The 55,750-nt window shown below is 67.5% G+C and carries 56 protein-coding genes and 1 pseudogene; 22 read left to right on the forward strand and 35 right to left on the reverse strand.

The annotated features are described in order from the left end of the window. Positions 1-219: hypothetical protein (locus IG65_RS39400; RefSeq protein WP_036526042.1), on the reverse strand; the 219-nt coding region annotated here is incomplete at its 3' end. Then, positions 216-386 (reverse strand): hypothetical protein, encoded by a 171-nt coding sequence (locus IG65_RS38710; protein ID WP_197039969.1) that lies wholly within the window; start codon positions 384-386, stop codon positions 216-218. The genes IG65_RS39400 and IG65_RS38710, both read right to left, overlap by 4 nt. 150 nt (positions 387-536) lie before the next feature. Here IG65_RS38710 and IG65_RS0129130 point away from each other — a divergent pair, with 150 nt between their 5' ends. After that, on the forward strand, positions 537-1,745 hold the full coding sequence (locus tag IG65_RS0129130) for a helix-turn-helix transcriptional regulator (protein ID WP_156055832.1): 1,209 nt from the start codon (positions 537-539) through the stop codon (positions 1,743-1,745). Positions 1,746-1,820: 75 nt separating this feature from the next. Here IG65_RS0129130 and IG65_RS38085 read toward each other — a convergent pair whose 3' ends face one another. The 12 genes from IG65_RS38085 to IG65_RS36560 form a co-directional block, all read right to left on the reverse strand. Next, positions 1,821-1,970, reverse strand: coding sequence for a hypothetical protein (locus IG65_RS38085; RefSeq protein ID WP_156055833.1), 150 nt, complete (start codon positions 1,968-1,970; stop codon positions 1,821-1,823). A gap of 325 nt (positions 1,971-2,295) precedes the next feature. Then, the gene (locus tag IG65_RS0129135) at positions 2,296-2,592 is read right to left on the reverse strand and encodes a gas vesicle protein K (RefSeq protein ID WP_030518151.1); all 297 of its coding nucleotides are present in this window, start codon (positions 2,590-2,592) and stop codon (positions 2,296-2,298) included. Continuing rightward, on the reverse strand, positions 2,585-2,842 hold the full coding sequence (locus tag IG65_RS0129140; RefSeq protein WP_369801607.1) for a gas vesicle protein: 258 nt from the start codon (positions 2,840-2,842) through the stop codon (positions 2,585-2,587). The genes IG65_RS0129135 and IG65_RS0129140 overlap by 8 nt, the downstream gene beginning before the upstream one ends. Beyond that, the gene (locus IG65_RS0129145; RefSeq protein WP_030518153.1) at positions 2,839-3,627 is read right to left on the reverse strand and encodes a GvpL/GvpF family gas vesicle protein; all 789 of its coding nucleotides are present in this window, start codon (positions 3,625-3,627) and stop codon (positions 2,839-2,841) included. Before IG65_RS0129145 ends, IG65_RS0129140 begins: the two co-directional genes overlap by 4 nt. Further along, entirely contained in the window at positions 3,624-4,022 is a 399-nt protein-coding gene (locus IG65_RS0129150; RefSeq protein ID WP_030518154.1) for a gas vesicle protein, read from the reverse strand. Before IG65_RS0129150 ends, IG65_RS0129145 begins: the two co-directional genes overlap by 4 nt. Before the next feature lie 2 nt (positions 4,023-4,024). After that, positions 4,025-4,342, reverse strand: a complete 318-nt coding sequence (locus IG65_RS0129155; protein WP_030518155.1) for a gas vesicle protein — start codon at positions 4,340-4,342, stop codon at positions 4,025-4,027. A 28-nt stretch (positions 4,343-4,370) separates the two neighbouring features. After that, positions 4,371-4,598 carry a gas vesicle protein GvpG gene (locus IG65_RS0129160; RefSeq protein WP_030518156.1) on the reverse strand — a complete coding sequence of 76 codons (228 nt, stop codon included), beginning with the start codon at positions 4,596-4,598 and terminating at the stop codon, positions 4,371-4,373. A gap of 3 nt (positions 4,599-4,601) precedes the next feature. After that, positions 4,602-5,363 carry a GvpL/GvpF family gas vesicle protein gene (locus IG65_RS0129165; protein ID WP_051757144.1) on the reverse strand — a complete coding sequence of 254 codons (762 nt, stop codon included), beginning with the start codon at positions 5,361-5,363 and terminating at the stop codon, positions 4,602-4,604. Beyond that, positions 5,363-5,776, reverse strand: coding sequence for a gas vesicle protein GvpJ (gene gvpJ / locus IG65_RS0129170; protein ID WP_030518158.1), 414 nt, complete (start codon positions 5,774-5,776; stop codon positions 5,363-5,365). The genes IG65_RS0129165 and gvpJ overlap by 1 nt, the downstream gene beginning before the upstream one ends. Further along, a complete protein-coding gene (locus tag IG65_RS0129175) occupies positions 5,773-6,849 on the reverse strand; it encodes an SRPBCC family protein (RefSeq protein WP_051757146.1) in 1,077 nt (358 codons plus the stop codon). Before IG65_RS0129175 ends, gvpJ begins: the two co-directional genes overlap by 4 nt. 5 nt (positions 6,850-6,854) lie before the next feature. Further along, on the reverse strand, positions 6,855-7,490 hold the full coding sequence (locus IG65_RS0129180; RefSeq protein ID WP_030518160.1) for a hypothetical protein: 636 nt from the start codon (positions 7,488-7,490) through the stop codon (positions 6,855-6,857). 171 nt (positions 7,491-7,661) lie between these two features. Continuing rightward, positions 7,662-7,994, reverse strand: a complete 333-nt coding sequence (locus IG65_RS36560; RefSeq protein WP_197039970.1) for a hypothetical protein — start codon at positions 7,992-7,994, stop codon at positions 7,662-7,664. A gap of 447 nt (positions 7,995-8,441) precedes the next feature. On the opposite strand from IG65_RS36560, the pseudogene IG65_RS0129190 reads away from it, so the two are divergent. Beyond that, positions 8,442-8,921: pseudogene (locus IG65_RS0129190) on the forward strand (serine hydrolase); the annotation flags it as partial. A gap of 8 nt (positions 8,922-8,929) precedes the next feature. Here IG65_RS0129190 and IG65_RS0129195 read toward each other — a convergent pair. The 4 genes from IG65_RS0129195 to mca all read right to left on the reverse strand — a co-directional run bounded on the left by IG65_RS0129195 (position 8,930) and on the right by mca (position 17,040). Further along, positions 8,930-9,841: an alpha/beta hydrolase family protein gene (locus IG65_RS0129195; RefSeq protein ID WP_030518163.1), complete on the reverse strand. Its 912-nt coding sequence runs from the start codon at positions 9,839-9,841 to the stop codon at positions 8,930-8,932. A 108-nt stretch (positions 9,842-9,949) separates the two neighbouring features. Continuing rightward, positions 9,950-15,403, reverse strand: a complete 5,454-nt coding sequence (locus tag IG65_RS0129200) for a carboxyl transferase domain-containing protein (RefSeq protein WP_030518164.1) — start codon at positions 15,401-15,403, stop codon at positions 9,950-9,952. Positions 15,404-15,727: 324 nt separating this feature from the next. Further along, on the reverse strand, positions 15,728-16,102 hold the full coding sequence (locus IG65_RS36240) for a hypothetical protein (RefSeq protein WP_197039974.1): 375 nt from the start codon (positions 16,100-16,102) through the stop codon (positions 15,728-15,730). A 5-nt stretch (positions 16,103-16,107) separates the two neighbouring features. After that, positions 16,108-17,040 (reverse strand): mycothiol conjugate amidase Mca, encoded by a 933-nt coding sequence (gene mca, locus IG65_RS0129210; RefSeq protein ID WP_051757154.1) that lies wholly within the window; start codon positions 17,038-17,040, stop codon positions 16,108-16,110. Between the two features lie 184 nt (positions 17,041-17,224). On the opposite strand from mca, the gene IG65_RS0129215 reads away from it, so the two are divergent. After that, positions 17,225-17,722, forward strand: coding sequence for a DUF4307 domain-containing protein (locus IG65_RS0129215; protein ID WP_030518167.1), 498 nt, complete (start codon positions 17,225-17,227; stop codon positions 17,720-17,722). A 274-nt stretch (positions 17,723-17,996) separates the two neighbouring features. Continuing rightward, a complete protein-coding gene (greA, locus tag IG65_RS0129220) occupies positions 17,997-18,491 on the forward strand; it encodes a transcription elongation factor GreA (RefSeq protein ID WP_030518168.1) in 495 nt (164 codons plus the stop codon). Between the two features lie 176 nt (positions 18,492-18,667). Here the strand turns inward: greA and IG65_RS0129225 are convergent, their stop codons facing one another. The 3 genes from IG65_RS0129225 to IG65_RS0129235 all read right to left on the reverse strand — a co-directional run bounded on the left by IG65_RS0129225 (position 18,668) and on the right by IG65_RS0129235 (position 22,551). Beyond that, positions 18,668-19,816: a cystathionine gamma-synthase gene (locus IG65_RS0129225; protein WP_030518169.1), complete on the reverse strand. Its 1,149-nt coding sequence runs from the start codon at positions 19,814-19,816 to the stop codon at positions 18,668-18,670. A 104-nt stretch (positions 19,817-19,920) separates the two neighbouring features. After that, positions 19,921-20,553, reverse strand: coding sequence for a transglycosylase SLT domain-containing protein (locus tag IG65_RS0129230; protein ID WP_030518170.1), 633 nt, complete (start codon positions 20,551-20,553; stop codon positions 19,921-19,923). Between the two features lie 603 nt (positions 20,554-21,156). Further along, entirely contained in the window at positions 21,157-22,551 is a 1,395-nt protein-coding gene (locus IG65_RS0129235) for a cystathionine beta-synthase (protein ID WP_030518171.1), read from the reverse strand. A 106-nt stretch (positions 22,552-22,657) separates the two neighbouring features. On the opposite strand from IG65_RS0129235, the gene IG65_RS0129240 reads away from it, so the two are divergent. From IG65_RS0129240 to IG65_RS0129255, 4 genes are all read left to right on the forward strand, one after another. Beyond that, positions 22,658-23,110: a hypothetical protein gene (locus tag IG65_RS0129240; RefSeq protein ID WP_231509507.1), complete on the forward strand. Its 453-nt coding sequence runs from the start codon at positions 22,658-22,660 to the stop codon at positions 23,108-23,110. A gap of 167 nt (positions 23,111-23,277) precedes the next feature. Further along, the gene (locus IG65_RS0129245; protein ID WP_036526044.1) at positions 23,278-24,150 is read left to right on the forward strand and encodes an SGNH/GDSL hydrolase family protein; all 873 of its coding nucleotides are present in this window, start codon (positions 23,278-23,280) and stop codon (positions 24,148-24,150) included. 78 nt (positions 24,151-24,228) lie between these two features. Next, positions 24,229-25,449: an acetyl-CoA C-acetyltransferase gene (locus IG65_RS0129250; protein ID WP_030518174.1), complete on the forward strand. Its 1,221-nt coding sequence runs from the start codon at positions 24,229-24,231 to the stop codon at positions 25,447-25,449. 282 nt (positions 25,450-25,731) lie between these two features. Beyond that, complete coding sequence (locus IG65_RS0129255; RefSeq protein ID WP_030518175.1) at positions 25,732-26,067, forward strand: DUF1330 domain-containing protein; 336 nt, start codon at positions 25,732-25,734, stop codon at positions 26,065-26,067. Between the two features lie 116 nt (positions 26,068-26,183). On the opposite strand, the gene IG65_RS0129260 is transcribed toward IG65_RS0129255, so the two are convergent. After that, positions 26,184-27,035, reverse strand: coding sequence for a Bax inhibitor-1/YccA family protein (locus IG65_RS0129260; protein WP_030518176.1), 852 nt, complete (start codon positions 27,033-27,035; stop codon positions 26,184-26,186). A gap of 128 nt (positions 27,036-27,163) precedes the next feature. Next, a complete protein-coding gene (locus tag IG65_RS0129265) occupies positions 27,164-28,315 on the reverse strand; it encodes a class I SAM-dependent methyltransferase (RefSeq protein ID WP_030518177.1) in 1,152 nt (383 codons plus the stop codon). Positions 28,316-28,387: 72 nt separating this feature from the next. On the opposite strand from IG65_RS0129265, the gene IG65_RS0129270 reads away from it, so the two are divergent. The 3 genes from IG65_RS0129270 (at position 28,388) to IG65_RS0129280 (ending at position 30,303) form a co-directional block, all read left to right on the forward strand. Beyond that, positions 28,388-28,978 (forward strand): hypothetical protein, encoded by a 591-nt coding sequence (locus tag IG65_RS0129270; protein ID WP_030518178.1) that lies wholly within the window; start codon positions 28,388-28,390, stop codon positions 28,976-28,978. 53 nt (positions 28,979-29,031) lie between these two features. After that, the gene (locus IG65_RS36245; RefSeq protein ID WP_156055834.1) at positions 29,032-29,577 is read left to right on the forward strand and encodes a DUF6153 family protein; all 546 of its coding nucleotides are present in this window, start codon (positions 29,032-29,034) and stop codon (positions 29,575-29,577) included. A gap of 84 nt (positions 29,578-29,661) precedes the next feature. Then, positions 29,662-30,303: a DUF305 domain-containing protein gene (locus IG65_RS0129280; protein WP_030518180.1), complete on the forward strand. Its 642-nt coding sequence runs from the start codon at positions 29,662-29,664 to the stop codon at positions 30,301-30,303. Between the two features lie 132 nt (positions 30,304-30,435). On the opposite strand, the gene IG65_RS0129285 is transcribed toward IG65_RS0129280, so the two are convergent. From IG65_RS0129285 to IG65_RS38095, 3 genes are all read right to left on the reverse strand, one after another. Beyond that, positions 30,436-30,723 carry a hypothetical protein gene (locus tag IG65_RS0129285; RefSeq protein ID WP_030518181.1) on the reverse strand — a complete coding sequence of 96 codons (288 nt, stop codon included), beginning with the start codon at positions 30,721-30,723 and terminating at the stop codon, positions 30,436-30,438. A 201-nt stretch (positions 30,724-30,924) separates the two neighbouring features. Continuing rightward, positions 30,925-32,271 (reverse strand): lipase family protein, encoded by a 1,347-nt coding sequence (locus IG65_RS38090; RefSeq protein ID WP_063833811.1) that lies wholly within the window; start codon positions 32,269-32,271, stop codon positions 30,925-30,927. Continuing rightward, positions 32,268-33,398 carry a triacylglycerol lipase gene (locus tag IG65_RS38095; protein WP_030518183.1) on the reverse strand — a complete coding sequence of 377 codons (1,131 nt, stop codon included), beginning with the start codon at positions 33,396-33,398 and terminating at the stop codon, positions 32,268-32,270. The genes IG65_RS38090 and IG65_RS38095 overlap by 4 nt, the downstream gene beginning before the upstream one ends. A 188-nt stretch (positions 33,399-33,586) precedes the next feature. On the opposite strand from IG65_RS38095, the gene IG65_RS0129300 reads away from it, so the two are divergent. Genes IG65_RS0129300 through IG65_RS35270 form a run of 3 tightly spaced genes read left to right on the forward strand, consistent with a single transcriptional unit; the run spans position 33,587 to position 36,739 of the window. Then, on the forward strand, positions 33,587-34,816 hold the full coding sequence (locus tag IG65_RS0129300) for a CdaR family transcriptional regulator (RefSeq protein WP_030518184.1): 1,230 nt from the start codon (positions 33,587-33,589) through the stop codon (positions 34,814-34,816). A gap of 22 nt (positions 34,817-34,838) precedes the next feature. Then, entirely contained in the window at positions 34,839-36,074 is a 1,236-nt protein-coding gene (locus IG65_RS0129305; protein ID WP_051757158.1) for a CdaR family transcriptional regulator, read from the forward strand. An 11-nt stretch (positions 36,075-36,085) separates the two neighbouring features. Further along, positions 36,086-36,739, forward strand: coding sequence for a hypothetical protein (locus tag IG65_RS35270; RefSeq protein ID WP_036526047.1), 654 nt, complete (start codon positions 36,086-36,088; stop codon positions 36,737-36,739). Here the strand turns inward: IG65_RS35270 and IG65_RS0129315 are convergent. The 3 genes from IG65_RS0129315 to IG65_RS0129325 form a co-directional block, all read right to left on the reverse strand. Further along, entirely contained in the window at positions 36,637-38,163 is a 1,527-nt protein-coding gene (locus IG65_RS0129315; RefSeq protein WP_051757186.1) for an amino acid permease, read from the reverse strand. The genes IG65_RS35270 and IG65_RS0129315 overlap by 103 nt on opposite strands. 88 nt (positions 38,164-38,251) lie before the next feature. Then, entirely contained in the window at positions 38,252-39,361 is a 1,110-nt protein-coding gene (locus IG65_RS0129320; protein WP_036526049.1) for a phosphotransferase enzyme family protein, read from the reverse strand. 47 nt (positions 39,362-39,408) lie between these two features. Further along, a complete protein-coding gene (locus tag IG65_RS0129325; RefSeq protein WP_051757159.1) occupies positions 39,409-40,773 on the reverse strand; it encodes a cytosine permease in 1,365 nt (454 codons plus the stop codon). Positions 40,774-40,857: 84 nt separating this feature from the next. Here IG65_RS0129325 and IG65_RS0129330 point away from each other — a divergent pair, with 84 nt between their 5' ends. After that, on the forward strand, positions 40,858-42,162 hold the full coding sequence (locus IG65_RS0129330; RefSeq protein ID WP_081879853.1) for a glycosyltransferase 87 family protein: 1,305 nt from the start codon (positions 40,858-40,860) through the stop codon (positions 42,160-42,162). A gap of 136 nt (positions 42,163-42,298) precedes the next feature. Next, complete coding sequence (locus IG65_RS0129335; protein ID WP_030518190.1) at positions 42,299-43,162, forward strand: hypothetical protein; 864 nt, start codon at positions 42,299-42,301, stop codon at positions 43,160-43,162. 22 nt (positions 43,163-43,184) lie between these two features. Here IG65_RS0129335 and IG65_RS0129340 read toward each other — a convergent pair whose 3' ends face one another. Continuing rightward, a complete protein-coding gene (locus IG65_RS0129340) occupies positions 43,185-44,009 on the reverse strand; it encodes an alpha/beta fold hydrolase (RefSeq protein ID WP_030518191.1) in 825 nt (274 codons plus the stop codon). A gap of 122 nt (positions 44,010-44,131) precedes the next feature. On the opposite strand from IG65_RS0129340, the gene IG65_RS0129345 reads away from it, so the two are divergent. Continuing rightward, positions 44,132-44,986: a DUF1266 domain-containing protein gene (locus tag IG65_RS0129345; protein ID WP_036526078.1), complete on the forward strand. Its 855-nt coding sequence runs from the start codon at positions 44,132-44,134 to the stop codon at positions 44,984-44,986. A gap of 9 nt (positions 44,987-44,995) precedes the next feature. Here IG65_RS0129345 and IG65_RS0129350 read toward each other — a convergent pair whose 3' ends face one another. Beyond that, entirely contained in the window at positions 44,996-45,877 is an 882-nt protein-coding gene (locus IG65_RS0129350) for a hypothetical protein (RefSeq protein WP_051757165.1), read from the reverse strand. Between the two features lie 269 nt (positions 45,878-46,146). Here IG65_RS0129350 and IG65_RS0129355 point away from each other — a divergent pair, with 269 nt between their 5' ends. Both IG65_RS0129355 and IG65_RS0129360 read left to right on the forward strand, forming a co-directional pair. Beyond that, positions 46,147-47,151, forward strand: coding sequence for a phosphatase PAP2 family protein (locus IG65_RS0129355; protein ID WP_063833812.1), 1,005 nt, complete (start codon positions 46,147-46,149; stop codon positions 47,149-47,151). A 238-nt stretch (positions 47,152-47,389) separates the two neighbouring features. Then, positions 47,390-48,859 carry an MDR family MFS transporter gene (locus IG65_RS0129360; RefSeq protein WP_030518195.1) on the forward strand — a complete coding sequence of 490 codons (1,470 nt, stop codon included), beginning with the start codon at positions 47,390-47,392 and terminating at the stop codon, positions 48,857-48,859. 55 nt (positions 48,860-48,914) lie between these two features. On the opposite strand, the gene IG65_RS0129365 is transcribed toward IG65_RS0129360, so the two are convergent. Continuing rightward, on the reverse strand, positions 48,915-50,132 hold the full coding sequence (locus IG65_RS0129365) for a cytochrome P450 (RefSeq protein ID WP_081879854.1): 1,218 nt from the start codon (positions 50,130-50,132) through the stop codon (positions 48,915-48,917). A gap of 226 nt (positions 50,133-50,358) precedes the next feature. On the opposite strand from IG65_RS0129365, the gene IG65_RS0129370 reads away from it, so the two are divergent. Beyond that, positions 50,359-51,576, forward strand: coding sequence for an acyl-CoA dehydrogenase family protein (locus tag IG65_RS0129370; RefSeq protein ID WP_030518197.1), 1,218 nt, complete (start codon positions 50,359-50,361; stop codon positions 51,574-51,576). A 175-nt stretch (positions 51,577-51,751) separates the two neighbouring features. Here the strand turns inward: IG65_RS0129370 and IG65_RS0129375 are convergent, their stop codons facing one another. Then, positions 51,752-52,132 (reverse strand): DoxX family protein, encoded by a 381-nt coding sequence (locus IG65_RS0129375; protein ID WP_030518198.1) that lies wholly within the window; start codon positions 52,130-52,132, stop codon positions 51,752-51,754. 129 nt (positions 52,133-52,261) lie between these two features. Here IG65_RS0129375 and IG65_RS35275 point away from each other — a divergent pair, with 129 nt between their 5' ends. Then, a complete protein-coding gene (locus tag IG65_RS35275) occupies positions 52,262-52,978 on the forward strand; it encodes a class I SAM-dependent methyltransferase (RefSeq protein WP_051757167.1) in 717 nt (238 codons plus the stop codon). Between the two features lie 80 nt (positions 52,979-53,058). On the opposite strand, the gene IG65_RS0129385 is transcribed toward IG65_RS35275, so the two are convergent. Beyond that, complete coding sequence (locus IG65_RS0129385) at positions 53,059-53,826, reverse strand: alpha/beta fold hydrolase (protein ID WP_231509508.1); 768 nt, start codon at positions 53,824-53,826, stop codon at positions 53,059-53,061. 288 nt (positions 53,827-54,114) lie between these two features. On the opposite strand from IG65_RS0129385, the gene IG65_RS0129390 reads away from it, so the two are divergent. Further along, positions 54,115-54,696: a hypothetical protein gene (locus IG65_RS0129390; protein ID WP_030518201.1), complete on the forward strand. Its 582-nt coding sequence runs from the start codon at positions 54,115-54,117 to the stop codon at positions 54,694-54,696. A 107-nt stretch (positions 54,697-54,803) separates the two neighbouring features. On the opposite strand, the gene IG65_RS0129395 is transcribed toward IG65_RS0129390, so the two are convergent. Next, a complete protein-coding gene (locus IG65_RS0129395) occupies positions 54,804-55,535 on the reverse strand; it encodes a DUF559 domain-containing protein (RefSeq protein ID WP_197039971.1) in 732 nt (243 codons plus the stop codon). Positions 55,536-55,750 lie beyond the last annotated feature (215 nt).

Here is a 55,750-nt window from a genome sequence, read left to right on the forward strand (position 1 = left end):
CCCCAGCGAACAGGAGGACACCCCAGCACTGACCGCCTGACCGACCAGGATCACGCGGCAATCACCCCGATACACCACGCAATTGGACTTGACCATTCCCTGCACCGAGTTGTCCCGCGCAATGTCTTTGGCGACCCGCTCGGGCCAGACCACCGCGAGCACAATTACGGCGATCGGAATACCGACTGCCGCAACGAGTCCCCACCCCTCAGCCGTCATTGCCGCGTGCTATCCGGGACAAGATGCTTCGCTTCGATGAGACGCTGCTTCGCCTGCTGCTTGACCGGGCAGACACACAGCGCACAGTCGATATGCACCTGCATGATGATGTGCGCGTAGCCGACCGTCATCACCGGCACACGATCGTGATTCATCACCCCGTACATTGCTGACTCCCCTACTCCCCTGGTCCTTGAAACCGTCCAGCTCAGATCACCAGTCGCAAGCAGCTCGTGGTAGCGATACCGTGGTGACAAAGCGCGCATCCGTGATCTGTCACCAGCGGGGATGAGATGACCAGTGCACGATTGCCACATATGACCGCGAACCGAGTCGGACGGATGGTGCGCCGCTACCGCCTTATGCGGAGACAGACCCAACGCGAGCTGGCCGCGGCGCTGTTCTGCGATCATTCGTGGATCGCTTCCATCGAGGCAGGCCGGCGCTGGCCCGGCAATCGAGCGTGGGCGGAACAGGCAGACCTGGCGCTCGTTGCAGACGGCGAGGTGGTCACGGCTTGGGACGCGGACCAGATCGAACGATCCCGAGCGGCCGACACCATGCGGATGCTCGAGGATGCTCGGCGCGGGTCGGAGGCGCTGCTGGCGGCGCCGGACGGAGTCTCACTCGATGACATCGGCCAGCGCATCGTGGACATCGCTACACAGGCGCGCTTGGAGTCCTATGACCGCACCCTCGATCGTGCCCTTGCACTCCGGGCAGAGTTGACGCGGCGGCTGCGAGTGGGCGCGTACAACCCGAACACGATTCGCGACCTCTACGTAGCGCTCGGGCGCGTGTGCGGTGTGCTGGCATATCTCACCCTCGACCTCGGGCAGCACTCCCATGCGAAGTTGCACGCCGAAGCGGCCTTCCAGCTCGGTGAGCGAGCCAACCACGACCAACTCCGTGCGTGGGCGCGGGGAACCCAGGCGCTCGCACACCGCTTCACGCGTGATTTCGAGTTGGCCCGCGACGCTGCGGAGGACGGTTTGCGCTACGTCAGCGCATCGACCGGCACCAGTGAGCCACGGCTGTTGTGCAGCTTGGCAGCATCGGTAGCCAACCTCGGCAATTCAGAGGGGGCCGCAGAATTGCTCGTACAAGCCGACCGGGCGCGCGATCACGGAGCCAACAACGATGAGATACCAGGTCTGTTCACCTTCACACCCGCGAAACAGATTTACTATCACGGGTTTTCACTCATGTGGGCCGATGATGCCAAGACCTTGAAGCGTTCGGTGAAAGCATCGGAAGAAGCCCTGCGCGCGTGGAAAAATCAGCGTTCACCCGGTGATGAGATGCTGACAACGATTTATCTCGCCATGTCCAGCGCCCGGCTGGGCGACCTCGACGCCAGCTTGGCCGCGGTAGCGCCGGTCCTCGAACAGCCGATCGAACATCATTTTTCGTGGGTACGAAAGCGGCTCAACCAACTGGATGAGATTCTGGCACAACACTTCCCGGATTCACAGGCGGCGGCGGAGGAACGCGAGGTATTGAGCGCGTACGTGCACGCCGCATGAGGCATGAACGCTATCGAAAGCTGTAGGGCGAGGCGAGCATTGAGCGATTCGAATACATCGCCCCGCCCTGCGTCATCAGCTCAATTGTCGCATCCGTCGCAAGCACTGAACCGCGAGAGCGACATCACGCAAACCAGAAGTGTCGCCGGTGCGGAGCACCACGACGGTACACAGCGCCAGATAGCAGACGAAGCAACCCGACCCGAGCAGGGCGATATCAAACATGTAGAACTCCTGAAGAAGTGCACGAGAGACCGCGAATACGCACCAATCAATTCGCAGGCAGATATGTCGACCCGGGCCTCAGCCCCGACCCGGACTCTGCCGACTCGAGCAGCAGAGCGCAGCGATTACGCTGCCGAGCGTTACGCTCGCGTTTTCACTCTCCGGCACTGTATCCAATGCGAAGTCCCCCACAGGCTGCATCACACAAGAAACAGTGAACGAGATTGTGCTATATCAGACCAATTGCCCTCCAACACTTTACAGATCATCGATCGCAATTATCGCGCATGCTCGACGCGGCAGCAAGTGGCGGAGGGCGACCCGGTCACTCCGGCGGGGGCAGTAATGGCCCGAGGGGACCGAGGTCGATGTTGAGGTCTTCCGGGGTGAGGCCGAAGTGTTCGCGCAGTTCCGCCATGCGTTGTTCGAGCAGCATCAGCGTGGTGCCGATGCGTTCGACCTGGGTGTCGGTGAGGTCGCCGGCGTCCACGCGGCGCAGCGCCTGCCGCTCCATGAGCTGACGCAGCAACTCCACCAGGGTGAGCACGAGGGTGACCAGTCCGCGCTCCACCGATTCCGGATCGGTGTCGATTCGCGGTGGGATACCGCCGAATTCAGTCATCGCCGGATTCGTGCCCGGCGGGCGTCGCGGATATGGCCGGCGGGAACAGGGTGCTGATCGAGGAGATGAGGGCGCGTAGCGAGATCTGCACCAGATCCACATCGGCGATGGCCAGTTTGATGTCGCCGGTGATGATCACACCGCCGGCCAGCACCCGGTCCAAGAGGTCCACCAGCGCGATGCGCCGCTCGGCGTCGACGCCGCGATCGGGCGATGTGGTGCCGGCCCGCGTCATATCGGCCCGCGTCATGTCGGCTCACGTTGTACGCCGGCGAACGAATACGGTGGCCACGGGCCGGTGAGTTCGAGCCGGATACCGGGAAATTCGGCGCCGAGCGCGTTCACGGTCGCCGTGAAGTCCTCGGTCCGGTCGTCGTCGACGAGGTAGGTGCCGTTGAGCACCATCCAGTCCCGGCGGCCGCTCACCGCCGGATCGGTCAGTGGCTGACATCGTCCGGCCGCGGCCCGGCGCAGCAACCGCTCGTGCACCTGCGCCGCCCGCTCGGCCGCGTCGCGTTCGACCGTCTCCTGCGCGGACAATTGCGCGCGCCGCCGGGCGAGATACGCTGCGCCCGGCGTCATGGTGCCGGCTTCGGCCTTGGCCTCGGCCACGGCGGCGGTGAGGACGGAACGGTCGCCGTAGGCGCGCACTCCCCACTCGGTGCGCCCGCTCACCAATTCCAGCGCCGCGGCGAAATCCGCTCGTCGTTCGTCGAGCAGCTCGCGCACCCGCTCGTCGTCGCGAAAGACGGTGGCCAGCCGCAACGGTACGGCCGGGCCGCGGCGCACCACGGCCGAGACGACCGCGTCGTGTGCCCGCGCGATCGCCTCGAGCCAGTCCAGATCCTCGAAGTTCCGGCGCAGCGGCTCCTCGCCGAACACGTCCAGCGGCACCGAGCCGACGATCGCGGTGAGATCGCCGGAAACGATCGTCCGCACCGGCTCCCCCGCGACTCCGGTCGGCGCGGCGGTTTCCGCCTTCTCGTCGCTGTGGGGCGCCACCGCGTACAGCCAGACCAGGCAACGATCCGTCACGATCGCTCTTTCCTCGACTCGCGTCCACGCTCGATAGGCTGCCGGCGTTCGTTCGCCGCCTCCAATTGGGCGATCCGCTCGCGCAATTCCCGGTTCTCGATTTCCAGGTCGCTGTCCTGCTTTTCCAGCGTATGAGCCTTACTGCTGAGCCAGGGATCGGTCTCCCACCAGTCGATGCCCACCGCCTTGGCCGTCTCGAGGGACGCGACCACCAACCGCAACTTGATGGTGAGCAGTTCGATGTCGAGAAGATTCACCTGGATATCGCCCGCGATCACCAAGCCCTTGTCGAGGACTCGCTCCAGGATGTCGGCGAGATTGGTGGAGTGGTGCCCGCCCCCACCCCCGCCCCCGTAGGGCTGCGGCGCGTACGATTCGCCTCCGACCACGGTCATCGCTATCCCCTCGTGCCGATGTCGGTGCTGCCGCGGATGTAGCGCTTGGTTCTGCGATAGGCCAGCAGGTTCTCGTCGAAATCGATCTCCACCTGATAGAGCGCCATGATGTCCGCCGAGGAGGGGATACGGCGATCCTCGAGCACCTCGATCTCCACCAGCCACCCGTCGTCGGTCGGCTCCACGCTCGTGACGCCCTGGAGGGGGTGCGACGTCAATTCCGCGAGGCATTCGACCGCCACCCCCGCGGCCTGCGCGGCGGTGAGTGGCGGTTGTTCGTCCGATGCCTGGGCATCGTCGGAGATGGTGTCGCGGGCCACGGGAGTCACTTCTTCCGGTCGGTCGGACCTACTTCGGACCGGTCATCCGATTCAGGATCTCTTGTTGCGCTTGCGCGGCCTCCTCCGCGGACAGCTCGCCGGCGGCTGCGGCACGGTCGATGTCCTCGAGCTCGCGCCGCAACCTCACGGGATCGTGCATTTGCTGTTCGACCTGCTCCTGGATCAATTCACTCAGCCAGATCACGCCACGAACCGGCGCGGCGGGAAGCAGAAGTATCGATGAGATCAAACCCATGCCTCACCCCTCCGGTGCGCGCTTCGTCACGAAGTCGTAGGCCGCCATCGGCCCGAGCAGACTCAACTCCACCCGGCCGTCCCAGTCCGACATGAGCCGGCGCAACAACTCCTCCAGCTCGTCCTGGCGGGCCGTTTCGATCAGTGCGGCGAGGTGCACGGCATCCTCTTCGTGGGTGGGGTCGCGCAGGTTCACCATCGCCTCGAGTTTCTCGAGTTCGGAAGCCACTTTGCGGGTGTCCTCGGCTCGCTTCGTCTCGATGGCCTGATTGATCATCTCGCCCAGCATGATTCGCTCGTTGCGGGTCGCATCCTCCGATTTCCCACGGATCTCGTCTCGGAGGCGGGCGGCGTCGGCATTCTCGTCGAGCAGTTCGCGCAAGATCGCATTCTCGACGTAACGTCCTCTGATAACGAACTGCACCCGCCCCTCGAGTTCCACCAGGGCCGCGTGGAATTCGTCTTCGTTCGCCTCGAGCAGTTCATTTTCCACCGCATCGGTGTCGGTCATGACCGCGCCGAACCGCAGCGGCAGCACTGGGGCCACCGCCGCGGACCCGTCGAGAAGTTTCTCGTGGGCGGTGAGGTCCTGGGGTGTGCCCAGGGGCCGATCGGAGGAGAGCGGACTGACCAGCGCGGCGATGTCGCCGTGCCGCACGACCGTTACTTCACCCGGTGGATCGCCGACTCCGGTGGCGTGTGGCTGCGGCTCGACGTCGGCGGGCACGATGCCGTAGACGTATACGGCGGTTGCATCGGCAGCCATCACCGCTCCTCCCGCTTGGAGGGCCGGTGCACCGTCTGCCGCTTTTCCTGCACATCGCCGAGGAAGTCGGCGACCTTCTTGCCGGCCGCGTCGAGTGCGCCCTTCGTCTTGTGCTCGGCCGCACCCTCGGTGACCTCGCCGACGATGTCGGTCAGCCCCTTCGGCTCACTGGTCGATATCTCGAGCCGGTTCACCGCTTCGGCGAACCGCAGATATGTGTCGACACTGGCGACCACGACGCGCGCGTCGATGGTCACCAATTCGATGCCCACCAGCGACACCCGGGCGAACGCGTCGATGACCAGGCCCTTGTCGAGGATGGTGTCGATTACATCGGCCAGGCTGGACGAATTCGGCCGAGCCATCGTGCCGGCTCCACCTCCGCCCCCGCCTCCCGCGGGTTCGATCGTCATCTTCTTGCTCCTCCGCTCACACGTGGCCGGCGAGTGACCGAGCTCTTGCGGGCGGCCGTTCGGCGGCGAGGCGGCTCCGGTTCTTCCTCCTCGTCCCGATCGCTCCGATCCCGGTCCTGCTCGTCTTCCTCGTCCTCCTCGTCTTCTTCTTCCTCATCCGGTTCTTCGTCGACAGCTTCCTCGTCGGCGTTGTCCTCGTCGGCGTTGTCCTCTTCGTGGTCTTCCTCGGCGGCGTTTTCTTCCTCTTCGCGCTGTCGCGCCGTCTCGTCGTCTTCCACGACCTCGCCGTCGCGGATCTCGCCGTGCCAGCCGACGATGTCGTCGCTGTGCAGGACCGCGTCGGTCATGACATGACGCTGAAAGTGCTTGAGCTCCAACCGGCATCGGCGCCCGGCGGCGCGCCACATATTGGCGGTCTTCTCGAACACTCCCTGCGGGTGGTACTCGAGCACCACCAGGATGCGGGTGAGGTTCGGGGTGAGCTCGTAGAAGCCGACGGCACCGTCGATATAGCCCTTGGCGCCCTTGGAACGCCAGATGATTCGCTCGAACGGAATCTGTTCGATGATCGTGGACTCCCAGGTTCGCCTCGACCAGAACACCTTGCCGGTCCAGCTGAGTTTCTCATCGGAGACCTGCTCGACCTGCTCGAGCTTCTTCGTGAACTTCGGGAAGTCCGCGAATTGGGTCCACTGGTCGTAGGCCAGATCGATCGGCACGCCGACGTCGATCTCCTCGACGATATTGGTCAGCTTGAGCTTCTTCCCGCCGCCGCCTTTGCCACCACCGGTCAGCGCATTCTTGATCGATTCGAACTTCTCCCCGGCCGAGTGCTTGAGTTTGCTCATACCTCCGCTCATGAGGGCCTGCAGTGGGGAGGCGCCGCCGGCCAGCTTGTCGACGCCGGTCACGGCCGCGAGTAGATTTCCCTCGCCACCCGCATAGTCGTTCAACCGGCCGGCAGTCTTCGAGACCCGGTTCGACAGCCCTTCCACCGCGCGTTCGGCCAGCGTCCCCGCGAGGCTCTGTACCGATTGCTGGAGCGGGCTGGTGGGCTGAGCCGTTTTCGCCATCGCTCTCACCTCCTCGTGCGTCGCACGGGCGGTTCGTCGGAATCGGTGCTGCTACGGCGTCGGCTGACCGCTACGGGTTTGCGTTCCGCGGATTTGCGAGTGGAAGTCCGAGAAGTCGTCTTCCGCGCGCGGGGGGCCGCGGACTTGCGCGCCCGCGGGGCGGGCGGCTCCCGGTCTTCTTCCTCCTCCTGGCCTTCCTCCTCCTGGCCGGAATCGACTTCCTCGAGATCCTCGTCGGAGGATGCCGCGGCCGCCTTCCGGACGGGCTCCTCCTCGCCCTCGTCTCCCGACTCCGCTTCCGGTGCTTCGCGGCCCTTGCCCGACAACAGGGACTCGCCCGACAACAGAGACGAGCCCTGCTGCAGCCGGGTGTTGAGTGAGTCCAGCTGGTTGCTCGCGGCGGTCACCGCGGCGGATCGGGCCGCGCCCACCAATTCGTCGCGAACGGTATCGGTGAGCTGCGTCAGGTCCGCCGACGATTTGAGCAGCGAGGTCCCCCGCTCCAGCAACTCCCCGGGAATGTCCGACGAACGCTTCGCCATCATGGCCCCCGCCACGCCCAGCGCGAAGCGCATCTTGCGGGTGCGACCCAGTACGTAGCCGATGCCCACCCCTATCGCGATACTTGTGCCACCCTTCATGGCCCTCTCCTTGTTTGCTCGCGTGCCGGCACGGCTGCATTGCCGCGGGATCGGCCGAGCGATGACACCCCGATGTTTGGAGTGAGCCACGTCACAGAATGGCCTTACATCAGCGTATACCCAGCTATCGCCCCTGTAGTCCATTAGCCGGAGGGACTTCCGGCATAACGATCACTGCAGTCGCCGGGTGCGCCGCCGTGGACGCAGGACTCGCACCGCCCGCCGCCATCCGCGCGGGGTGGCGACGAATCGCACCGGCCCGTCGAATCTGTCCGGGACGACGTCGGACGCGGGAGTTCCGGCCCGGCGCGCGGCCGCATAGCGGGCCAGCCCCTCCCGGAACGCGACCGGATCTCCGCCGACGTCCGGATGCCGAGCGCGCACGAACCTCCGGTACGCCGCGCGGTCGGCCGACGACCACCCGGCGTCCGCCATGGGCGTCCGCGCTTCCCGGTTCGCCTCGGGATCTCTGCTCGCCATCCCCTCCAGTATCACCACACCCATCGCGCCGAAACCGTGACCGTACGCACTGTCCGAAATGGGTACTCCGTCGCCATGAACGACAGCGCGCAGATTCGACCGGTACCGATGCGGCGGCGGCCTTGGTTCGCGGATCTGGAAGAAGCCGAACGACGTGGCGCCCACGGCAATGCCGGACTCGGCTATTTCGATTGTGATTGCGAGATCTGCCACCGGCGGTTCCGGCCCGCAGCGGTCTGAGAATTCTTCGCGCCGTTCGGTTTTCGGCGAGCAGTCCGATCGCCGGATGTCACGACCACCCGCGTCCGATCCCAGGGTCGACACCCCCGGGGCATCAGGGTTCGACCCTGCGCAACTCGAGGGTGTTTCCGGATCGTCGCGAGATGATCAGTGCGACAGTCTTTCCGGAATGACCGACTCGCACGAAAGCATCGGCACTCCCCCTGAGCCTCCTTCGACAGTCCCGGCGGCGCACAGGTTTACGGCGCGACAGGCTGTTACGTCGCCGCGATGATCATCGAGAAGGTGACCGGCCACCGGTATCAGCAGGAAATCACCGATCGGATAGTGCTACCGCTGCGTCCACCCGATACCACTGCCCCGCAGACCGATACGACGATTCCCGGCCCGCACCCACACGGCTATGTAGCGGTCCCGGACCCCGAGGGAAACAGCCGGCTCGTGGATATCACCGAGCAGAACCCCGGCGCCGGCGGCATGATCTCCACGGCGGGCGATCTCGACCGGTTCCTGGTAGCCCTGTTCTCCGGGCGCCTCTGGGGGAAGACCGGCAGCACCTACGGTTACACGGACGGAATGTTCACCACCCGAGACCTCGGTCGCCGCCTGGTCTACTCCTTCACCCCGGGTCACGGGTGGCGGCAACGATATGGTGCTCGTGTGAACGGGCTGATCTCGGCGGCGTTCGTTCCCACTGTTGGGAACCGTTGACAACGAGCTCAGGCGCCGATATCACCGGCCAGTACGGGCCAGGAATCGTGGAGGTCCGCCTCGAACAGTCCCCAGGTGTGGGAGCCCTCGGGCCGGTCCACGAACACCGCCGGAATGCCGAGCTGTCCGAGCCGACCGGCGAAAGCGCCGGTACACGCACTCGCGACGGCCTCCACCGGTGGGAAGGGCAGTCCCCGGTCGATACCACCCGGGATGCCGGACGCCGCCGACAGATAGATGGCCTTGCCCGCCAGGGCGCCGGCTCGCACGAACGCATCGTGTACGGGCCACGCCCCGGTTCCCGGCAGGCCCCACATATTGCCCGGATTACCGCCGCCCCGCACGACCTGGGCACTCACCATCGCGATTCCTGCCGGATCGTTCGACCACGGGCACCCGCTGTAGGAGGCCACCGCGGCGAAGCGTTCCGGCGCCTGGATCGCGAGGTCCACCGCCGACGCCCCGCTCATCGACACCCCGGCGATCGCATTGCGGCCCGTGGTCCCCAGCTGGGCGTCGACCACGTCGGGCAGTTCCTGGGTGAGGTAGGTCTGCCAGCGATTGCGGCCCATCATCGGGTCGTCGGCGATCCAATCGGTGTACATGCTGTTGGGCCCGCCGATCGGCATCACCACATTGACATGCTTGTCGGCGAAGAACGCGCGCACATCGGTGTCGTCCCACCAGGAGATGTTGTCCACACCGCCGCCGATGCCGGTGAGCAGATAGAGCGTGGGCGCCGGTCCACCACCGGCCGCGCGGATCACCCGGTTCGTGATCACCCGGTCCATCGATGGCGAATAGACGTCCATCTCGACCGCCGCCGGACCCAGCGGATGCTCGCCCACCACATTCGCCGCCGGGTCCGCCGCGGCCGGACCCGCCGCGAAAGTACCCCCGGCAACGACCGCACACACCATTACGAGAAGTCGCGTGATTACCGTCACGACAAGGGACTACCCCGCCATGATCATCGCAACGCGGCCGAACCCGTGACCGGCCGCGGACGGCCGGTCACGGGCAGGAAATCAGCCGAGACGCGCCTCGATCGCCTCGATGATGCGCGGCCGCAGCTCGCGAGCGCTGATCACCGCGTCGACCGAACCGACCTCGACGGCGCGGTGGATGTTGTGCACCCGGTCGAACTCGGCGGCGACCTCGCCCAGCTTCTCCGCGCGCACCTGCGAACGGACCTCGTCGAGTTCGGCGGACAGCTCCGCGCGCTCGGTACCCGACGCGTTCGCGACCCGCGACTCCAGTTCACGCACCCGCGAATCCGACGCGGTGCGGGTGTTGACGTCACCGGCGAACACCACGGCCGCGGCCGGTGCGCCACCGAGCACCGAGGCGAACGAACCCTCCAGCGCGAGCACGGTCATATTCGGGTTCAGCGCCTTCGAGAACACCACGAACGCACCGCCGTGGTAGCGCGAGATCACGCAGAACACGATGGGCCCGCGGAAGTTCACGATCGCGCGCCCGATTTCGGCACCGTATTCGAGCTGCAGCTTGCGCATCGACTCCGGCGATCCGTCGAAGCCGGACAGATTCGCCAGGACCACCAGCGGGCGGTTGCCGCTGGCCGCGTTGATCGCGCGAGCCGCCTTCTTCGACGACCGCGGGAACAGCGTGCCCGCGGTGTAGGTGTCGGGTCCGTCCGTGGACGGGAAGCCACGCCGCGGCACACCCCGCGATTCGATGCCCAGCAGGCAGACCGGGATACCACCCACATGCGCGTCCTGGACGACTGTGGTCTCCGCATCGGCCATACCCGCCCAGCGCTCCAGCACGGCGTGGTCCTGATCGGCCAACGCCCGCATCACGGTGCGAATATCGAAGGGCTTCTTGCGATCCGGGTTCGTGGTCGCGGAGAAGATCTCGCCGACGGTCGTGAAATCGCTGTCCGGCACGTTGTGCGGGAACGTGCACACGTCGCGATCGATCGGGTCGGTGGTCTGCGCGCGGCGCGGACCCTGCTCACCGGGAGCGATGTAGGTGTGGTCGTAGTGCGACATCAGCACATCGCGAGCTCCGGCCAGATTCGGCGCCCAGTACTGCGCCTGACCGTTGGGGCCCATCACGCGGTCGTAGCCGCCGATGCCGAAGTTGTCCTCGGCCGACACACCGCCGGAGAAGTCCAGCGCCTGCTTACCGGTCAGCACCATCGCCGAATCCGGGGTCATCACGAGGATGCCCTTGGTGTGCATGAGCATCGTCGCCTCGGCGTTCCAGTACGGCTGCGCGCCGACGTTGATGCCGGAGACCACGATGTTGATCTCGCCGCCGTCCTGGGTGAATTCGACGATGCGCTTGAGCGCCGCCGCCACCCAGTCCATGTTCTCCGTACCGGACTTCATCGAGATCCGGGCGCCGGAGGACAGCGCGTACCACTCGAGCGGCACCTGCATCTGCTCGGCCAGATCCAGCGCCGCGATCACCCGGCGGCACTCCGGCTCCGAGAGCGCGCCCAGCGACTTGGTCGGATCGCCGAGCAGCACCACCCGCGTGATGCCCTGCGGATGCCGGTCGGTCGGCGTGTTCACCACACCGGCGACCATCGCCGCGGTGTTGCGGCCCCTGGGCCGGTCGACGGGGACGAGGGTGTGCTCGGCGTCGAGGTCGTATTCGGTGAAAGTGCCGAGCAGACCGGTCAATTCGTACGGGTACACGGTGCCGCGGCTGGCTGCCCGCAGCACCTTCTGGCGGTACTCGTCGAGCGGTTCGACCGGATCGTCGGTGCGCTCGCCGACGGTGACCTCGGTGCTGCCGGTGGCATCGAAGCGGATGCGCACGACGAGCTTGACGAGCTCACCGGTCTGCGCGTCGGGCTGGCGGGCGATGAGCAGGATCTCCTCCAGCCCGGCGCCCGCGGTGGCCGGTTCGACGCGACCGACGATGGTGTCCAACTCGGCGCGGGTCACATCCAGCGGCGGCCAGATGTAGAGCACGATCCGGTTGGTGTGGAAGCGCTTGGCCGACGGCCGCCGCGACTGCGCCCGGCGGATCGAATCGACACAGGTGGCGACCGTGCTCTCGGCGGTCGGCAGCGACAGCAGGCGGCCCTCGTGGTCACGCAGCGCGGTCAGGTCGCGCACCTGCGCGAAGGCGATCAACCGCTCGTCGGCGGGGTTCTCCTTCGCGACACCACGGAACAGGTAGACCTCCTCGTCGGAGGACGGCAGCCGGGTGAGATCGAATTTGCGCAGGCGGCGCATCTGCATCCGCTCGGCGATATAGGGGTGCAGACCGCGGATCAACCGCTCCTCGGCCAGACCGGTCGCCGACGGGCGGAAGGTGAAGTGGTGGTGCATCACCGCGCCGTTGCTGCCTGCGACGGTGGCCGTGATCCGATTCACCTGGTTGGGCAGCGACCGGGCGCCGAGCACCTCCTGCAAGGCGGCGGCCATCGCGTCGAAGTCCTCCGGCTGGTTCTCCCAGCCGAGGTAGATGTCGGCCTCGATGGAGGCGGCGCCGGCGGCCAGTTCGGTGAGCCCGCTGAGCACCGTGTCGAGCGAGTCGAAACTGACCGCCGCGGAGACCAGATTCACACCGCGGCGTTCGGCGACCACGAAGGTGCAGCCGTCCACCTCCTGGGTGCGGACGTCGGTCAGGCCCTTGTTGCCGTAGTACCGCCGGGTCAGCACCTCGAGCATGACGGTGTTGTCGGGGTTGCCCCGCACCAGCCGCTGGGCCAGCAGCCGAACCAGCGGTTCGGTGCTGCGCACCATCTCGGCGATGCGATCGGCGCGGTCGGCGGCGTCCGGATGTGCGTCCAGATGGCTCAGATGCTTGCGGACCGTGGTGTAGACGCGGGCGCGGTTGCGGCGCAGCAGCGGCTGGCCGTACCAGGCGTAGACCACACCGCGGGTGATGTCGGCGATCACCGGGAAGCGCACCTGGGTCGCGGCCACCAGCCGCTCCAGCGCCAGGCCCACCGGTTCCTGCAGCACCCGATCCGGCACCGGCTCGCCCAGCCATTCGCGCAGCAGCGTGGTGACGACGGTGACCGTGTCGGACGGGCGCTGCTGGGCGAGGAAGATCCGGAATACCGCGGCCTCGAGTTCCGGGGTGCGCTCCAGGTCGGTGACGCCGTAGTGCGCGAGCGCCTTCGACAGCTTGGCCCGGTAGGACTCCGGCAGTCCGGCCCGCTCGACGTCGAGACTCTGCAGATAGGTGTGGAAATATTCGCGGGCGCTGTGGACGTGGCCGTGGCCGGCGTCCTCACCCCAGAACTGACTCAGCTCGGCGAGATCGGTGAAGACCCCGATCAGTTCCAGTTCCTCGGCGAGCGGGCGGCGGTTGTCCGCGATCGCCGCGCGGCGCGCGGCCAGGTAGTCCGTCAGCACACGGCCGCCGTCGTGCGGGTCGACGTCGAAACCGAGCAGCAGCCCGCGCAGATCCTCCTGGCCGCGCACGGTGCGCTCGTGGGCCAGCACCTCGGTGGGTGCGGTGGGCAGGTCCAGTTCGACCGACTCGACCGCGGCGGCCTCGTCGGCCTGATCGTCGTCGGCGATCGGTTCCAGCCGCAGCAGCGGCGCGCCCGCCTCGACCTGTGAGCCGACCGAGACGCTGCACTCCTTGAGGCGCGCCTTGAACGGCGACCGCAGCACGGTCTCCATCTTCATCGACTCGAGGACCAGCACGGGCGCGCCCGCCTCGACCTCGTCGCCGACCTCGAGCGGCTTGGCGACGACCAGCGCGGGCGCGGGCGAGCGCACGACACCGCCTTCGTCACGGCTCACCCGATGCGTCACGCCGTCGACATCCACCACGTGGGTGGGGCCGTGCGTGCCGGTGACCAGCCGATACCGGGTGCCGTTGACCACGATCTGACCGGTGTGGCGGTCGAAACGCTCGAGATCGACGTCCGCGGTGGCGATCTCGCCGGCCGCCTCGATGCCGATCCGGAATCGGTGCGCGCCGACTCGCGCGACCCGCAGGCGGTAGCTCGCGCCACGCAGCTTCAGATCCAGCGGGCGGCCGCTCTCGTGCTGCACCTGCGGGCGGCCACCGGCGGCGGTGGACAGCAGCCGATGCCGCTCGGCCCGCTCCTCTTCCTCGTAGGCGTCGATGGCGGCGGCGGCCAAGGCGACCGCGGTGTGCCGCTGGGCCACCAATCGGCCCTCGCCGCGCACCCGGTCGATCCAGCCGGTGTCGGCGCTGGCGTCGATGACCTCGGGCTGGTCGAGCAGATCCAGGACGAAGCTCTTGTTGGTCGCGCCGCCCTCGATGATCACGCGGGTCTCGCCGACCGCGCGGCGCAGCCGGCCCAGGGCCTCTTCGCGATCGCGGCCGTAGGCGATGATCTTGGCGATCATCGAGTCGAAGTCGGCGGGGATGGTGTCGCCCTCACTGACACCGGTGTCGACGCGGATACCCGGGCCGGCCGGCAGATCCAGCAGGGCGATGCGGCCCGGCGCCGGGGCGAAGTCGCGGTCGGGGTCCTCGGCGTTGAGGCGGGCCTCGATGGCGTGCCCGCGTTCGGCCGGCGGCTCACCCTCGAGCCGTCCGCCGGAGGCCACGTGCAACTGCGCCCGGACCAGGTCGAACCCGGTGGTGTACTCGGTGATCGGGTGCTCGACCTGCAGGCGGGTGTTGACCTCCAGGAAGGCGAACAGCTCGTCGCCGGGGTGGTAGAGGAATTCGACGGTCGCCGCGCCGCGGTAACCGACCGCCACCGCGAGCCGCTCGGCCGAGGCCTTGAGATCGGCGACCTGTTCGGGCCGCAGCACCGGCGAGGCGGACTCCTCGATGACCTTCTGATTGCGCCGCTGCACCGAGCAGTCACGCACGCCCAGCGCCCACGCGGTGCCCTGACCGTCGGCGATCACCTGAACCTCGACGTGGCGAGCGCCGGTGACCAGCCGCTCCAGGAAGACGACACCGCTGCCGAAGGCGCGGGCCGCTTCCTGGCTGGTGCGCTCATAGGCGTCGACCAGTTCGGCTTCGTTGGTGATGACACGGATACCGCGACCACCACCACCGGCGGTGGCCTTCAACATCAGCGGATAGCCGATGTCCTTGGCGGCCGCGATGGCGGCGTCCAGCGTCTCGACCGCACCGCGGCTCCAGGGCGCCACCGGCACCCCGACCTCTTCGGCGATCAGCTTCGCGCCGATCTTGTCGCCGAGTTTGCGCATGGCGTCCGGGCTCGGACCGATGAACGTGATACCGATGTGCTCGCACAGTTCCGCGAAAGCGGGATCCTCGGCGACGAAACCCCAGCCGACCCAGGCGGCGTCGGCCTTGGTCGCCACCAGCGCCTTCTCCAGCGCCTTCAGATCCAGGTAGGGGCGGGCGGAAGCCGGACCGAGGTCGTAGGCGATATCGGCCTCGCGCACGAACGTCGCGTTCCGGTCGACATCGGTGTACAGAGCGACGGTTTCGATCTGTCGCGCGGTCGCCGCGGCCAAATCTCGGACGGCGTGGATGAGGCGCATTGCGGCCTCACCCCGGTTCACGATGGCGATGCGGCTGAACACTCGCCGACTCCTTTCCACAGCGTAGGCCCGGTGCATGGGCAGAATTCGAGGTATCGCGGCTCCGCGTAGTGTGCACCTTTATTCCACGAATGTGTACGCCGTGCAGGGTTACCCGCACGTATCGTGTGGGATCCCATAGGAGTCGTCCGGCCGATTCCCGCCGAAGCGCGGTATCGAGACATGCGTGAGCGAGCGCCGGGTCGTATGACCCGGGCAACATCGAAGCAGATCAGAGCATCAATCGACGTCGCCGCCCGCGGCCGTGGCCGGCGTCGGATTGCGATTGGGGGGCGAGTCGGCGACGGCGCGGCGAATCAGCGGATCTCAGGAGGCCTTACCGGAGGCCGGCGGAGGGGTGGACGGACCCGAATCGCCGCGGCCGGATCCGTTGGCGGCGCCGTCGCGCGGCTGCTCCGCCCGATCGCCGCCTGCCGCATCGCCGCCTGCCGCATCGTCATCTTCGTCGGCGACACCGTGTTCGGTGCCCTCGTCGGCTTCCTGGTCCGGTTCCGGATGTTCGCGGGAGAAGTCGGCGGGCAGCTTCTTGATGTGCTTGTTCATCGAGCGGATCAACAGCACCGTGCCGGCCAGCAACACGAGGATGATCACCAGACCCAGCGGCGAAGCCTTGCCGAATTCCGGACCGGTCGGGTTCGTGGTGGTGTTCTGGGCCAGCAGCGCGGTGTGCGCGTACAACATCGACATCATCGAACCGTGCCCTCGACCGCTCGGTCGGCGACCATATCGTCGGCGACCATGCCATCTGCCTCCGCATCGTCGGCGTCCCGGATTCCGGCGAACAGGTCGTTCTCCGGAATCGCGGTGCGCACCCGGGTCCTGGCCAGTTCGAATTCCTCGGTCGGCCACAACCGCTGCTGCATCTCCAGCGGGATCGCGAAGAACATGCCGTTGGGGTCGATCTGTGTGGCGTGCGCGCGCAGGGCCTCGTCACGCTGCGGGAAGTACTTGCCGCAGTCGATCTGCGTGGTCACCCGCGACATCACATCGCCGTGTTCCTGGGCGGCCTTGCGGATGCGTTCCATCCAGTCGCGCATCGGGAACGGCTCACCGATCCGGTCGTACTCGTCGGCGAAGGTCTCCAGCCGCTGCAGGCTGAAACCGTGGTTGTAGTAGAGCTTCAGCGGCGTCCACGGTTCGCCCGCGTCGGGGAAGCGCTCGGGGTCGCCGGCCGCCTCGAAGGCCGCCATCGACACCTTGTGGCACATGATGTGGTCCGGATGCGGATAGCCACCGTTCTCGTCGTAGGTGGTCATCACGTGCGGCCTGAACTCGCGCACCACCCGCACCAGGGCCTCGGTGGCCTCCTCGAGCGGCACCAGCGCGAAACTGCCCTCGGGCAGCGGCGGCAGCGGATCTCCTTCGGGCAGACCGGAATCCACGAATCCCAGCCAGCGGTGCTGCACGCCCAGCGCCTTCGCGGCGGCCGCCATCTCCTCGCGGCGGACATCGTCGATGCGATCGAGAATGCCCGGCACATCCATCGCCGGATTGAGGATGGAGCCGCGCTCACCCCCGGTCAGGCTCACGACCAACACGTCGTCACCCTCCGCGGCATATTTCGCGGTGGTGGCGGCGCCCTTGCTCGACTCGTCGTCGGGGTGGGCGTGCACCGCCATGAGGCGCAGCGGCCGATCGAAGCTGCCGCTCACTTCTCGTTCACCTCGTTGCTCACCGTTTCACCTCATAGCCGTCCGCCGTGCCCGAGCGGCACGCGGGTGTCCGAACTGCATTCCCTATAGTTCCATCCGACGGTCTTTTGTTCCGACCTACCCCCTGATCGACCACGGGAGCAACCACATCATGAGCGAGGCGGCACCGCAGTCCGACCGGACCGATCCGGACGGGCGCACCGCCGACGCCGCGACCGGGGCGACGGGAGCGGGCAACGATCGGGTGTCGAATCGTTACGGAACCGGTCCCGTGCGCAACCGCCGCTGGGTTCCGATCGCACTCGGCATCGTGGTGGTGATACTCGGGCTGATCGTCGCCTATGTGGGTTATCGGCAGTACGGTCCCAAGGATATCGAGCCCGACCAACTCGGCTACGACGTCGTCGACGATTCCACGCTGACCGTGCACTTCAAGCTGACCCGCAAGCATCCGGAGCAGCCGGTGGTGTGCCTGGTACGGGGCATGGACACCGAGGGCAGCGAGATCGGCCGCCGCGAGGTGCTGATCCCCGGCTCGGACAGCGGAACCGTCGAACTCACCACCACGGTGCGGACCACCGCCCGGCCCGCCAACGGCAATATCTACGGGTGCAGCGATCAGGTACCGGCCTACCTGAAGGCCGGCTGACACCCCCACATTCAAGCCTTCTACCTGCACATATCCAATTCGTGCTAGAATGGCGCGAACACGGTTCCGAACGCTCGGAGCCGTGTTTGCTGCATTGACGGCCAGCGCTGCCGGTTCCCGGGCACACAATGCCCGCGCACCGTCGGGGTTCGAGGAACATCCCCCGGATCGCTCTAGCCGTCGACTGTTGCTGTGCGCGGACACGTGCTCGCGCATGCGCGACGGGTATCACGGACCCCGGCACGCCGGGAACAACTACTAGGGAGTGATCGAGATGACTGAGACGCAAGTGACCTGGCTCACACCGGAGTCGCATGAGAGGCTCAAGAGCGAACTCGACGCGCTCATTGCCAACCGTCCGGTCATCGCGGCCGAGATCAACGAACGCCGCGAAGAAGGCGACCTGAAGGAGAACGGCGGCTACCACGCCGCGCGCGAGGAGCAGGGTCAGCAGGAGGCCCGCATCCGTCAGCTGCAGGAGCTGCTGAACAATGCCAAGGTCGGCGTCGCGCCGACCAAATCCGGTGTGGCGCTTCCGGGTTCGGTGGTCAAGGTCTACTACGACGGCGACGAGACCGATACCGAGACCTTCCTGATCGCGACCCGCGAAGAGGGCCTGGGCCGGTCGGACCTGGAGACCTACTCGCCGAGTTCCCCACTCGGCGGCGCCCTGATCGACGCGAAGGTCGGCGAGACGCGCGAGTACCGCCTGCCCAACGGCAACATGATGAAGGTGACCCTGGTCAGCGCGGAGCCGTACCACAGCTGACGGGAAGGTGTCGTCGATGGACGCGAGCAGCGGCGGTGATACCACCGCGGCTGCGCTGCGCGCGCTCCTCGGCAGATTCGGCCGGGTCGGCAGCAGCCCGGCCGGATACCTTATATAGCTCTACCCATACGAACGGCCGCACCGATTCCGGTGCGGCCGTTCGTCGTTTCCCTGCGTCAGCCCAGCGCGCGCTCCACATCGGCGAGCAGATCGCTGATGTCCTCGATACCGACCGACAGTCGCACCAGATCCGCGGGCACCTCCAGTTCGGAGCCCTCGGTCGAGGCGTGAGTCATCGCACCGGGGTGTTCGATCAGCGATTCCACTCCACCGAGCGATTCGGCGAGGGTGAAGATCTTGGTCCGAGCGCAGAAGTCGTGCGCGGCCTGCTTACCGCCGCGCAGCCGCACCGAGATCATGCCGCCGAAGCGGCGCATCTGCTTCTGCGCCACCGGATTTCCGGGATGTTCGGGCAGGCCGGGGTAGATCACCTGTGAGATGGCCGAGTGCTCGGCGAGGAATCCGGCGAGGGTCTCCGCGTTGTCGCAATGCCGATCCATCCGCAGCGCAAGGGTTTTGATGCCGCGCATGGTGAGGAAGGCGTCGGTGGGACCCGGAACCGCGCCGGCGCCGTTCTGCAGGAAGGCGAAGGCGGCGTCGAGTTCGGCGTCGTTCGTGATCAGCGCACCGCCGACCACATCGGAATGACCGCCCAGATATTTGGTGGTCGAATGCAGCACGATGTCCGCGCCGAGCAGCAGCGGCTGCTGCAGATACGGCGAGGCGAAGGTGTTGTCCACCACCAGTTTCGCGCCGCCGCCGTGCGCGACGTCGGCCAGTGCCGAGATATCGCCGACGTTGAGCAGCGGGTTGGTCGGCGTCTCCAGCCACACCAGTTTGGTGTTGGGACGCAACGCGTCGGCGACCGCGTCCGGATCCGACACCGGGGCCACGGAGTATTCGATACCCCACTGCGTGAACACCTTGTCGATGAGCCGGAACGTCCCGCCGTAGGCGTCGTTCGGGATCACCAGGTGATCACCCGGGCGCAGCGTCGCCCGCAGCACACAGTCGGTGGCCGCCATCCCCGAGGAGAATGCCCGCCCGTAACTCCCGGATTCCAGTGCGGCCAGATTCGCTTCCAGCGCGGCGCGGGTGGGGTTACCGGTGCGGGCGTACTCGTAGCCGCCACGCAGCCCGCCCACGCCGTCCTGGGCGAAGGTCGAGCTCGCGTAGATCGGCACGTTCACCGCACCGGTCTGCGGGTCGGGATCGAACCCGGCATGCACGGCTCGTGTGGAGAACCCCAGCTGATCGTCGGTCATGCCGACCAGCCTAGATCCGTGCCGTCGCGGCGCTCGAGGCGGGAACCCCCGGCCGGGGATCGATGTGAGCGGGGTCATGCCCGCTCGGGAGCGGTCGCCTCGGCTCAGTACGCCGAGTTGACGTTGTCCATCGAGCCGTAGCGATGCGCTGCGTAGTTGCAGGCGGCCACGATGTTGGCGACCGGATCCCAGATGTCCCAGGAGGTGCCGTCGACGTGGTAGGCCGCGAAGGTCGGGTCGATGACCTGCAGCAGACCCTTGGACGGGATGCCCATGGCGGCGTTGGAGTCGTACAGGTTGATGGCCTGGGTGTTACCCGAGGACTCCCGCATGATGTTGCGGTAGATGCCGTTGTAGCTGCCCGGGATGCCGTGCGCGGCCATGATGTCGAGAGCGTTGTGGATCCAGCCGTCCAGGTTGTCCGGGTAGACCGGCGCCGGCGGGGGCGGCGGCGGGAGCGCCGCGGGAGCCGGCGCGGGAGCCGGCATCGGGGCCGGGATGGCGGCGGCGGGAGCGGCCGGCGCCGGGGCGGCAGCGGCGATGGGCTCGGCGGCAGCGGTGGGCTGGGTCTTCTCGGCGGCGGCGACCAGCGTGGATGCCAACGCGGCCGGCTTCACATCGTCGGTCTTGTGGCCACCGGCGGAGGTGATGGCGGCGAAAGCGGCGAGGGCCAGGGTGGCTGATCCGGCGGTACGCGCGACCGCCTTGGCTCTACTGCTTGTCGTGGTCTTCGACATGTTCTTCCCTACTGTGTGTCGGCCTCGGTGGCCTGCGGCAGGCAGCACTGGACCAGGGCGGGCCCCTGTGGGACTCACCTCGCGTGCTGCATGCTTTTTTCGGATGACGATCCGGCTACTGACTCAGACTCGCGTCTGACAACCAACGAGGTCACAGGATGGTTGCGGTAGGTAAACGTAAACTGAACTAAAAATGAACAGACGGTGCGCCTACTCGCGTTTCGCATCGATTGCGACTTGCTATATAGCGCTGACCTGGGAATCCATGCCTCACGGGCACGTGCTGCGCATCACAGAAAAATAACGCGTGTCGTTGCGTTTGAGGGCGTTTTGTCCGCTTTTTCACGCCTTCGGCAACTGTTCGGTAACGATCGATAACGCTCGGTAACCCCCGCCGTGATGCAGTCGATAGTCAAGGTTTGCGAACCGATCGGTTGCCCTCGGAGGGGGTCTGCGGGCGGCGCGGCACGGCAAACGGCCGGCAGATCCGGCGCCGGCGCCCCGGGGCACGTGGAAACGCGATCACCCGGCTCGCGTGCGCGGCCGGGTGATCGTGGCGAACTGTGCTGTTGGGCGAACTCGGCAGTTGGCTGCCGAACGGGATCAGTGTGTGGGCAGACCCGCCCCGCTGAGGAAGCCGAGCAGATCATGGCGGGTGATGACGCCGATCGGCTTGCCGTCCTCGACGACCATCAGCGCGTCGGTGGATTCCAGCGCCTTGGTCGCCGCCGACACCGGCTCGCCGGACCCGATCAGCGGGAACGACGGGCTCATATGCTTCGACACCGGATCGGTCAGATGCGCCCGGCCCTCGAACACCGCCGACAGCAGATCGCGCTCGGTGACGCTGCCGGCCACCTCGCCGGCCATCACGGGCGGTTCGGCGCCGACCACCGGCATTTGCGAGACCCCGTATTCGCGCAGGATCTCGATCGCGTCGCGCAGCGTCTCCTGCGGATGGGTGTGCACCAGATCCGGCAGCGCGCCGGACTTGCCGCGTAGGACGTCGCCGACCGTCGGCTCGGTGGTGCTGCCGTCGAGCCGGGTTTGCAGGAAGCCGTAGGAGCTCATCCAGTTGTCGTTGAAGATTTTCGACAGGTAACCGCGGCCACCGTCGGGCAGCAGCACCACCACGACCGCGTCCGGATCGCGCTCGGCCACCCGCAGCGCCGCGACCACCGCCATACCGCAGGAACCGCCCACCAGCAGCCCCTCCTCGCGCGCGAGGCGGCGGGTCATCTCGAAGCTGTCGGCGTCGGAGACGGCGATGATCTCGTCGGGCACCGACGGGTCGTAGGCCGAGGGCCAGAAATCCTCACCGACGCCCTCGACCAGATACGGCCGGCCGGTGCCGCCGGAATAGACCGACCCCTCCGGATCGGCACCGATGACCTTGACCTTGCCGCCGGACACCTCTTTCAGATACCGGCCCGCACCGGTGATGGTGCCGCCGGTGCCCACACCGGCCACGAAATGGGTGACCGTGCCCTCGGTGTCGCGCCAGATCTCGGGACCGGTGGTCTCGTAGTGGCTGGCCGGGCCGCCCGGGTTGGAGTACTGGTCGGGCTTCCACGCACCCGGGATCTCACGGGTGAGGCGGTCCGAGACGCTGTAGTAGCTGTCCGGATGCTCCGGCGGCACCGCGGTCGGGCAGACGACCACCTCGGCGCCGTAGGCGCGCAACACGTTGCGCTTGTCCTCGCTGACCTTGTCCGGGCAGACGAAGACGCATTTGTAACCGCGCTGCTGGGCGACCAGGGCCAGCCCCACCCCGGTGTTGCCGGAGGTCGGCTCCACGATGGTCCCGCCCGGCTTCAGCAATCCCTGCTCCTCGGCGGCGTCGATCATCTTCACCGCGATGCGGTCCTTGGAGCTGCCGCCCGGGTTGAGATATTCGATCTTCGCGGCCACCACCCCGGAGTTCGGGCCCACCACAGAGTTCAACCGAACGAGCGGGGTATTTCCGATCAGGTCGACGACGTGGTTCGCGATACGCATAGCTACATCGTCGCAGAGCCGGGCGGACGACTTGCGTTTGGTACGGCGAGCGCTGCGTTTGATCGAGCGAGGCGATAGCGCTGCGGTTAGTATGCGGGGCGTGAGGATGCCGAAGACAGCTCGCGCCGCCGCCGTCGTGGCCGCGACCGTCGGGGCCGTGACCACCATCGCGTCCGCCTCGGCCAGCGCACAGACCGTCGAATTCCCCCAGACGCCGAGCGTGTTCTACGGCGGATTGTGCGGGGGGAATATCCGGACCTGGGTCGATACCAGTCCCGACTGGCCGGGGCGGGCGGTGTTCAACGTCCAGGCCCTGGCGATCCAGGGTGTGGGCCCGGGACAGTATCCGCTGGCCCCGCTGTGCAACGTCGACACCACGGTCGCGTGGCGCAACACCAACACCGGGGCGGCCGGCGAGTACCGGTTGAACGTCGTCTCCGGTATCTACGGCAGCATCCTGTACGCGGAGTTCCAGAACACCGGACCGGGTCATATCGAGGTCACGGTCACCACCAACAACCTCAGCATTCCCGCACACGGCGCATTCGACGTCTTCTGACCCGCACCGGCCCCGTCCCTGGTCGGCGCGTCGCACGCGCCGCATAATCGGTAGGACCGGACCGGGAGCGCCCCCTGCGGCCGCACCGGATTCACATCGTTGCGGGCGCCGAGCCCGCCGCGGGGTTGGTCGGTGGCAGCGCCGGATGTGAGACGGGAGGTTAGCGGGTGGCTTCCAGGACGTGGCGAACCGTCGCGGCGAGCGCGGCCGCCGGGGTGGCGGTCGGCTCGGGGGCGGGCACCGCGGGCTGGGCGACCTACCGCCTGCTGATGTCACAGGCCCGCGCGGCGCGCACCGTGATCGGCCGCGACACCTCCAAGCCTCCGGAGGCCGACGGGGTGTACACCCGCGAGTGCGCGGCCCCGCAACCGTGGCGCGCGGGCGTGCCGTTCGACCTGCATCTGATGATCTTCGGCGATTCGACCGCCGCCGGAGTGGGCTGCGCCGACGCCGAACAGGTACCCGGCGTTCTGGTGGCCCGCGGTCTGGCCGATGCCACCGGATGGCGAATTCGCTTGAGTACCAAGGCGATATCCGGCGCCACCTCGAAGGGGCTGTCCGGACAGGTCGACGCCATGTTCATCGCGGGCCCGCCGCCGGACGCCGCGGTGATCCTGGTCGGCGCCAACGACGTCACCAAGAAACATTCGATCTGGCGTTCGGCGCAGCGGCTGCGGCACGCGGTCGGACGCCTGCACGAGGCGGGAGCCGTCGTGGTGGTGGGCACCTGCCCGGATCTCGGCACCGTGGCCGCGATCCCGCAGCCGTTGAGCACGGTCGTGCACCGCTGGAGCGCGCGGCTGGCCCGAGCCCAGGTCGGTGCGGTCCGTTCGGCCGGTGGCACCCCCGTCGCGATGGGCGATCTGCTCGGCCACGACTTCCGCAGCACCCCGGAGGTGCTCTTCTCCGCCGACGGGTTCCATCCCTCGCCCGCCGGCTACGCGTTGGCGGCCCGGCATCTGCTCCCGGCACTGCTGCGCGAACTCGATGAACGGGATCAGTCCCGACCGGGTGTTCCGAGCCACACGGCGGCGACGTAGATTCGGGGTTGAATTGTCGTACCCCTGTACCGAAACGGTCGGCTGACCGATTCGGCGACCTCGATATAAGGAGTCCTCATGCCAGAGGCCGTCATCGTTTCGTTCGCCCGCTCCCCCATCGGCCGCGCAGGCAAGGGTTCGCTGGTGACCATGCGTCCCGACGACCTCGCCACCCAGATGGTCCGCGCCGCCCTGGACAAGGTTCCGGCGCTGAACCCCGCCGACATCGATGATCTGATGCTCGGCTGCGGACAGCCCGGCGGCGAGGCCGGATTCAACATGGCCAAGGTGGTCGCCACCCAGCTCGGCTACGACTTCCTGCCCGGCGTGACCCTGAACCGGTACTGCTCGTCGTCGCTGCAGACCACCCGGATGGCGCTGCACGCCATCAAGGCCGGTGAGGGCGATGTGTTCATCTCCGCCGGTGTCGAGACCGTGTCGCGGTTCCCGAAGGGCACCTCCGACGGCTGGCCGGACACCCACAACGAGAAGTTCGCCGAGGCCGAGGGCCGCACCGTCAAGCGCGCCGAGGGCGGCTCCGGCGGCTGGACCGACCCGCGCGAGGGTGGCGATCTGCCCGACATCTACATCGCAATGGGCCAGACCGCCGAGAACGTCGCCCAGTTCACCGGCATCTCCCGCGAGGACCAGGACCACTGGGGTGTGCGCTCGCAGAACCGCGCCGAGGAGGCCATCAAGGCCGGGTTCTTCGAGCGTGAGATCACCCCGGTGACGCTGCCCGACGGCACCGTCGTCTCCACCGACGACGGCCCGCGCCCCGGCACCACCTACGAGAAGATCTCGCAGCTCAAGCCGGTCTTCCGTCCCGACGGCACCGTCACCGCCGGTAACGCCTGCCCGCTCAACGACGGTGCGGCCGCGCTGGTCATCATGAGCGACACCAAGGCCAAGGAGCTGGGCCTGACCCCGCTGGCGCGCATCGTGTCCACCGGTGTGTCCGGTCTGTCGCCGGAGATCATGGGCCTGGGCCCGATCGAGGCCGTGCGCAAGGCGCTGAAGATCGCCGGCAAGACCATCGACGACATCGACCTCTACGAGATCAACGAGGCCTTCGCCGTGCAGGTGCTGGGCTCGGCTCGTGAGCTGAACATGGACCTGGACAAGCTGAACGTCTCCGGCGGCGCCATCGCCCTCGGCCACCCGTTCGGCATGACCGGCGCCCGCATCACCGCCACCCTGATCAACAACCTGCAGACCCACGACAAGCAGTTCGGTCTGGAGACCATGTGTGTCGGCGGCGGCCAGGGCATGGCCATGGTCATCGAGCGCCTGAGCTGATCTCCCCCGCCTCTCCGACAATTCAGCGGACGAGTGGGTGCCGCGAGATTTGCGTTGCGGGGCGGCGGTGAGTGCTGAGGTGGCCTCTGGGCGTGCCCGATGAGTTACCCATGTTCTCACGAAATCAGTCGGCCGGTCCGCACCGAAAGGTGGGGACCGGCCGATTCGCGTTCCGGCCCGGCGGCCCGGATTCGGCGCGCATTACCTGGCGGGTAATCGTTCTCCGGCCTCCGGCGCGGAAGTATCAATGGCGTCAACACGACTCGGTTCGAGGAGTTCGAGATGCCTGCCTACGCTGTGGCCCACCTGCACGATGTGGATGTCAACGCCGAGATCGTGGAGTATCTGCGCCGGATCGACGGGACGCTGGCGCCGTTCGGCGGGAAGTTCATCGTGCACGGCGGACGGCAGCTGGTCGCCGAAGGGCCCACGGATGCCGTCGCGATCGTCATCGAATTCCCGGATTACGAGGCGGCACAAGCCTGGTACGCCTCGCCGGAATATCTGGAGATCCTGCCGCTGCGACTGAACAATGCGGGCGGAGTCGCGATTCTGGCCGATCACTGCGGTGACGACCACGTCGCCACCGATGTGCTCCCGGCCGAACTGCTCGCCTGAATGTCGCCGCGGCGCACGGCCCGCGCGGAGACCTCCGACACCTCCGAAACGCGACGAGGTGGCTGCCGGTGTGGCAGCCACCTCGTCGGTGTTCGGACCCGCTGTCGGGCGCGGGATCAGTCGTTCTGCAGATAACTCAGCAGGCGCAGGATCTCCAGGTACAGCCAGACCAGGGTGACGGTCAGGCCCAGGGCGACGCCCCACGCGGCCTTCTCCGGCGCACCGGCGCGGATCAGCTGGTCGGCGGCGTCGAAGTCGAGCAGGAAGCTGAAGGCCGCGATCGCGATGCAGACCAGGCTGAAGATGATCGCCACGGTGCCGCCGTCGCGCAGGCCGAAGCCGCCGGGGGTGAAGAAGGCGGCGATCAGGTTGCCCAGCATGAGGACGATCACACCGATCATGGCGCCGACGAGCATGCGGGTGAAGCGCGGGGTGACCCGGATGGCTCCGGTCTTGTAGACCACGAGCATGCCGAAGAACACACCGAAGGTGCCCAGTACCGCCTGGGCGATCAGACCGCCGCCACCGACGCCACCGAATTCCACATTGGTGAACATGAACGACAGCGCGCCCAGGAAGAAGCCTTCGGCGGCCGCGTAGCTCAGCACGATGGCCTTGTTGTCCTGCTTGCGGCCGAAGGTGGCGACCATGACCAGCACGAAGCCGACCAGACCACCGACGATCACGAACAGCGGGGCCAGCGCGTGGTTGGCCGCGGTCGCACCGTAGGCGATGATCGCGGCGATGGTGACCACGCCGAGGGTGATGCCGGTCTTGGTGACGACATCGTCGATCGTCATCGGCCGGGTGGCCGGTGCCTGCTGATACGGCTGCTGGACACCGTACGGGCTCTGCTGTCCGTACTGCGCGAACTGCCCGGCGCCCGCTGCCGCCGAACCGAATCCCGCGTATCCACCGCCCTGTTGTTGCGGCAAATTTTTGAAGATCGGGTTACTTGTGGTGCGCAAGGTCCCGTGCCTTTCCGAAGTAGCGGTCCACGTCCGTCGTGTCCGTCTGAGTATCCAACGATCCGCTCCGGGAGCAAGTTCCCGAACCGGACATCAAATCGGACATATCAGACTGTACTGCCCGTAATCTACTCCCGCCGGGCGGTGTGCAGGCCACACACGGACCGAGTCACGGTGAATTTGCGATTACGCCCGACCACATCGGTCTTGCCGACCAAGCGGTCCATGACGCCGCGATAGTTGAGATGGCTGTTGTATACGGTCCAGAGCTCCCCGCCCGGGCGCAGTACCCGCCCGGTTTCGGAGAACATCTTGATCGCCGAGCCGGTGTGCACCGCGGCGCCGACGTGGAAAGGGGGGTTGCACAGCACCAGATCGGCGCTGTGGTCGCCCACCGCCGCCATCGCGTCGTCGCGGACCACGGTCACCCGGTCGCCGACGCCGTTCGCGGCGGCGGTGGCCCGGGCCGAGGCGACCGCGGCCGCGGACTGATCGGTTCCGACCACCGTGATGTGCGGGCGCGCCTTGGCCAGGGCTGTGGCGAGTATGCCGGTGCCACAACCGAGATCGATCGCCTCGTGGGCGTCGGGTTTCATCCGATCGAGGTGTTCGAGCAGGAATCGGGTGCCGATATCGAGCCGCGGCCCGGAGAAGGCCGCACCGTGCGCCACCACCTGCAGGGCGAGTTCGTCGAGCTGGTCACGCAGCGGAAACTGCGGCGCTCCCGGCGTTTTCGGCCCGGTCGCCGTGATCGTCCGCGACTTCTGCCGGCCCCGGCTGGCCTGCACACTCGAAAAGTATTCCGCCAGTACGTCGTTCATCGCCGGCGTCAGATACTTGTCGCGCCCGCCGGCGATCACGGTGACCTCCGGATCGGCGTATCGCGCGATCGTCTCGGCGATCTCGGCGAGCCCGGACAGCATGCGGGGTAACCGCAACAGCACGACGCCGACCCCCTCGAGCAGTTCCGGGCCGAGATCGTGCGAGGTGTAGCGGTCGGCCAGATCCATCGCACGGGCATTGTTGGCCAGCGCCTGTTCACCGGTCAGCAGATCCTGGTGGACGCGGATGTCGCGCACATCGTGAGCGGCCGCCGCGCCGAGAGTCAGTGCGCCGTAACAGTCGTCGATCACCGCGACCCGCCCCGGTCCGGCCGCCGCGAGCACATCCGCGGCCGTGTCGAGGATCAGTCGGTCCGCCGCGTCGACGGCGTAGAGGTTCACCGCTTCCACATCCGGATAGCGCCGCAATCGGCTCAGTATGTCGTCGACCTCCAGCATTCCTACAGTGTGCTAGACCGTTGCCGTGTCGTCACCACGACCCCTGGCGCCCGACGGCATACCATCGGCCCCATGCGTAACAGGCTGGCATTGACGATGGTCGCCGGGCTCGTACTGCTGGCGGGTTGCTCGGACGGCGACTCCACTCCGGCCACTCGAACGCCGATGCCGCCCGCGACCGGGGCGGTCACGGCGACCACGGAACCCGATCAGGCGCCGCCCTCGGGAACCTCACCGCAGCAGGCCGACCCGGCCACCGACACCCGGCTCACCGTGACCGATGTGCGCATCGGCCACCACGACGGTTACGACCGGGTGGTGTACCAGTTCGGCGGCACCGGCGGGGCGCCCGGATGGAATGTGCGATACACCGATCGCGCGGTGCAGAACGGCAGCGGCCGGGAACTGCAGATCGCCGGCACCTCCATCCTCGAGGTGCAGATCCTGGGCACCGCCTATCCCTGGGACAGCGGGGTGACGCCCTACAGCGGCCCGAACCCGGCCACCGATCCGAGCGCGCCGGGCATCGCCGGTGTCTACGGCGCCCAGGATTACGAAGGCACCACACAATCGTTCATCGGCGTGAACGCCGACCGGCCGCCGTTCTCGGTGACCGCGCTGGACCGGCCCGTGCGATTGGTCGTGGACATCGCGACCGGATGATCTTCGCCACCCATACCGCCCGGGGGTAACCGAGGGATGCGTAGAATGGGGCCGTGCTCGCCATGGGTCGCCTCCGTCACGCGCCCGGATTCGTCCGGGTGCTCGGCGTGCTGACCCTGCTGATCGGCGTCGCCGTCATGCACGCGGTGGTCTTCTCCACCGGGCACGCGATGGGCGCCGCCGTCGAGCCGCCGGTATCTTCGCCTGCTGCCGCGAATATGCTTGCCGCCCCGGGCATTTCGCCGATACCGCACGGCAGCCACTTCCCGGCGGTCACAGCGCCCGGAGGAGTCGCGGCGGCGGCCGCCCGAAGCGAGCAAGCCCCGGCCGCTGACCGATCGCAGGCCGCGCCGATGCGCACCCCCGCGGTAGCCGACGGTTCCGACTGTGACGGCTGCACCACCCACGCCGGTATGCATGCCTGCGTTTTCGTGCTGGTGACCCTTGCGCTGGCCCTCGGCCTGGCGGTGATCGCCTGGCTCGGCGCCGCTCGGATTCTCGGCGCCGGGCGCCTCGCGCGTTTCAGGCTGCGCCGCCGGACGCGACCACCGCCGTGGACCGTGCTCTCCCTGGCCGAATTGGCGATTCTGCGGATCTGACCGGCCCGCCGGATCGGCGTGCGAACGCGCGCGGATACCGGCACGACAGGTCCTCGCCCATCTCAATTCCCCAGGAGCACAATCATGTTCACTTCTCGTCTCCGCATGCTGCCGGCCGCCGCCCTCGCCGCGGCCGCCCTGATCGTCGCCGGTTGCAGCAGCGACAACTCCGGCGATTCGAACCCCTCGCCCTCTGCCACGCCGTCGCATTCGCCGATGGCCGACATGCCCGGGATGAATCACAACAACGCACCGTCCACCGCGACCCGCACCGACTACAACGACGCCGACGTCAGCTTCCTGACGATGATGTATCCGCATCACGCGCAGGCGGTGGAGATGGCGAAGCTGGTGCCCGGCCGGTCGCAGAATCAGGAATTGATCACCCTGGCCGCGAATGTGGAAAAGGCGCAGGCCCCAGAGATGGAGCAGTTCGCCGCGCTGCTGCACAGTTTCGGCAAGCCCGCTCCACAGGCGACCATGAACCATCCGATGAACGGCGTGATGACGTCCGAGCAGATGACCCAGCTGCGCGACGCCTCCGGCGCCGATTTCGACCGGATGTGGCTGCAGATGATGATCGCGCACCATCAGGGCGCGGTGGATATGGCGAATACCGAGATCGCCGACGGCACGAATGCCGACGCGAAGGCGCTGGCGCACAACATTCTCACCGCGCAGCAGGCCGAGATTCAGCAGATGCGCGGAATGCTCGGGCAGAACTGATCGCCCGCGGTCGCGCCGTTCGGCTCACCGGCCGTTCGGCTCGCGGGTGGACGATGGCTCGCGGACGAGCTCGGAAACCACACGCATGCGGGTGTGCCGGCTATCCGGCACACCCGCGTGGGTGGGGGGCGGTCAGCTGCCGATGACGGCGTTCATGATGGTGCCCGCACTGGTCGCGACGCCACCGCCGATCATCGCGCCGGCCACCATCTTCGGCGACTCCAGCCCGCCGCCGTTCCACTTCTCCCAGGCGAAGCGGCCGCCACCGTAGGTGATGGCGGTGACGCCGGACAGCAGGACGAACCAGGTGAAGTAGCGGACCAGCTTCAGCAGTTTGTCCGCGGCCGGCGGCGTTTCCGGCGTGGGGTTGCCTACCTGGGCCAGCACGGTGGTGTACATATCGTGTACGGCGAGAACCATGCTCACGTTCGTTGTCCTCTCGGATGCTGAGGTGATGCCGGTACTGAGGTGATGCCGGTTGGAGCGCAGAGCATGCAGTGACAACTCGTCAAACAGATCCAATTGAACCGCACCGGCCGCCTCGCCCGCAGCCGGACACACCGCATTCTCGAAAGCGGCCGCTACCTGCGGTTCCAGGTCAACTGACCGGTCCGCCGACGATCATGGGCGCGACCGGCCGCTCCGCGCGACCGAGGCGGGCCGGGAGCGGGCCGCACCGACCTCGACCCCCTCGGCCGCGTCGTCCGGAGCCGCACCCCGGATCGGACGCCCGGTCAGCAGCCGCACGCTCAACGCGGCCAGTCGCCGGTGCCCCGCGAGCGCGCGCCGGGTCCCCGCGACCGACCACACCGTGCGCGTCCCGGGAGTCGTCGGCCGTCCGGCGAACCGGTCGGCGAGCCAGTCGACCATCACCGGGATGGCCAGGAATTCCAGCGGCAGATGCGCGCTGAGCCGGTCGCGCAGATAGCCGATATCCGCCCCGGCCGCTTCGTAGCGCCGTACGAGGGCATCGACGTCGTCGACGGCGATCACCTCGTCGTAAACGCCCTGCACGATCAGCATGGGCATGCGCGGCGCCCGGCGGCCGGGGAGGATGTCGGCGAGAACCGTGCGCAGTGCCGCGGTATCCAGCAGACCGGGCAGTCCGCCCGCGGCGTAGCGCCCGACGTCGCGGCGGGCGAGCCGGGCCAGCAGCGGAAAGGTCGCCGACACTTCGGCTTCGGCCAGCATCGCCAGATAGCGAGGCTGCAGCGCCGCCCGCAGTGCGGTATCCAGATCCGGATAGCCGCGACGCAGCCCCGCCGTGAAGACCATCGCGAATCCGGCGAATACCGTGCCGTTCAGGCGCTCGAACGCCGCCCCGGGATCCCCGACCGGTGAGCCGGCCACGGCGCCGACGAATTTCAGTTCGGGCGCATGGGTTTCCGCGAGCTCGGCCGCCCAGGCGGTGGCGAGGCCGCCGCCGGAGTATCCCCACAGGGCGATCGGTGTACCCGAATTCAAGCCCAGCGGAACGAAATTCAGCGCCGCCCGGATACCGTCGAGCGCGCGGTGTCCCGGCTCCCGCGCCACCCCGAAGCGGCCCTCACTACCGCCGTGGTCGGGCACCGAGACCACCCACCCCCGGTCCAGCGCCGCCGCGATCAAGGGAAGTTCGAGCTGCGGAATCGCTCCGATCGCCCGGGCGCCACGCCGCAGCGCGTAGGACGGAAAGCACTGCGGTGCAACGGCATCGATCGCACAGTGGAAGGAGACCAGCGGCCGCCCGGGCGCACAGTCCCGGGGCAGCAGCACCGTGGTCACCGCCGCCTCGGCCGTCCCGTTCAGATCGCTGGTGCGATAGAGCAGCTGCCAGGCCGACATTCGCAGTGGCACGACACCGAAGGCCGCCAGCTCCACGACCCGGCTGCGCAGGATGGCGCCCGCCGGCTGCGCCTCGAAACCTTCCGGCGCCCGATGGAAGGGGTCGGCGTCCGGGCGCGGCGGCTGCGGCCGCCGGCCGCTCACAACCCACCCCCGCCGCCGGCCAGCCACGGGTTGAAGCTGCAGCTCAGTGTCGGATACCGCTGCGGATCGAGCGCGTGCAGCGCGATCGAGAGCGCCCGCGGGGAATACATCATCGTCAGGTGATCGGACAGATCCTGTTCGCAGCCGTCCTGCAGGGTGATGTCGTCGACCGTGGCATCCGGACCGGCACGCAGAAGTGCCAGTTCCACCGGATTCATCACCTCGTCGTAGCGGGAGGACACCACGGTGTACGCCACGCCGGGCACGGTGTCGCCGGCGAGGTTGAGTTGGTTCAGAAACGGCGAGCCGACGGCCTGCTGAATATTCGCGGGGCCGACCAGCGGACGGTAGAAGCCGAGGATATCGATACCCAGATTCGTGATGATCCGCCCCAGTGTGGCCATGCCCAGCAATGTCGTTCCGTGATGGGTGCCGCCGAAACTGACCAGCTGTCCGACCTTTTCGGCGCCGCCGTCGAATTTCAGATATTGATCGGCTACCGGCGCCCCCTGGGAATGCGCGACGATGTCGACGCGATCGGAATGTGTGGTAGCCCGAACCCGGTCGACGAAGGCTGCCAGTTGCCGAGCCGAATCCTCGATCGGCCCGACCGCATAACGTCCCGGAAGTACCGCACCGAGACCACCGCCGTCGAGAAGACCGGACCGTCCGTAATTGAAAGCGAAAATACAAAAGCCCGCCCGCGCGAGTTTCGGTGCCATATAAGCGAAACTGTCGTAGGCGTTGAGCCAGGTGCCGTGCACCAGCACGATCGGCTTCGGATGGTCGGCGCTCGGCACACAATCCCAGCGATTCGCGCCCGGCGGGGCGGCATCCGGATGCGTGAGCCCGTATCCGAATGCGGCCAGGTAGGAGGTCATTTCGGGGCCTTCCCCCACCGCGTCGCTCGCGTGGCTGCCGACTCGGCCGCCGGAACCGGAACTGCTGCCGGTGTCCAGGATCGGCTGCGGCACATCGCCGTCCGCGGCGGGATGCAGACCTGCGGCGATCAGATCGGCCAGCTGAGTTTCCGGGGCGTCCGGCGGCGCCGCGGTCGCGGTTCCGGAGCCGATGACGGCCACGTAGATCAGCGCGGCGAGCGCCGGGATTCGATGTCGAAGCTTCATTGCTACCTTCCCTGCCGGCACACCGGAAATCGTTTTCGGCGGCCCACATTCAGCCTCATCGGCAGCGGCGGGAAAGTCACTGCACTCGGATACACAGATCCGGTGGCGAGATTTGTCGCCGGAAACGAATTCCGGTCGCGGCGCCGCGACCTCTTGCCGCAATCCATGTGGCCCGCGACAATCGGCGCATGCCGGTTGCCGTGAATTCCGCGCCCTCGAGTCTCGCCGTGCGCATCCTCGAGCGCCTGCCGCAGTTCGCCGAACGCGTCCTGGCCTCCGGACTGGGTACCTCCGCATCGGCCGCCGATCTGCCCGCGGACCATTTCGTCGAGGTGCTTCCGGCCATCTACGGATGCGCGCACGCCTTCCTGCACGCCATCGCGCAGCAGCGGGAATTCACCCGTGACGAGGTCGCCGCCTTCGTGCAACCGGTGATCGAGCGGCATGCGGAGGATCGGCTGCCGCTGCCGCTGCTGATGGAGGCGGTCCACCGCTCCGCCCACCAGGTACTGCAGGAGGCGGTGGCGCTGAGTGAGCCCGCGGATGTCGACCAGCTGATCGAGTTCGGTTCGCGCACACTCGAATTGCTCATGCACATCAACCTGATCACGGTCGAGGGCTATGCGGCGGTCGAACACTCGATCTACCATCCGGAGCGGGAGGCCAAGCGCGCCCTGTGCGCGGCGCTGGTGGGCGGACAGCCCGCCGAGGAGCAGGCGGCGCGCGCCGATACCGCGCTGGCCGAACGGTATTCGGTGCTGGCCGTTCAGGTGCGCACCGATCCGCAACCCGCCGCGGCCGCGAATCTCGTTGTCCGCCGCCGCATCCGCATCCTGCAGCGCGTTCTGGATCGGGTGGCGGGGCCGACCGCGCTGCACACCTTCGACGGGGACACCGCGGTCGTGCTGTTCCCCGGCGTTCGCGAGTGGCCGGAGAGCGCCGGCGTGGAGTTGGCCACCGAACTCGCCGAACAGTTCGGCGCCGATGTCCTCGTCGCCGGAACCCCGTGCACCAGGCGTGAATCCGTGCCGGAAGCGGCGCATCAGGCCGCGGAGGTGGCCCAGCTGGCACGCATGTCCGGGCGGCCGACCGGGGTGTACCGACTCGACGATCTGCTGCTGGAGTATCAGCTCACGCGGCCCGGGGTGGCTCGTGACCGGCTGGCCGAACGGATCGAACCGCTGCGCCGGGCACCGCATCTCATGGAGACGCTCGACGCACATCTGCGGCACGGCTCCGATCGCAAGGCCGCCGCCGCCGAAATCCACATCCACCCCAACACTTTCAGCTATCGGCTGCGTCGCATCGGCGAACTCACCGGCGTCGACCCGAGCGATCCGAACGGATCGCGATTGCTGTCCGCGGCGCTGGTCGCCCATCGATTGCGTCCGGCGCCCGCCCGGCCGGTCACCTCCTGAGCAGTGAGAAGGTAGTACGACGATGAACGCCCGCCCCCGCCACGACGTCCGGGTGCTCTCCCGCCAACTGGTCGGGCATTTCGCCGAACATGTGGCACCGTGCTCCACACTGCCCGGCGACGCCCTGCACGGTGACATCACCGCGGTGACCCGGGTCTGCCTGGAACTGACCGTCGACATCCTCGAGGGCCGGGAGCCGGACGAGAAGGTCGGACGCCTGCAGCGCGCGGCCGCGAACTGGGCACGCGAGGGCATTCCGATCGATACCGTCCACCACGCGGTGCACGAGGGATTCCGGCTGGCCTTCGATCTGCTGCTCACCCAGACCGATCCGAAGCAGCGGCCCGAGAATCCGGCGCAGCTGCTGCTGCGGATTCTCGACACCATCACCCCCGCGGTCGCGCTCGCCTATGTGCGCGAACATCAGGCCGCGGTCACCGAACACCACACCGCGGTGCACACGCTGGTCTCGGCCCTGCTGGCCGGGCACCCCACCTCGACGATGGCCCGGGCGAGCGGGATCGAGATCGAACCCGCGTATGTCGTGGTGGCGATGAGCATCCCGCCGCACCCCGACGAATCCCATCCCAACGTGGACGGGAAAGTGGTGGCGCGCCGCAAACTGCGCCGGTTGCAGACCGCACTGGCCACTCGCAGCGGCGGGCGGGTGCTGTCGTTGCTCAGCGTGGACGGCGGCACGATCCTGGTCCCGGAGGCGATGTTCGGCGAGGACGAACTCGACGAGCTGGTCGCCGAACTGTCCGAGGCGGCGCAGGTCGGGCTCACCGCCACCGCGCTCGCGACGCCCACCGAGGAGATCTCCGCGGCCGCCGACCGCGTGCACGAACTACTCGACACCGTGCTGCGGCTGGCCAGCCCGCCCGGGCTGTACCGCTTCGCGGATCTGGCGATGGAATATCAATTGACCCGTCCCGGACCGGGTTTGGAGCGGCTGGGGACACTGCTGGATCCCCTCGACGACCACCCGGATCTGCTCGAGACCCTGCGGCGGCACATGGCCACGGGCCTGTCCCGCCGCCGCACCGCGAGGCAGTTGCAGGTGCACACCAATACCGTCGACTATCGGCTCAAACGGATCGGTCAGCTCACCGGACTGGATCCCTCGCAGCCGAGCGGCCTCTGGTATCTGCGCGCCGCACTGGTCGCGCGCACGTATCGGGACGCCGAGGGACCGCCCGTGGCGGACCTCGCGGATCATTCGCCGGACGGTATGGGCAAAACGTTTGCTAGGAGGTAGCCTGTCTCGCGATGGCTACCACTGCGCAATTGCGGGCCGCGCTGGCGGTGCTCCGCGCCGATACCGACGAAGCCGCCGAGCAAGCCCGTATTTCGGAAATGTCCGGAACCGATTCGGCAGCGGTCGAACACGCCCTGCTCGCCGGTTTGCTGTACCGGATGATGGGCGATGATCTACGCCACTCCCTGACCGGCGCTCCCGATCTCACCGCACTCGAGGAACGAGCCCGCGCCGCCGGGCCGGGTACCGCGACCTACGCCACCGACGATCGGGGACAACGCGAGGAGCATTGCGCCCAGGCGCATTTCGAGGCGTACTGGCTCGCCCATCGGATCGCGGGACTGCACTTCACCACCGTGCCGTCGGCGCCCGCGCTGCAGGCGGCCGCGCATACCGCCGAGGCCACCCGCACGCTGCTGCGTATCCATCGCGATCTGCTGGACGCGCCGGATGCCGGGCACCCCGCCTGGGAGGTGGTGATCGACCAGCTCGATCGAGCCCGCGCCCTGGCCTTCGCGGCGTATGCGGGTGCCCAGCCTCCGGATGACCAGCCTTCGGAAACTCAGCCTTCGGAAACTCGGCCCTCGGTAGCTCGGCCCTCGGACGCCGGCGCGGGAATGTCGGAGATCGGTGTCGAGCGCAGCACCGAATGTCGCACACCGTAGGTGAAATAGACGACCAACCCGATCACCATCCAGATCACGAATCGCAGCCAGGTCTCCACCGACAGATTCAACATCAGCCACAGGCACGCGAGCACGCCGAGAATCGGAATCACAGGCACCAGCGGCACCCGGAATCCGCGCGGCAGATCGGGGCGGGTGCGGCGCAGGATGATCACACCGACCGACACCAGCACGAATGCGAACAGCGTGCCGATGTTCACCATCTCCTCGAGCGTGCCGAACTGCACGAATCCGGCCAGCACGGCACAGACCGTGCCGACGCCGATGGTGAGCGCAGCCGGAGTACCGAAGCGCCCGGTCCGGGCCAGGCGACGCGGGAGCAGGCCATCGCGCGACATCGCGAACAACACGCGGGTTTGGCCCAGATACAGCACCATCACCACGGTGGTCAGACCGGCCAGCGCGCCGACGGAGATGATGTTCTTGGCCCAGGTGACCCCGTGCAGTTTGAACGCGGTGGCGAGGGTGGCGTCGTTGCCGGCGAGCTCGGTGTAGGGCACCATGCCGGTCAGCACCAGCGTCACGGCCACATACAGGATGGTGCAGATCAACAGCGAGCCAAGGATTCCGCGCGGCACATTGCGCTGTGGATTCTTCGTCTCCTCCGCGGTGGTGGCCACGACATCGAATCCGATGAACGCGAAGAACACCAGGCTGGCCGCGGCCAGCAGTCCGTACCATCCGAAGTTGCTGTCACCGGCGCCGGTCAGCCATTGGAACAGCGTCTGGTGCAGGCCCTCCCCGGTACTGCTGGGCTGAGACGGCGGAATGTAGGGCTTCAGATTCGACGTCTTGAAATAGGCCAGCCCCACCACGATCACCACAGCGATCACCGACAGTTTGATCGCGACCGCGATCGCAGACACCCGCGACGACACCTTGGTGCCGATCACGAGCAGCACCATCAGGATGACGATCAACAGGGCCGCGCCCCAATCGAATTCGACCGACCCGAAATGCACGATCGGCGAGCGCGAGCCCATCACCTCGCCCAGATACTGCGACCATCCCTTGGCGACAACCGATGCGGCGAGGGCGAATTCGAGGATCAGGTCCCAGCCGATGATCCACGCCGCCAGCTCGCCGAAGGTCGCGTACGAGAAAGTGTAGGCACTGCCGGCGACGGGGACGGTGGAGGCGAATTCGGCGTAGCACAGGGCGGTGAGTCCGCAGGCGACGGCGGCGAAGACGAAGGCCAGCGAGACCGACGGCCCCGCCACATTGCCGGCCGTGCGCGCGGTCAGCGTGAAGATGCCCGCGCCGACCACCACGGCGACACCGAAGACGGTCAGATCCCAGGCGGTCAGATCCTTGCGGAGTTTGGAATCGGGCTCATCGGTATCCCGGATCGATTGTTCGACCGATTTGGTTCGCAGCAGACCGCCCCACCGGGGGTTCGGCACCGATCCGGCCGTGTTCTGCGTTGGCGTCGGCTCAGCCACACCCGTCTCCTCCGTTGTCACCGATCCCCCGTGACCCGCAGACAGCAACCTAACAGCACTCGGCAGTCAGTCGTCGCAACATGGTCGTGAAGGCCTTGCCCTCGGCCGATGCGGCCCAAACCGAGCGACCGAGAAAGTAGTTACGGTAAGCGATCCGGGCATTGCGCACCTGCCGACGAGGCGGAATCGTGAGAAAGTAATCGATTTCGGACAATTCGTAGGCGATGTGCACGAGCGGGAAGAGGTCGGGCAGAACCTCGCGCTCCACCCGATGCAGCGGCCTGATCTCGCAGTAACCCCGCAGGAACGCGGCCAGTTGCCCGGCCTGCACCCGGGCCGGGCCGCCCGCGGCGATCGAGAGCCAGTCGACAGCGAAACGTTCGACCGCGGTGGCGAGATCGAAGACGGCCACGGTCCGGTTCGCCAGGCCGAAATCCAGGACGGCGGTGACCCCGCCGTCCGACCAGAGCAGATTCGTGCCGTGCCAATCGTTGTGCGTCCACAGCGGGGGCAAGGTCGCGACCGCGGCGGCGAGTTCGGATGCGGGAGCCTCCGTCGCGCCCGGTAAATCCATCGGCCGTCCGGCCTGCGACCGCACCGCGTCCGAGTATCGCTCGGCGGCCAGGAATCGGCCGACCTCCGGCCGGGCGGCGACGTAGCGGTCGACGGCCGTGGCCGGATCGGTGCACAGCCCGGCCAGCAACGGATGCGGCGGGCGCTCCGGTGCCTCGAACCCCACCGCGGCGAGGTGCAGGCGCGCGAGCATCGCTCCGGCCGCGGCCGCATCGGCAGCCGAGTGATAGGGGCTCCACGAGAAATCGTCGCGGTACCGGTCCTCGCCTGCCCCGAGTTCCTGGATTTCGTAGGTGAACTCGCCGCGCTCCGTCGCCCGCACCCGAGGAATCGGAATGCCTTGTGCTCGAAGATGAGTCATGAAGTCGTGTTCGGGGGCGAGGGTCCCGGGAGCGCGCAGCGCCGAAGGCATCCGCTTCACCACGACTCGTGTTCCGTCGCCCAGCCGCACCCGGGCCGTGGAGGACAACGGCCGCCGGCTGCGCCATTCGATCACGGGTGTCGCACCCGCTTCCGCGAACAGATCTCCCAGCTCGCCGGGAGTCAGCGGGGAGAACGCCGGTGCGGCCGACCCACTTTCGCCCATCGCGAAGACCTGATCGCCCGTCTCCGCGGACTCGTCTCCCGCCCGGCTCAGGACGTCCGCTCCGGCTCGGACGGGGCAGGCAGCCGTTCGAGACGGGCCAGCACACCGGTGCAGGCGGCCGCGGCCAGGAACGAGTACAGCGAGGCGGAGGACCACCAGCCGGGATGCACACCGACGAGGTCCTGTGCCCGCAGCCAGATCCGCGCCCACCAATCCACCGATCCCGGATTGAGCACCTGATACACGACGAAGCCCAGCAGCCACGGCACCAGCAGGAGCGGACGGGCGGGAGCGTTCTCGGACAGATCCCACCCACGACGGCCGCGACCGAGAAAGAAGTCGACCACCAGCACCGCGCACAGCGGGACGAACACCGATCCGATCAGCAGCAGGAAATTCGAGAAACCGGTGAAGTCGTGCACCCCCAGCGCCAGCACGGTCGCGAGCGCACCCACCGCCGCGGCCAGGAAGCGCCGATCCACGCGCGGCATCAGATTCTGCAGCGACATCGCGGTGGAATACACATTGGCGAACGACTGATCCGATTCCCGCAGCACGAGCACCGCGAAGAACAGCCATCCGGCCGCGACGCCGAGGAAGGTGTCGAAGATCCGGTCCGGATCACCGCCGGCCTGCAGCAGCGCGACGATGCCGAGCAGATAGCACCAGGTCTGCGCGATCGAATAGCCGGCCATCGTGGCCCCGGTGGCGGCGCGAGCGCCGCGGGCGTGGCGGGTGTAGTCGGCGGCCAGCGGGACGAACGACACCGCCACCGCCAGCGCGGTATCGACGCCGGGGAAGAATCCGCTCCACGACGTGCCGGTCACCGGCGGCAGCGGTTGGCGCATGAACTGAATCGTGAACCAGCCCATGGCCACCGCCACCGCGACCGTCACGTACTTGCGCAGAATGCGCAGCACGTTCAGCGGCCAGATCGCCATCGCCGTACACAACGCACCGGCCCCGACGATCACCGCGCCGTGCGGCAGATTCCCATGGGTGAGCGCCGCGACCCCGCCCGCGATCACGGTCAGCTCGAACACACCCCACCCGATGCACTGCACGATGTTGGCCACGGTCGGCACATACGACAGCCTGGTGCCGAACAGTCCGCGGAAGTTCGCCATCGCCGGCGCGCCGGTGCGCGCGCCCACCGCGCCGGCGGCCGCCACCATCGCGGTGCCCAGCACGGTCCCCACCGCGGTGGCGAGGACGGCCGCCGTGACCGGCAGCTGGGGATGGCCGGCCGGTTGCAGCACGTAGAAGGCTCCGGTGAAGCCGATCAGGCTCACGCCCAGGTTGGCCCAGAACGCGGCCTGATCACCGAACGACAGGGTGCGCGGCGGAGCGTTCGTCAGCAGCAGCGGGGCCTCGGCCGAGCGGTCTCCCGGCTGCTCGGGCAGAGTCGTCATAGCGAATTCATGCTATCGGGTGCCGCCGGTGGAAATTCGCCCCCAGCTTCGCTCCGGCGCCCGCAGTCGGTAACCTCGTCCCGGATGGTTAGCGTCTCCACATCCGCCCGGCCGCTGTCGGGACCTCGCATGCCGGGAGCCCACCGCATCGGTCGGCTCGTCTGGCTGGTTCCGGTACTGCTGGTCGCCCTGAGCGTGTTCTGGCTGTTGCGGCCCAGCTGGCCCCTTCAGCCGATCAAGCGCGAATTCATCGACCTCCAGGTGTATCGCCTGGGCGTGCAGGCGATGTGGGACGGCGCCGATATGTACGGCAGTCTGCCGAAAACCACGCTCGGGATCAGTCTGCCGTTCATCTATCCGCCCTTCGCCGCGGTGGCGCTCGGCCCCTTCGCACTGCTGCCGTGGAATGCCGCGGCGATCAGTTTCTTCGTGGTTTCCACGCTCGCGCTGGCGATCACGCTCTATCTGGTGGCGCGCCGGGTCTGGGGCAGCGGCGGCACCGAGGTGGTGCTGTGGGCGAGCGCCTGCGCGATTCCGCTGGGCATGCTGCTGGAACCGGTGCATTCGACACTGGATTTCGGACAGGTCAATCTGCTGCTGATGGTGCTGGTCGCCGCCGACTGCCTGCCCAAACGCACCCGCTGGCCGCGCGGCGTCCTGGTCGGCATCGCCGCGGCGATCAAACTGACCCCGGCCGCCTTCGTCCTCTATTTCCTGGTTCGCCGCGACTACCGCTCGGCGCTCACCGCGGCGATCACCGGTGCCGTCGCCACCGGCATCGCGTTCGCCCTGATGCCGCACGAATCGGTGAAGTACTGGTTCGGCGGGATGGGCAATGTCTCGGGCCTCAGCGGGTCGGCTTTCCGGACCAATCAGTCGATTCAGGGCGTGCTGTCACGCTTCCAGGTCCCCGAACCGGCCTTCACCGCCCTGTGGGCGCTGCTGAGTCTGGCGCTGCTGGTGCTGGTGGTGGCGGCGATGCGACGCGCGGTCGCCGATCCGGCGCTGGCCCTGGCGTTCAATGCCGTCTTCACCCTGCTGGTTTCGCCGATTTCGTGGTCGCACCACTGGGTCTGGATCGCGCCGGGCCTGCTGGCGGCCGTCGGCGTCGCGACTCGGCTGCCGCGCCGGTCGGCGATGATCTGGTACGCGATCATCATCGCGACCGCGGTCGTGTTCACCATCGGCCCGCAGAACTGGGAACCCGGCGACAACAATCGCGAACTGGCCTGGACGCCGTGGCAGCATCTGGTCGGCGACACCTATGTGTGGCTGAGCGTGCTGCTGGTCGCCCTGTATGTCGTCACCGCACCGCGGCCCACGACGGCAGAACCGCTGCTGCCCGCGTCGTTGCGTTCGCTGCGCACCAAGGTGCCCACCGAGTCCTGAGCCGACACGCCGGGCGCAATCGATCGGTAAATCTCCGAGGCATCCTCCGCCGCCTGGCACCCGGCGTCGGCGACACACCACCGGTGATCTCCCAACACCCCGGTCACCCTGCACTTCCGTCGTACCGTAGATAAATATGGACGACAACACGCCGACCGCGGACGGTGATCCCACCCGCCCGGATCGGCAGCTGATCCAGCGACGAGAGCAAGCCTGGAGCAACTACCAGCAGGCTTGCGCCGATCTCGCCGGTACCCGGATCCGCGCCAATCTCGACGGATGGAAACGCTGGCTGCGCATTCTGCCCGGCGCGGCGGTCGATCAGGCCGAACGCCGCCGCGACGAGATCCGCGCCGAACTGGCGCGACATTGCGTCGGGGCCGACGACCATTGGTGGGGCGTGCTGTCGGGCGGCGACACCGGAACCTTCGGCGGCTGTTTCGGACTCGAGCACACCATCGGTCAGCTCGCCGAGCGCTACGGCAAGGCCGATCCGCATTGGGTGCGCACCCTGCGCGAAACAGCGCGCAGGACCACCGATATCCGTCCGCTCGCCGCCGACGGTGACCGCACGGCCGTCAGCGATCTCACCGATCGCGTCGTGCAAGCCGTCCGCATGGCGCCCGACGACGAGGCGCGGCGCCGGCTCATCGTGCACCTGCCCGGCGAGGTGCGCCCGGTGCCGGCGGATCCGGCGACGCTGGCCGGAGATCAGGGCCCGGTCGCGGTTCAGTTCGAAATCTATGCCAGCACCGTCAAACTCGATCACATCGATGTGATTCCGCCGCTGCGCCGGATGGGCCTGGGCACCGCGACGCTGCGCCATCTGTGCCGCACCGCCGACGCCCACGGCATGCATATCGTCGCGCAGCTGGTCCCCACGTTCCGCGACGACGATTCGGCGGTCCCGATCCTGGCGCGCTGGTTCCGCGAGCAGGGTTTCGAGGTGACCGAACGCCTGGGCGGGCGGGTCGTGCGGGCACCCGCCAGCATCCCCTAGCCGGTCGTCGTGGCCGCGCTGATCACCGTGTGCGCGTGAGGAATTCACCGATCGCCGGGGCCAGTTCGGCGGCGACCGGATCGTTACTCACGCCCGGCAGCTCCCGCAATTCGGCATTCGGGAGCACCTCGGCCATCTTCTTGGCCCCCTTGGTGAGCGCGGGGGCGGAACGATCGCCGATCAGCAGCAGGGTCGGCGCCGTGAGCGCGGCCCAGTCTTCCGGCTGGATGGTCTCACCGCGCGAAAACGGTTTCAGCACAGCGAAATCGTGGGCCGTCGAATCGGCGGTGGCGACCAGCTTCTTCCACACCGACGACATCCGCATGACCGCGACGACCAGTCCCGGCACACCCATCACCTTGGTCATGTAGTACCGGACCGCACCGCTGCGCTTGCCTGCAGCGATGCACTCCCGCAATTTCTCCTCCGCGTCCTTGGGCGGCACGTGATCCTTCGGGTCGACCACGAACGGCGGTTCGAACGCGACCACGTCGGTGATTCCCGTGATCGCGCCCGAGCGCGCGGCCAGCAGCGCCAGGATCGCGCCCGAGCCCCAGCCGAACAGGGCGGCCGATCCGCCCTCGGCCTCGACCAGCGCGCGGATGTCGGCGATCTCGTTGGCGCTGTCGTAGACCCCCGGCGAGTCCGCGCTGTCGCCGCGCCCGCGCCGGTCGTAGTTGAGCACGCGCAGGCCGTAGTTCTCGGCCAGCGCTTGCGCCAGCTCGACGGTGTTGGGCACCTGCCGATAACCGAATGCGCCGCTGATCAGCACGACGGTTCCCGCACTGCCGGAACCGATCCGGTCGAAGGCGATGGTGGTGCCGTCCTGCGACGTCACGGTCTGCATGTCCTACTCCTTCGCGGGCCGGGTTCGGTTCGAAAGTACGCGATGGGTTCGCGAGCTCCGGCGGGGCCGGTCGGTAGGCTCGCACGGACAGTATTCACGGGCGAGGGGGTGCAGTGGTGACGATGGTCGCCGGACCGCACGGACTTCCGCGCGTCAGCGGATTTCCGAGTTCGGATTTCGATCCCGGCTCGGACAAATGGTCGGGTGTCGCGATCAGCGAGGATCGCATCCGGGCGCTGGCGATCGGGGCGTACTACGGCCGCAGCTGGAGCTCCTACAACGACACTGTCGCCTTCCAGCCGGAACACCCCGGAAGTTCGGAGACCCGGCGCGAATCCACTATCGAGGGCCTGCACGAATCGTGGGGTGTCGACAACGCCGAGGATGCGCGCGACACCATCGGCCGGTTGCTGAGCGGGATGCACGCACCGCTGTTCGCGATGGTGCATCCGCTCGCGACCGCGGCCGCCCAGGACACCACCCGCGTCGACCGCACCGGCCTCGCCGACAGCCACCGCGAATTCCTGCACACCGTGTCCGAGGTGCGCGGCTACCGCGGCGTCAACGGCATCGACCGCGATTACGACGCCTGGTTACAGGCCATCAAATTCGGCATCGTCGACCGGCTACCGCAACCGCTGAACACCGATGCCACCGCCTGGGACCTCTCGCGCATCGTCTTCATCGCCCGCGCCGCGCACACCGCCGGATATCTGGACGAGGACGAGGCGTGGACGCTGCTGGGCCGCGCGCTCGCCAAAGCCCAGCAGCACTACCGCAATTGGCGGCAGTTCGCGGCCGGCTTCCTCACCGGCGCCATCTTCTGGGCGGCCACTCAGGACCTCGCCGCGGCCAAGGAGCAGGTCGACGAACGCCGCTGGATGATCCGCGGCCTGCTGATGCGTCCGTCGAGTCCGTGGCGGCGGGTGGCGCTGCATCCCGGGGCGCCGGTATTCGGCCTTTCCCCGTTCCACTGACGGCGGCGGTTACTGCGGCATCGCGCGCAGAATGCCGATGCCCTCCCATTTGAACTGCTCGGTGTCGACCATGCCGAGTTTGCGCCGCTCCACCAGCAACTGCCATTCGCCGAACAGGTCCAGCGACGACGGACGCGCCATCACGATGGAACCGTCGACATGTTCGATCTCGCAGGCCAGCCGCACGGCGCCGTCGACGCGCAGCAGATCCTCGGCCTCGGTGGAGACGAATTCCAGATCCGTGTTGCCGTCCGAAATGCGCAGCGTCGCCACCGATCCGGGCGGCGCGGCCACATCGGTGCGATCCAGCGCGGCCACCGGGAATTCGTAGGTGGCCCCGGCCGATACGAACAGCAGCCGCAGGGTGGTGATCACCACCAGCCCCGGCGCCCCGCGATGGCCGCACGGTGCGCATTCGAGGACGTATTCGTCCGGGCGGGCGTAGGCGTGCAGGGCCGCCAGCTCCCGCGCGCACATTTCCGGGGTGCGCATCCGCTCGGCGGCGCGCGACACGTCGGGACGGATCGGGCCGTACTGCCCCGGAACCGGCCGGGGCGGGGTCAGATTCGGCCGCTGCCGCACGATGCGCCGCATCTCGAGCAGGTCGTCGCCGATCGCGCGGACCAGTGTGGCGGCCTGCGTGAACACCTCGGGTTCGAAGAAGATCGTCGCCGGATTGCGCCGGGTGGCAACGCCTTTGATCACATAGTCCGGCGCCCGGAAATACAACAGGATCAGCAGGTCACCGCTGTCGGCCTCGGCGAGGCAGGCGTCACGCAGATCGCAGACCCGCACATCCATGGCGACATCGTCGTCGACGCCCAGTGGCGTGGTGGTGATCCGCCCGTCGGCATATCTGACCGCGGTCCGACGCCCCCACACCTCCAGCACTGCCGCATCCTCCCCATCCGACCCGGTGAGACCTCATCGGGGACGGATTCTACCGAGCGCCCCCCGCCGTTTCGGGTATCCGGCGAACGCCGATCAAAGGTTTCCGGCGAACATGCTCGCGAGTCCGGTGGCGGTCGCCACGGCGGCGCTGCCCGTACTGAGTGCGGCGATGAGAAGTGCGTATGTGCTACTCCGGGACACCACATCACCCCGACACGCGAACCGGATGGATGTGTCCGGCCCGTGAATGTGGGTGGCACACTGGCCGAATGCTCGGTGTACAGCCGGAGACCACCGAAATCGCGGAGCCGACCAGCCAACGGCGGCTGATCCGCTACGCCGTGCGGTTCGCTTACCTGGCCGCACTGGTCGCGGCCTTGATCACCGGAGCACTACCCGGTGGCCGCGTGCAGGAAGCCGCGTGGATGATCGGCGGCGTTCTCGCCTTCACCATCGACCGGCCCTGGCGCGAGCACATCCGGGTACTGACCGACTGGCTGCCGCTGATCGCGGCGCTCATGGTCTACGACTACACCCGCGACCTCGCCGACAAACTCGGCATGCCGCTGCGCATGCACGAACTGGTCACCGCCGATCGCTGGATGTTCGGCGGCACCCTGCCGACGATCTGGTTGCAGGACCATCTGGCCGGCGACGGCCAGCCCTCGTGGACGCCGTTCATCGGCGTGGTCTACACGACGCATTTCATCCTGCCCTGGGCGGTCGCGGCGATCTTCTACGTGTACTCCCGGCCGCTGTGGGTCCGGTATATGCGCCGGATTCTGCTGCTGTCGTATCTGGCGCTGGTCACCTATGTGCTGGTGCCCGCGGCGCCGCCCTGGTACGCGGGGCGCGAAGGAGCCATCCCGGAACATGTGCGGCGGATATCCGGTTTCGGGCTCGGCGTGGTCGATCCCAACGTGAGCGCGCAATGGCTCGAGGACCACGGCAACTACGTCGCCGCCGTGCCCTCGCTCCACACGGCGTTCTCGGTACTGGTGGCCGCGACGCTGTGGCCGCTCACGCGGCACTGGTGGCTGCGCGCGATCCTGGTGATCTATCCGTGCGCGATGGGCTTCACGCTCGTCTACGGCGGCGAGCACTGGGTCTTCGATGTGCTGCTCGGCGGCGTGTACACGGCCTTCACGATCCTGATCACGCGCATGTGGGAGAACTGGCGGGCGGGCCGGGCACTGTTCGGTCCGCTGCCCGCGGCCGGCCGGGGTGACGGGTCGGAGGCCATGGCGCCCGCGGCCCCGGCCACCGCGGTGTGACGAGCGTCTCTCCCCTCTGCGCCCCGCGGAACAGGCGCAGGTGAGCAGTCGTTTCTCGCGGCTATCAGTGCGGTTCGGCGCGAAAAACCACGTGCTCACGTGTTTGGTTCACCGGAATACTTGCGCGGCACCGATGAGTTGAGTGGGTCACGGTCGTCAGGTCTGGTGTGGCGTTCGAGGCACAGAGGGTGGCTCGACGTCGGTCGGACATTCTGCGTCGCAACACCCGGAGGTACACATGCCCGCCGAACCAGTCCATCGCCCGGCCGGACGAAGAACCCCCGCGGTGATCCGGCTGCTGGTCCTCGCGACCTTCGTGGTGATCCTCAACGAGACCATCATGATCAACGCGATCCCCCGCCTGATGACCGATCTGCACGTCACCGAGCGGTCCGCGCAGTGGGTGTCGACCGCGTTCATGCTCACCATGGCGGCCGTCATCCCCGTCACCGGATGGTTCCTGCAGCGCGTCACCACCCGCCGCGCCTATGCGCTCGCGATGGGCGTGTTCCTCGCCGGCACCCTGTTGTCGGCCGCGGCGCCGTCGTTCGCGGTGCTGCTCGTCGGTCGCGTCGTACAGGCCGGTGGCACCGCGGTGATGATGCCGCTGCTCATGACGACCCTGATGACCGTGGTGCCCGAACACGATCGCGGCCGTGTCATGGGTAACGTCACCCTCGCCATCTCGGTCGCTCCGGCCATGGGGCCGGTCATCTCCGGCCTGGTACTCCAGATCGGTTCCTGGCGTTGGCTTTTCCTGCTGGTGCTGCCGATCGCCGGTGCGGTGACCTTCTTCGGCCTGCGGAAACTGGAGAACGTCGGCGAACCCGAGAGCGGCGCGATCGATTGGGCCAGTGTCGTTTTCGCGGCCGTCGGCTTCGGCAGCCTGGTCTACGGCCTCAGCCGGTTCGAGGTGGGCAACATCGTGATCCCGGCGCTGATCGTCGCCGCCGGCGTGGCCTTCATCGCGGTGTTCGCCGCCCGCCAGATCCACCTCCAGCGCACCGGATCTCCCCTGCTCGATCTGCGAATCCTGTTGTCCGGCACCTACACCAAGGCACTCGTGCTGATGGCGGTGGCCTTCCTGGCGATGATGGGCTCGATGATCCTGCTGCCGCTGTACCTGCAGAACTTGCGGTCGCTGTCACCGCTGGAAACCGGTCTGCTGGTGATGCCGGGCGGGTTGGCGATGGGTCTGCTGGGGCCGACGATCGGGCGGCTGTTCGACCGCTTCGGCGGGCGCATGCTGGTGATTCCGGGTGCGATCGGCATCGCGGCGGCCCTGGCCGGCTTCACCCGCATCTCGCTGACCATGCCGTACTGGCAGTTGCTGGCGCTGCACATCCTGCTGATGGTGTCGCTGGCCGCGGCCTTCACCCCGGTCTTCACCCTCGGTCTCGGCGCGCTGCCGCAGCATCTGTACTCGCACGGCAGCTCGATGCTCGGCACCCTGCAGCAGGTGGCCGCGGCGTTCGGCACCGCCCTGGTGGTCACGGTGATGACCGCCCGCGCCACCACCCTCACCGATCGCGGGATCGCACCGCTCGTCGCCCATCTGTCGGGTATGCGGCTGGCCTTCGGGATATCCGCCGGCCTGGCGCTGATCGTCATCGTGATGGCGGTGCTGCTGCCCAACCGCTCGGCCTCCTCGGAGGCGGTCGTCCTCGACTCCGAGGAGGCCGAGGACACCGAGATGGTCCGCGGCTGACCACGGCCCGAAACGCCCGCGAGACAACCGGTCTCGCGGGCGTCGTCGTGTCGGCTCAGCCGCGATCGGCGCCGGGACGAACCGGTATCGACACCGGCCCCACGGTGAAGAACGAAGGCGTATAAGGGATTTCGGCGGGATCCACGGCGAGCGTCAGATCCGGGAACCGCCGGTACAGGCTCGCCAGCCCGAGCCGGCCCTCCAGCCGGGCCAGCGGTGCGCCGATACAGTAGCGCGGTCCGTGCCCGAATCCGAGGTGCGGCCGCGGCGGACGGGTGATGTCGAATTCGTCGGCGGTCTCACCGTGCTGCGCGGTGTCCACTCCGGTGGCTTGGTAGACGACGCCGACCGCGTTCCCCTTCGGAATCGGAACCCCGTCGATCGTCACGTCCTGCAGCGTGAATCGGAAACTCGTCATCATCACCGAGTGCCGGTAACGCAGCGTTTCCTCCACGACGTCGGCCCACCGATCCTCCGCCTTCACCAGGGCCAGCTGGTCGGGATGCCGTCCCAGCGCGACGACCGCGTTCCCGAGCAGGTAGACGGTGGTTTCGTGGCCGGCGATCAACATCAGCCACAGAATGGCGACCAGTTCGTCCGTGGTGAGCCGATCGCCCTCGTCCCGCGCCCGGACCAGATCGGAGGTCAGATCGTCACCGGGCTCGCGCTGTTTGCGCTCGACCAACTCGTAGAGATAGCCGCGCAGCGCCACCTGCGTCGAGAACGCCTCCTCGGCCGAAATCTCTTGTGACAGTGAGGTCAACGTCCACTGCCGCAGCTGCGCCCGCTCCGATTCCGGTACGCCGAACAGCTCGCTGATCACCGCCATCGGCAGCGCGTCGCAGAACGCCGGCACCAGATCGACCGGATCCCCCGCGGCCGCCACACCGTCGAGCAGGCCGTCGATGATCGCCTGGATCCGCGGCTCCAGATCCCGGACCCGAGCCGGAGTGAATCCCTTTCCGACCAGGCCGCGCAGTCGTCGATGGTCCGCACCGTCCTTGGTCGACAGATGATCGCCCTGCACGATCGCCCGGAACGGCCAGTCCTCGGGGATCGAGCCGTCGTAGAGGGCGGGCCAGTGTTTCGGATCCCGGGCGAAGGTCTTGTTGTCACCGGCGAGGATCTCCTCGACCGCCCGATGGGAGAGCGCGAGGTAGGCCGGAACCCCGCCCGGAAAGTCGACTTCGACCACCGGAGCGGTCTTGCGTAGGCGGAGGCAGGTATCGAGGGGACGTTCGTTCGCATCGGGAAAAGCAGGTCGGTTCGTCATCACGGAACCCTTCGACTGTCGACGTGCCTGCGCACGCGAGGGATGAGACCTGTTGCCCGCGAGATCATCTCAGAATCGCGGTGCCGGGGGAGCCGGTCGAGCACCACCGGTGGGGAGAGTCGATTCCCTCGGCTCGGGTCGCGCGCGACGACGCGGCGACGCTTCCGAATTAGAACGTGTTCTATATTCGAGGCGACCGTTCCGGCGATACTCGGGAGTTGACGACATGTACAAGTGGTCCGACGAAGATCTGATGCTTCGCGACGCCGTGCGCGGCTTCATCAAGAAGGAGATCGAACCGCATGTCGACCGGCTCGAAAGCGGGGCTTTGCCGCCGTTCGACATCATCCGCAAGCTCTATGCCACCTTCGGCCTCGACGAGATGGCGCGCGAGGGGCTGGCGAAATCGCTGGCCCGCGAGGAAGCCGGAACGCCGGCGAAGTCCGGCGGTTTCAGCGGTTCCGGCAGTATGGGCGTCATCCTCAACAGCGAGCTGGCCGGCGTGAGCCTGGGCCTCGTCGCGTCGATGGGCGTGAGCCTCGGCCTGGCCGTCGGCACCATTCGCAGCCGCGGCACCCTCGCGCAGAAGAAGCGCTGGCTGCCGGAGCTGGTGACGTTCGAGAAGGTCGGCGCCTGGGCGATCACCGAACCCGATTCCGGCTCCGACGCATTCGGCGGTATGAAGTCCTACGTTCGCCGCGACGGCGAGGACTACATCCTCAACGGCCGCAAGACCTTCATCACCAACGGTCCGTACGCCGACGTGACCGTCGTCTACGCCAAACTCGACGAGGAGGACGGCACCGATCGCCGCGACCGCAAGGTGCTGACCTTCGTCCTCGACAAGGGCATGCCCGGTTTCGTGCAGAGCGCGCCGTTCAAGAAGATGGGCATGAATTCGTCCCCCACCGGCGAATTGGTCTTCGACAACGTCCGCCTGACGCCCGACCGCCTGCTCGGCGAAACCGAGAATCCCGCCAAGGGCGACGGCAAGGACAGCGCCAAGGAATCCTTCGCCGCCGAACGCATCGGCATCGCCTCCCTGGCGCTTGGCATCATCAACGAATGTCACCGGCTCTGTGTCGATTACGCGAAATCGCGCACGCTGTGGGGTAAGGAGATCGGCCACTTCCAGCTCATCCAGCTCAAGCTCGCCGAGATGGAAGTCGCCCGGATCAACGTGCAGAACATGGTCTTCAACGCCATCGAACGCACCGCCGCCGGCGAATCCGTCTCCCTCGCCGAAGCGTCCGCCATGAAGCTCTACTCCTCCCGCGCCGCCACCGAGGTCGCCATGGAGGCCGTCCAGCTGTTCGGCGGCAACGGCTACATGGCCGAGTACAAGGTGGAACAGCTTGCCCGCGACGCGAAGTCGCTGATGATCTACGCGGGCAGCAACGAAATCCAGGTCACGCACATCGCGAAGGGCCTGTTGAACGCGTGACCCGCGGGCCCCTGCCGCACCACCGGCAGGGGCCTGGAATCGGTGGCGCCCGGCTTCGGCGCCGAACTTTTCGTGCAAACCTCGGCGAGAATGCGAGAAAACCGCCCGATCGGGCGCGGTTTGCACGATCAGTTCACCGCCGGGCCACGGTGCGCATGGGCGGGAGCCCGCCGCGTCAGATGCGCTGGTCCGCGAGCTGCAACACCAGGCAGGCGACGGCCAGAGGCAGGAACACCCCCACGGCCAGATAAAAGGTCTGGGCATAGTCGGCGACACGGATGTGGGTATAGGCCGCGCAGACGAAGTAGAGCACCAGGCCGATCGCGGCGGCCGTACCCACATACGGCACCCCGAGCACACCCAGCAGCAGCCCGGCCGCACCGGCGAGCTTCAGGGTTCCGATCGGAAAGGTGAGCCACGACTGCGGAATCCCTGCGGTCTCCATCGCGGGCGCCAGCGTGGCCATGACCGGGGCGAATCTGGTGACGGCGGCGACCCCGGAGAAGGTGTTGGCGGCGATGGTGACGAGCATGACGGTCAGATAGGTGACGAACATCAGAGCCTCGCTCGGTCGACAATTAATACTGTTTCCCAACTATATCGTTTTCATACGATATGAGATAGGGTGGATTCGTACGCCGAGCAGTCGCCACGGCGACGCTCCCACCCGAGCGGAGGACCGCACATGTCCGATGACCTCTCCGTATCCGGAATCGACCCCACGACGGTCGATTTCGAGCAGCTCTACAGCGGCGCCGCCCTGGCCCCCGGCCTTCGACTGGAGAAACCACCGTGGGACATCGGCCGCCCGCAACCGCTGCTCATCGCCTTGGAACGCGCCGGCCGGATCACCGGCGAGGTGCTCGACATCGGCTGCGGCCCGGGAGACACCGCCATCCACCTCGCCGAACTCGGCTACCGAGTGACAGGTCTCGACATCGCCCCCACCGCGATCGACCAGGCCCGCACCCGGGCCGCGGGCCGCGATCTCCCCGTCGCCTTCGCCGTCGCCGACGCGACCACCCTCGCGGGCTACGACAACCACTTCGACACGGTGGTGAGCAGCGCCCTCCTCCACTGCCTCTCGCCCGCCCAGCGCCGATCCCACATCGCCGCCCTCGCCCGAGTAACGAAGCCGGGCGGCCGCCTGATTCAATTCAGCTTCAGCGCAACGGAACACGCGCAGATGTACGCGCCGTACCCGCTGTCCGAGCCCGAACTACGCAGCGAATTCACCACACCGGACTGGAACATCAGGACCCTGAGGCCGGAGTTCATCGAGGCAGTGAATCCGCCGGAGGAGATCCGGAAACTGTTCGCCTCGAGGGGTTTTCATCCAGACGTGGACGAGACCGGCGGGCTGCGCCTCCCCGTTCATTTGCTGGAGGCGCAGCGCGCGTAACCGCTCCGGGCTCCGACGAGGGGCGGGGTTCGGGTCAAGGCAGCCGGGACCGTTCCCGGTTGCCTGTGGCGGACCCTCGCTCAGTGGGAGTCGCGGGCAGCCTGTTCGATCACCCCGGCCACCGCATCGGGGTGGGAGACCGCGACGGAATGCGATGCGGCTACCTCTGTGACGTGGGCGTGGGCGCGTTCGGCCATGAACCGCTGCGCCGCGACCGGAATGTTCTTGTCCTCGGTCGTAATCACATCCCAGCTGGGCTTCTCTGTCCAAGCAGCCGCCGTGGCCCGCTCCTCGAGCGCGGACTGCGCGATCGGCCGTTGCGTAGCAGCCATCAGGGCCGCGCGGTCCGGGGCGACGTCGGCGGCGAACTGGTCACGGAACTTGTCCTGCTGAATGTAGAGGTCTGTGCCGGTGCTGCCGTCGATATTCGTGACCGGCACCGGATCGAGCGTGCCCGGCAAGGTGGAGCCTGGGAACTGATCGGTCAATCCCAGTGCTGTCTCCCCCGTTGCCGGCAGGAACGCCGCCACATAGACCAGGCCCTTGACCTGTTCGTTCCCGGCGCCCGCCGCACTGATGACCGACCCGCCGTAGGAATGCCCGACCAGGATCACCGGTCCGTTGACATGGCTGATCAACCCACGCAACCCGGTGGCGTCCGCGGCGGGCCCGCGGAGCGGATTCGCCGCGGCGACAACCGGATAGTGATCACTACGCAGCTTCTCGATGACACCGTCCCAACTGGACGCGTCCGCGAACGCGCCGTGCTCCAGCACGATCGTCGGCTTCGGCGCATCCTCGCCGGGACCGGCCTGGGATGTCGTTTCGGCGGCACAGGCAACGGCCACGCTCCCCGCGACGACAACCGCCGCGACCGCCGAAACCGTCCGGACAACGCGCCGCCGCGTGCGGCCACGTCCGACTACGACCATGTGATTACGCCCTTCGAACAAGTGGTGCGGATATGCGTTCCACTCTGCGAGGCCGGCCCGCAGCCAGGCATCCGTCGCATGACGCTGTCGGCGACGTAATCGACCCCGGCCCCCGATTACGTCGTCATCAGCGTCATGCGACGGATGTCGCCGCCGGATCCCCGGACGACAGTGAGTTCTGTCGTTCCAACCGAGGAGAATCCGATGAGTACCCCCACCCTCGCTACCACGAAAACCGAACGCGCCGCGCTGATCCGCCTGTACGTGAGCCGCGGCGTGCTCGCCCTCGCGTGGGCCGCCGTCTTCGCCGCCGCACACGAAACCCTCGATGCCCTCGCCGTCGCCTTGCTGGTGGCGTACCCGTTGATCGACGCCGTCTCGTCGCTGATCGACTACAAAGCGACCGATGCGGGCCCCGAACGCCGGGTAACCGCCTTCAACGCCGCCCTGAGCACCTTGGCAGCCGTCGCGGCCGGTACCGCCGCAATCACCGGCGGCGTAGGCCCAACCCTCGCCACCTTCGGCGCATGGGCGGTCCTCTCCGGTGCGGCCCAGGTCGCCGTCGGCCTGTACCGCCGCAGTCCCGAACTGGGCAAACAGTGGCCGATGTTGATCGCCGGCGGCCTGTCGTTCCTGGTGGGCCTGTTCTACATCGGCCAATCTTTCGGTGACGCACCGACATTGGATGTGTTGTCGGTATACGCAACCGGTGGCGGCGTCTTCTTCATCGCCCAGGCCGCGCTCCTGGTCTGGAAGGGACGATCGACTCCGGTTGTCGCCGAGTGATCCTCCGCGACTCCAGCCCTTGCCCACGTATCCGCACCCGATGCTCCGGATACGTGGGCAGACCCGCGTGGCGGATGCGGGCGGAATTCCTTGCGCGGCGCCGCGGGTTATCCGAGCGCTGTCCGGCCGCATGGATGAGCCAAAGGCGTATCAGATGGCAAAGTGGACCGCACCTGTCTGCGGCTTCTGCGCCTGCGTCGAATCACCCGCGCTGCCTCCTCGACGCACGCATCGAGGTACCTGTTCACATCGGCGGCGGCATATCGCAACACGAACCATCCGGCGCCCAGCAGGGCATTCTGACGCCGCCGATCAAGTCGGAACGTCAGTGCATCGCTGTGGAATTCACGACCGTCGATCTCGATGATCGTCCGCGACCGTTCATCGACGAGATCACCGACGTACTGTCCGATCGGCTGATTCGGCAGCAGATGAAGACCACGCCGTGCCAGCGCACGAGCGAACAACCGTTCCGGCTCCGAGGCGGCATCGAATGCGGCGCAACGCAAGTGTTTGCGCAAATGCGGCGAGCCGTACTGACCGGTGATCAGGCCCGACAACGCGGGTGCCACCGCGCGGGCATGATTGTCGACCATGCGGCCCGCTTCGGCATCCGGCAGGATCGGCACACAATCGAGCAACGTGCGAGCCCGGGTGGTCACGGGAAGTCCCCAGACCTCATCGATCGAATCGGGTCGTAATTCGCGGCGGCTCAATCGAAGCCACTGCGGTGTGGCTCGATACCGGCCCCGGGGCACAGTCGCTTCGATCGATTCAGGTTCCGGCAACATATCCCACAGCCACGCCGCGGTGCGATGGCTCAACACCGCCTCGGGCAACCACGCGAGCACGGCCTCACACCTGGCGCGCTGGGTGACCGTCCCGACCGCGTAGATCCCCGGCAAGACGCGCGTGTATTGCCCGCGCCGGCAGCGAGCGGTAATCGCGGCCGCCGAAACTTCGCGCATCAACTCCACTCTGGTTCGAATCACGGGTACCGATGATTCCGGGCGGCCGGCAGTGAACTCCGAAGTTCACCTGGGCGAACAACAGA

The organism is Nocardia sp. NRRL WC-3656 (assembly GCF_000720265.1).
Classification (GTDB): Bacteria; Actinomycetota; Actinomycetes; order Mycobacteriales; family Mycobacteriaceae; genus Nocardia; species Nocardia nova.

What these genes read in the sequence shown, in the direction of transcription:
- IG65_RS38710 (WP_197039969.1), bottom strand. Translation starts at nt 386, where the DNA reads ATGTACGGGGTGATGAATCACGATCGTGTGCCGGTGATGACGGTCGGC.
- IG65_RS0129130 (WP_156055832.1), top strand. Translation starts at nt 537, where the DNA reads ATGACCGCGAACCGAGTCGGACGGATGGTGCGCCGCTACCGCCTTATG.
- IG65_RS38085 (WP_156055833.1), bottom strand. Translation starts at nt 1,970, where the DNA reads ATGTTTGATATCGCCCTGCTCGGGTCGGGTTGCTTCGTCTGCTATCTG.
- IG65_RS0129135 (WP_030518151.1), bottom strand. Translation starts at nt 2,592, where the DNA reads ATGACTGAATTCGGCGGTATCCCACCGCGAATCGACACCGATCCGGAA.
- IG65_RS0129140 (WP_369801607.1), bottom strand. Translation starts at nt 2,842, where the DNA reads ATGACGCGGGCCGATATGACGCGGGCCGGCACCACATCGCCCGATCGC.
- IG65_RS0129150 (WP_030518154.1), bottom strand. Translation starts at nt 4,022, where the DNA reads ATGACCGTGGTCGGAGGCGAATCGTACGCGCCGCAGCCCTACGGGGGC.
- IG65_RS0129160 (WP_030518156.1), bottom strand. Translation starts at nt 4,598, where the DNA reads ATGGGTTTGATCTCATCGATACTTCTGCTTCCCGCCGCGCCGGTTCGT.
- IG65_RS0129165 (WP_051757144.1), bottom strand. Translation starts at nt 5,363, where the DNA reads ATGGCTGCCGATGCAACCGCCGTATACGTCTACGGCATCGTGCCCGCC.
- gvpJ (WP_030518158.1), bottom strand. Translation starts at nt 5,776, where the DNA reads ATGACGATCGAACCCGCGGGAGGCGGGGGCGGAGGTGGAGCCGGCACG.
- IG65_RS0129175 (WP_051757146.1), bottom strand. Translation starts at nt 6,849, where the DNA reads ATGGCGAAAACGGCTCAGCCCACCAGCCCGCTCCAGCAATCGGTACAG.
- IG65_RS0129180 (WP_030518160.1), bottom strand. Translation starts at nt 7,490, where the DNA reads ATGAAGGGTGGCACAAGTATCGCGATAGGGGTGGGCATCGGCTACGTA.
- IG65_RS36560 (WP_197039970.1), bottom strand. Translation starts at nt 7,994, where the DNA reads ATGGGTGTGGTGATACTGGAGGGGATGGCGAGCAGAGATCCCGAGGCG.
- IG65_RS0129195 (WP_030518163.1), bottom strand. Translation starts at nt 9,841, where the DNA reads ATGGTGTGTGCGGTCGTTGCCGGGGGTACTTTCGCGGCGGGTCCGGCC.
- IG65_RS36240 (WP_197039974.1), bottom strand. Translation starts at nt 16,102, where the DNA reads ATGTTGTACGCGCACACCGCGCTGCTGGCCCAGAACACCACCACGAAC.
- mca (WP_051757154.1), bottom strand. Translation starts at nt 17,040, where the DNA reads ATGGCGGTGCACGCCCACCCCGACGACGAGTCGAGCAAGGGCGCCGCC.
- IG65_RS0129215 (WP_030518167.1), top strand. Translation starts at nt 17,225, where the DNA reads ATGAGCGAGGCGGCACCGCAGTCCGACCGGACCGATCCGGACGGGCGC.
- greA (WP_030518168.1), top strand. Translation starts at nt 17,997, where the DNA reads ATGACTGAGACGCAAGTGACCTGGCTCACACCGGAGTCGCATGAGAGG.
- IG65_RS0129225 (WP_030518169.1), bottom strand. Translation starts at nt 19,816, where the DNA reads ATGACCGACGATCAGCTGGGGTTCTCCACACGAGCCGTGCATGCCGGG.
- IG65_RS0129230 (WP_030518170.1), bottom strand. Translation starts at nt 20,553, where the DNA reads ATGTCGAAGACCACGACAAGCAGTAGAGCCAAGGCGGTCGCGCGTACC.
- IG65_RS0129235 (WP_030518171.1), bottom strand. Translation starts at nt 22,551, where the DNA reads ATGCGTATCGCGAACCACGTCGTCGACCTGATCGGAAATACCCCGCTC.
- IG65_RS0129240 (WP_231509507.1), top strand. Translation starts at nt 22,658, where the DNA reads ATGCCGAAGACAGCTCGCGCCGCCGCCGTCGTGGCCGCGACCGTCGGG.
- IG65_RS0129250 (WP_030518174.1), top strand. Translation starts at nt 24,229, where the DNA reads ATGCCAGAGGCCGTCATCGTTTCGTTCGCCCGCTCCCCCATCGGCCGC.
- IG65_RS0129255 (WP_030518175.1), top strand. Translation starts at nt 25,732, where the DNA reads ATGCCTGCCTACGCTGTGGCCCACCTGCACGATGTGGATGTCAACGCC.
- IG65_RS0129265 (WP_030518177.1), bottom strand. Translation starts at nt 28,315, where the DNA reads ATGCTGGAGGTCGACGACATACTGAGCCGATTGCGGCGCTATCCGGAT.
- IG65_RS0129270 (WP_030518178.1), top strand. Translation starts at nt 28,388, where the DNA reads ATGCGTAACAGGCTGGCATTGACGATGGTCGCCGGGCTCGTACTGCTG.
- IG65_RS0129280 (WP_030518180.1), top strand. Translation starts at nt 29,662, where the DNA reads ATGTTCACTTCTCGTCTCCGCATGCTGCCGGCCGCCGCCCTCGCCGCG.
- IG65_RS0129285 (WP_030518181.1), bottom strand. Translation starts at nt 30,723, where the DNA reads ATGGTTCTCGCCGTACACGATATGTACACCACCGTGCTGGCCCAGGTA.
- IG65_RS38095 (WP_030518183.1), bottom strand. Translation starts at nt 33,398, where the DNA reads ATGAAGCTTCGACATCGAATCCCGGCGCTCGCCGCGCTGATCTACGTG.
- IG65_RS0129300 (WP_030518184.1), top strand. Translation starts at nt 33,587, where the DNA reads ATGCCGGTTGCCGTGAATTCCGCGCCCTCGAGTCTCGCCGTGCGCATC.
- IG65_RS0129305 (WP_051757158.1), top strand. Translation starts at nt 34,839, where the DNA reads ATGAACGCCCGCCCCCGCCACGACGTCCGGGTGCTCTCCCGCCAACTG.
- IG65_RS35270 (WP_036526047.1), top strand. Translation starts at nt 36,086, where the DNA reads ATGGCTACCACTGCGCAATTGCGGGCCGCGCTGGCGGTGCTCCGCGCC.
- IG65_RS0129320 (WP_036526049.1), bottom strand. Translation starts at nt 39,361, where the DNA reads ATGGGCGAAAGTGGGTCGGCCGCACCGGCGTTCTCCCCGCTGACTCCC.
- IG65_RS0129325 (WP_051757159.1), bottom strand. Translation starts at nt 40,773, where the DNA reads ATGACGACTCTGCCCGAGCAGCCGGGAGACCGCTCGGCCGAGGCCCCG.
- IG65_RS0129330 (WP_081879853.1), top strand. Translation starts at nt 40,858, where the DNA reads ATGGTTAGCGTCTCCACATCCGCCCGGCCGCTGTCGGGACCTCGCATG.
- IG65_RS0129335 (WP_030518190.1), top strand. Translation starts at nt 42,299, where the DNA reads ATGGACGACAACACGCCGACCGCGGACGGTGATCCCACCCGCCCGGAT.
- IG65_RS0129340 (WP_030518191.1), bottom strand. Translation starts at nt 44,009, where the DNA reads ATGCAGACCGTGACGTCGCAGGACGGCACCACCATCGCCTTCGACCGG.
- IG65_RS0129345 (WP_036526078.1), top strand. Translation starts at nt 44,132, where the DNA reads ATGGTCGCCGGACCGCACGGACTTCCGCGCGTCAGCGGATTTCCGAGT.
- IG65_RS0129355 (WP_063833812.1), top strand. Translation starts at nt 46,147, where the DNA reads ATGCTCGGTGTACAGCCGGAGACCACCGAAATCGCGGAGCCGACCAGC.
- IG65_RS0129360 (WP_030518195.1), top strand. Translation starts at nt 47,390, where the DNA reads ATGCCCGCCGAACCAGTCCATCGCCCGGCCGGACGAAGAACCCCCGCG.
- IG65_RS0129365 (WP_081879854.1), bottom strand. Translation starts at nt 50,132, where the DNA reads ATGACGAACCGACCTGCTTTTCCCGATGCGAACGAACGTCCCCTCGAT.
- IG65_RS0129370 (WP_030518197.1), top strand. Translation starts at nt 50,359, where the DNA reads ATGTACAAGTGGTCCGACGAAGATCTGATGCTTCGCGACGCCGTGCGC.
- IG65_RS0129375 (WP_030518198.1), bottom strand. Translation starts at nt 52,132, where the DNA reads ATGTTCGTCACCTATCTGACCGTCATGCTCGTCACCATCGCCGCCAAC.
- IG65_RS35275 (WP_051757167.1), top strand. Translation starts at nt 52,262, where the DNA reads ATGTCCGATGACCTCTCCGTATCCGGAATCGACCCCACGACGGTCGAT.
- IG65_RS0129390 (WP_030518201.1), top strand. Translation starts at nt 54,115, where the DNA reads ATGAGTACCCCCACCCTCGCTACCACGAAAACCGAACGCGCCGCGCTG.